This window comes from Pseudarthrobacter arbutini, from assembly GCF_054510915.1.
The window spans coordinates 1-56415 of sequence record NZ_JBTNDQ010000005.1 but is presented as its reverse complement, the minus strand read 5'-3'; the positions used below and the strand labels follow the sequence as shown (position 1 = coordinate 56415).

52 protein-coding genes, 1 tRNA gene and 1 rRNA gene are annotated in these 56415 nt (G+C 65.4%); 18 read left to right on the top strand and 36 right to left on the bottom strand.

Going from position 1 to position 56415, the window contains the following annotated elements:
- Positions 1 to 12: 12 nt before the first annotated feature.
- A complete protein-coding gene (locus ACX80V_RS07100) occupies positions 13 to 387 on the bottom strand; it encodes an SCO2097 family morphological protein (protein ID WP_056342262.1) in 375 nt (124 codons plus the stop codon).
- Between the two features lie 264 nt (positions 388 to 651).
- Positions 652 to 1809: a DNA polymerase IV gene (gene dinB / locus ACX80V_RS07095; protein WP_485842694.1), complete on the bottom strand. Its 1158-nt coding sequence runs from the start codon at positions 1807 to 1809 to the stop codon at positions 652 to 654.
- Between the two features lie 140 nt (positions 1810 to 1949).
- Here dinB and ACX80V_RS07090 point away from each other — a divergent pair, with 140 nt between their 5' ends.
- Together ACX80V_RS07090 and ACX80V_RS07085 are read left to right on the top strand one after the other, a co-directional pair.
- Positions 1950 to 2477 carry a hypothetical protein gene (locus ACX80V_RS07090; protein WP_485842545.1) on the top strand — a complete coding sequence of 176 codons (528 nt, stop codon included), beginning with the start codon at positions 1950 to 1952 and terminating at the stop codon, positions 2475 to 2477.
- The gene (locus ACX80V_RS07085) at positions 2474 to 3568 is read left to right on the top strand and encodes a polyprenyl synthetase family protein (protein WP_248761670.1); all 1095 of its coding nucleotides are present in this window, start codon (positions 2474 to 2476) and stop codon (positions 3566 to 3568) included. Before ACX80V_RS07090 ends, ACX80V_RS07085 begins: the two co-directional genes overlap by 4 nt.
- A gap of 60 nt (positions 3569 to 3628) precedes the next feature.
- Here ACX80V_RS07085 and ACX80V_RS07080 read toward each other — a convergent pair whose 3' ends face one another.
- Entirely contained in the window at positions 3629 to 3982 is a 354-nt protein-coding gene (locus ACX80V_RS07080; protein ID WP_058929391.1) for an Rv2175c family DNA-binding protein, read from the bottom strand.
- Positions 3983 to 4221: 239 nt separating this feature from the next.
- Here ACX80V_RS07080 and ACX80V_RS07075 point away from each other — a divergent pair, with 239 nt between their 5' ends.
- Both ACX80V_RS07075 and pknB read left to right on the top strand, forming a co-directional pair.
- The gene (locus ACX80V_RS07075) at positions 4222 to 5613 is read left to right on the top strand and encodes a lytic transglycosylase (RefSeq protein WP_485842544.1); all 1392 of its coding nucleotides are present in this window, start codon (positions 4222 to 4224) and stop codon (positions 5611 to 5613) included.
- Positions 5614 to 5731: 118 nt separating this feature from the next.
- Positions 5732 to 7804: a Stk1 family PASTA domain-containing Ser/Thr kinase gene (pknB, locus tag ACX80V_RS07070; RefSeq protein ID WP_485842543.1), complete on the top strand. Its 2073-nt coding sequence runs from the start codon at positions 5732 to 5734 to the stop codon at positions 7802 to 7804.
- Positions 7805 to 7856: 52 nt separating this feature from the next.
- On the opposite strand, the gene ACX80V_RS07065 is transcribed toward pknB, so the two are convergent.
- Together ACX80V_RS07065 and ACX80V_RS07060 are read right to left on the bottom strand one after the other, a co-directional pair.
- Entirely contained in the window at positions 7857 to 9248 is a 1392-nt protein-coding gene (locus tag ACX80V_RS07065) for a class II 3-deoxy-7-phosphoheptulonate synthase (protein ID WP_200950669.1), read from the bottom strand.
- 71 nt (positions 9249 to 9319) lie between these two features.
- Complete coding sequence (locus tag ACX80V_RS07060; RefSeq protein WP_485842542.1) at positions 9320 to 10099, bottom strand: lysophospholipid acyltransferase family protein; 780 nt, start codon at positions 10097 to 10099, stop codon at positions 9320 to 9322.
- Between the two features lie 111 nt (positions 10100 to 10210).
- On the opposite strand from ACX80V_RS07060, the gene ACX80V_RS07055 reads away from it, so the two are divergent.
- The 3 genes from ACX80V_RS07055 to ACX80V_RS07045 are packed head-to-tail and all read left to right on the top strand — an operon-like array spanning position 10211 to position 12463.
- Positions 10211 to 11032 carry an alpha/beta hydrolase gene (locus tag ACX80V_RS07055; protein WP_485842541.1) on the top strand — a complete coding sequence of 274 codons (822 nt, stop codon included), beginning with the start codon at positions 10211 to 10213 and terminating at the stop codon, positions 11030 to 11032.
- On the top strand, positions 11029 to 11823 hold the full coding sequence (locus tag ACX80V_RS07050; RefSeq protein WP_485842540.1) for an alpha/beta hydrolase: 795 nt from the start codon (positions 11029 to 11031) through the stop codon (positions 11821 to 11823). The genes ACX80V_RS07055 and ACX80V_RS07050 overlap by 4 nt, the downstream gene beginning before the upstream one ends.
- Positions 11816 to 12463 (top strand): hypothetical protein, encoded by a 648-nt coding sequence (locus tag ACX80V_RS07045; protein WP_485842539.1) that lies wholly within the window; start codon positions 11816 to 11818, stop codon positions 12461 to 12463. Before ACX80V_RS07050 ends, ACX80V_RS07045 begins: the two co-directional genes overlap by 8 nt.
- A 10-nt stretch (positions 12464 to 12473) precedes the next feature.
- On the opposite strand, the gene ACX80V_RS07040 is transcribed toward ACX80V_RS07045, so the two are convergent.
- Entirely contained in the window at positions 12474 to 13562 is a 1089-nt protein-coding gene (locus tag ACX80V_RS07040; RefSeq protein ID WP_485842538.1) for an ROK family glucokinase, read from the bottom strand.
- 178 nt (positions 13563 to 13740) lie between these two features.
- On the opposite strand from ACX80V_RS07040, the gene ACX80V_RS07035 reads away from it, so the two are divergent.
- A complete protein-coding gene (locus tag ACX80V_RS07035) occupies positions 13741 to 15549 on the top strand; it encodes an AMP-dependent synthetase/ligase (protein WP_485842537.1) in 1809 nt (602 codons plus the stop codon).
- A 97-nt stretch (positions 15550 to 15646) separates the two neighbouring features.
- Here ACX80V_RS07035 and ACX80V_RS07030 read toward each other — a convergent pair whose 3' ends face one another.
- A complete protein-coding gene (locus tag ACX80V_RS07030) occupies positions 15647 to 19042 on the bottom strand; it encodes a pyruvate carboxylase (protein WP_485842536.1) in 3396 nt (1131 codons plus the stop codon).
- A gap of 301 nt (positions 19043 to 19343) precedes the next feature.
- On the opposite strand from ACX80V_RS07030, the gene ACX80V_RS07025 reads away from it, so the two are divergent.
- Positions 19344 to 20165 (top strand): ParA family protein, encoded by an 822-nt coding sequence (locus tag ACX80V_RS07025; RefSeq protein ID WP_485842535.1) that lies wholly within the window; start codon positions 19344 to 19346, stop codon positions 20163 to 20165.
- A 92-nt stretch (positions 20166 to 20257) separates the two neighbouring features.
- On the opposite strand, the gene ACX80V_RS07020 is transcribed toward ACX80V_RS07025, so the two are convergent.
- From ACX80V_RS07020 to gcvH, 5 genes are all read right to left on the bottom strand, one after another.
- The gene (locus tag ACX80V_RS07020; RefSeq protein ID WP_058929403.1) at positions 20258 to 20854 is read right to left on the bottom strand and encodes a MerR family transcriptional regulator; all 597 of its coding nucleotides are present in this window, start codon (positions 20852 to 20854) and stop codon (positions 20258 to 20260) included.
- Between the two features lie 238 nt (positions 20855 to 21092).
- Positions 21093 to 21596, bottom strand: a complete 504-nt coding sequence (locus ACX80V_RS07015) for a bifunctional nuclease family protein (protein ID WP_056342311.1) — start codon at positions 21594 to 21596, stop codon at positions 21093 to 21095.
- Complete coding sequence (gene ftsR / locus ACX80V_RS07010; RefSeq protein WP_056342316.1) at positions 21596 to 22312, bottom strand: transcriptional regulator FtsR; 717 nt, start codon at positions 22310 to 22312, stop codon at positions 21596 to 21598. Before ftsR ends, ACX80V_RS07015 begins: the two co-directional genes overlap by 1 nt.
- 23 nt (positions 22313 to 22335) lie before the next feature.
- Complete coding sequence (locus ACX80V_RS07005; RefSeq protein ID WP_485842534.1) at positions 22336 to 22812, bottom strand: FHA domain-containing protein; 477 nt, start codon at positions 22810 to 22812, stop codon at positions 22336 to 22338.
- Between the two features lie 145 nt (positions 22813 to 22957).
- Positions 22958 to 23344 carry a glycine cleavage system protein GcvH gene (gene gcvH / locus ACX80V_RS07000; protein WP_058929405.1) on the bottom strand — a complete coding sequence of 129 codons (387 nt, stop codon included), beginning with the start codon at positions 23342 to 23344 and terminating at the stop codon, positions 22958 to 22960.
- Between the two features lie 118 nt (positions 23345 to 23462).
- On the opposite strand from gcvH, the gene ACX80V_RS06995 reads away from it, so the two are divergent.
- Together ACX80V_RS06995 and ACX80V_RS06990 are read left to right on the top strand one after the other, a co-directional pair.
- On the top strand, positions 23463 to 24080 hold the full coding sequence (locus tag ACX80V_RS06995) for a hypothetical protein (protein WP_485842533.1): 618 nt from the start codon (positions 23463 to 23465) through the stop codon (positions 24078 to 24080).
- A 3-nt stretch (positions 24081 to 24083) separates the two neighbouring features.
- Positions 24084 to 24953, top strand: a complete 870-nt coding sequence (locus ACX80V_RS06990; protein WP_485842532.1) for an Fpg/Nei family DNA glycosylase — start codon at positions 24084 to 24086, stop codon at positions 24951 to 24953.
- A 78-nt stretch (positions 24954 to 25031) separates the two neighbouring features.
- On the opposite strand, the gene ACX80V_RS06985 is transcribed toward ACX80V_RS06990, so the two are convergent.
- The 10 genes from ACX80V_RS06985 to ACX80V_RS06940 form a co-directional block, all read right to left on the bottom strand.
- Positions 25032 to 25108: transfer RNA gene (locus ACX80V_RS06985), tRNA-Pro, on the bottom strand.
- A gap of 147 nt (positions 25109 to 25255) precedes the next feature.
- Positions 25256 to 26806, bottom strand: a complete 1551-nt coding sequence (gene der / locus ACX80V_RS06980; RefSeq protein WP_058929407.1) for a ribosome biogenesis GTPase Der — start codon at positions 26804 to 26806, stop codon at positions 25256 to 25258.
- A gap of 10 nt (positions 26807 to 26816) precedes the next feature.
- Positions 26817 to 27497, bottom strand: coding sequence for a lysophospholipid acyltransferase family protein (locus ACX80V_RS06975; protein WP_485842693.1), 681 nt, complete (start codon positions 27495 to 27497; stop codon positions 26817 to 26819).
- 31 nt (positions 27498 to 27528) lie between these two features.
- Positions 27529 to 28242: a (d)CMP kinase gene (gene cmk, locus ACX80V_RS06970; protein WP_058929408.1), complete on the bottom strand. Its 714-nt coding sequence runs from the start codon at positions 28240 to 28242 to the stop codon at positions 27529 to 27531.
- Complete coding sequence (locus ACX80V_RS06965; protein WP_485842531.1) at positions 28242 to 29351, bottom strand: prephenate dehydrogenase; 1110 nt, start codon at positions 29349 to 29351, stop codon at positions 28242 to 28244. Before ACX80V_RS06965 ends, cmk begins: the two co-directional genes overlap by 1 nt.
- A gap of 3 nt (positions 29352 to 29354) precedes the next feature.
- Positions 29355 to 30599 (bottom strand): pseudouridine synthase, encoded by a 1245-nt coding sequence (locus ACX80V_RS06960; protein ID WP_485842530.1) that lies wholly within the window; start codon positions 30597 to 30599, stop codon positions 29355 to 29357.
- A gap of 110 nt (positions 30600 to 30709) precedes the next feature.
- Positions 30710 to 31333, bottom strand: coding sequence for an SMC-Scp complex subunit ScpB (scpB, locus tag ACX80V_RS06955; protein ID WP_058932704.1), 624 nt, complete (start codon positions 31331 to 31333; stop codon positions 30710 to 30712).
- A 35-nt stretch (positions 31334 to 31368) separates the two neighbouring features.
- Positions 31369 to 32181 carry a segregation and condensation protein A gene (locus ACX80V_RS06950; RefSeq protein ID WP_485842529.1) on the bottom strand — a complete coding sequence of 271 codons (813 nt, stop codon included), beginning with the start codon at positions 32179 to 32181 and terminating at the stop codon, positions 31369 to 31371.
- Positions 32182 to 32188: 7 nt separating this feature from the next.
- On the bottom strand, positions 32189 to 33088 hold the full coding sequence (locus ACX80V_RS06945) for a ParA family protein (RefSeq protein ID WP_485842528.1): 900 nt from the start codon (positions 33086 to 33088) through the stop codon (positions 32189 to 32191).
- A 235-nt stretch (positions 33089 to 33323) separates the two neighbouring features.
- Positions 33324 to 34670 (bottom strand): cation:dicarboxylate symporter family transporter, encoded by a 1347-nt coding sequence (locus ACX80V_RS06940; protein ID WP_485842527.1) that lies wholly within the window; start codon positions 34668 to 34670, stop codon positions 33324 to 33326.
- Positions 34671 to 34811: 141 nt separating this feature from the next.
- On the opposite strand from ACX80V_RS06940, the gene ACX80V_RS06935 reads away from it, so the two are divergent.
- Together ACX80V_RS06935 and ACX80V_RS06930 are read left to right on the top strand one after the other, a co-directional pair.
- The gene (locus tag ACX80V_RS06935) at positions 34812 to 36452 is read left to right on the top strand and encodes a sensor histidine kinase (protein WP_485842526.1); all 1641 of its coding nucleotides are present in this window, start codon (positions 34812 to 34814) and stop codon (positions 36450 to 36452) included.
- Positions 36449 to 37162 carry a response regulator gene (locus ACX80V_RS06930; RefSeq protein WP_485842525.1) on the top strand — a complete coding sequence of 238 codons (714 nt, stop codon included), beginning with the start codon at positions 36449 to 36451 and terminating at the stop codon, positions 37160 to 37162. The genes ACX80V_RS06935 and ACX80V_RS06930 overlap by 4 nt, the downstream gene beginning before the upstream one ends.
- A gap of 17 nt (positions 37163 to 37179) precedes the next feature.
- Here ACX80V_RS06930 and ACX80V_RS06925 read toward each other — a convergent pair whose 3' ends face one another.
- From ACX80V_RS06925 to ACX80V_RS06915, 3 genes are read right to left on the bottom strand one after another with little or no spacing between them, the layout of a single operon-like run.
- On the bottom strand, positions 37180 to 38277 hold the full coding sequence (locus ACX80V_RS06925) for a pyridoxal-phosphate-dependent aminotransferase family protein (RefSeq protein WP_485842524.1): 1098 nt from the start codon (positions 38275 to 38277) through the stop codon (positions 37180 to 37182).
- 41 nt (positions 38278 to 38318) lie between these two features.
- Entirely contained in the window at positions 38319 to 39902 is a 1584-nt protein-coding gene (locus ACX80V_RS06920) for an NCS1 family nucleobase:cation symporter-1 (protein ID WP_485842523.1), read from the bottom strand.
- 57 nt (positions 39903 to 39959) lie between these two features.
- Positions 39960 to 40526: a dihydrofolate reductase family protein gene (locus ACX80V_RS06915; protein WP_485842522.1), complete on the bottom strand. Its 567-nt coding sequence runs from the start codon at positions 40524 to 40526 to the stop codon at positions 39960 to 39962.
- A 190-nt stretch (positions 40527 to 40716) separates the two neighbouring features.
- Between ACX80V_RS06915 and ACX80V_RS06910 the strand changes: the two genes are divergently transcribed.
- The 4 genes from ACX80V_RS06910 (at position 40717) to ACX80V_RS06895 (ending at position 45039) form a co-directional block, all read left to right on the top strand.
- Positions 40717 to 41355 carry a GntR family transcriptional regulator gene (locus tag ACX80V_RS06910; RefSeq protein ID WP_485842521.1) on the top strand — a complete coding sequence of 213 codons (639 nt, stop codon included), beginning with the start codon at positions 40717 to 40719 and terminating at the stop codon, positions 41353 to 41355.
- Between the two features lie 11 nt (positions 41356 to 41366).
- Positions 41367 to 42887, top strand: a complete 1521-nt coding sequence (locus ACX80V_RS06905; RefSeq protein WP_485842520.1) for an MmgE/PrpD family protein — start codon at positions 41367 to 41369, stop codon at positions 42885 to 42887.
- Positions 42888 to 42919: 32 nt separating this feature from the next.
- A complete protein-coding gene (prpB, locus tag ACX80V_RS06900; RefSeq protein WP_485842519.1) occupies positions 42920 to 43825 on the top strand; it encodes a methylisocitrate lyase in 906 nt (301 codons plus the stop codon).
- Between the two features lie 74 nt (positions 43826 to 43899).
- A complete protein-coding gene (locus ACX80V_RS06895; RefSeq protein WP_485842518.1) occupies positions 43900 to 45039 on the top strand; it encodes a bifunctional 2-methylcitrate synthase/citrate synthase in 1140 nt (379 codons plus the stop codon).
- A 104-nt stretch (positions 45040 to 45143) separates the two neighbouring features.
- Here the strand turns inward: ACX80V_RS06895 and ACX80V_RS06890 are convergent, their stop codons facing one another.
- From ACX80V_RS06890 to ACX80V_RS06845, 10 genes are all read right to left on the bottom strand, one after another.
- Entirely contained in the window at positions 45144 to 45617 is a 474-nt protein-coding gene (locus ACX80V_RS06890) for an 8-oxo-dGTP diphosphatase (protein ID WP_058929421.1), read from the bottom strand.
- 30 nt (positions 45618 to 45647) lie between these two features.
- Positions 45648 to 46631 (bottom strand): site-specific tyrosine recombinase XerD, encoded by a 984-nt coding sequence (gene xerD, locus ACX80V_RS06885; RefSeq protein WP_485842517.1) that lies wholly within the window; start codon positions 46629 to 46631, stop codon positions 45648 to 45650.
- Complete coding sequence (locus ACX80V_RS06880; protein WP_056342385.1) at positions 46631 to 47293, bottom strand: NUDIX domain-containing protein; 663 nt, start codon at positions 47291 to 47293, stop codon at positions 46631 to 46633. The genes xerD and ACX80V_RS06880 overlap by 1 nt, the downstream gene beginning before the upstream one ends.
- Positions 47294 to 47318: 25 nt before the next feature.
- Positions 47319 to 49064 carry a CTP synthase gene (gene pyrG, locus ACX80V_RS06875; RefSeq protein ID WP_485842516.1) on the bottom strand — a complete coding sequence of 582 codons (1746 nt, stop codon included), beginning with the start codon at positions 49062 to 49064 and terminating at the stop codon, positions 47319 to 47321.
- An 88-nt stretch (positions 49065 to 49152) separates the two neighbouring features.
- Positions 49153 to 50892 carry a DNA repair protein RecN gene (gene recN, locus ACX80V_RS06870; RefSeq protein ID WP_485842515.1) on the bottom strand — a complete coding sequence of 580 codons (1740 nt, stop codon included), beginning with the start codon at positions 50890 to 50892 and terminating at the stop codon, positions 49153 to 49155.
- Between the two features lie 3 nt (positions 50893 to 50895).
- The gene (locus tag ACX80V_RS06865; protein ID WP_058929426.1) at positions 50896 to 51921 is read right to left on the bottom strand and encodes an NAD kinase; all 1026 of its coding nucleotides are present in this window, start codon (positions 51919 to 51921) and stop codon (positions 50896 to 50898) included.
- 13 nt (positions 51922 to 51934) lie between these two features.
- On the bottom strand, positions 51935 to 52747 hold the full coding sequence (locus ACX80V_RS06860; RefSeq protein ID WP_485842514.1) for a TlyA family RNA methyltransferase: 813 nt from the start codon (positions 52745 to 52747) through the stop codon (positions 51935 to 51937).
- Positions 52748 to 52749: 2 nt separating this feature from the next.
- The gene (locus tag ACX80V_RS06855) at positions 52750 to 52980 is read right to left on the bottom strand and encodes a hypothetical protein (RefSeq protein ID WP_485842513.1); all 231 of its coding nucleotides are present in this window, start codon (positions 52978 to 52980) and stop codon (positions 52750 to 52752) included.
- Between the two features lie 9 nt (positions 52981 to 52989).
- Positions 52990 to 53979, bottom strand: a complete 990-nt coding sequence (locus ACX80V_RS06850) for an HAD-IIA family hydrolase (protein ID WP_485842512.1) — start codon at positions 53977 to 53979, stop codon at positions 52990 to 52992.
- A gap of 6 nt (positions 53980 to 53985) precedes the next feature.
- Complete coding sequence (locus ACX80V_RS06845; protein WP_485842511.1) at positions 53986 to 54879, bottom strand: hypothetical protein; 894 nt, start codon at positions 54877 to 54879, stop codon at positions 53986 to 53988.
- On the opposite strand from ACX80V_RS06845, the gene ACX80V_RS06840 reads away from it, so the two are divergent.
- Complete coding sequence (locus ACX80V_RS06840; protein WP_485842510.1) at positions 54832 to 56103, top strand: hypothetical protein; 1272 nt, start codon at positions 54832 to 54834, stop codon at positions 56101 to 56103. The genes ACX80V_RS06845 and ACX80V_RS06840 overlap by 48 nt on opposite strands.
- Positions 56104 to 56331: 228 nt before the next feature.
- Here ACX80V_RS06840 and rrf read toward each other — a convergent pair.
- Positions 56332 to 56415: ribosomal RNA gene (gene rrf, locus ACX80V_RS06835) — 5S ribosomal RNA — on the bottom strand; the annotation flags it as partial.

Sequence of the window (56415 nt, the reverse complement as noted above, 5' to 3'; positions counted from 1 at the left end):
GCAGGCGCTTCCTTAGGATTCGTCGCGGCGACGCTCGTCCCAGCGTTCTTCCAGGCTGGACATAAAGGAACTCCGGGGCTTCCCGGACTTACCAGTGCCAGGTGCGGAGCGCTGCTTGCCGCCGGACGCGTTACGCATTGTGGCGAAGTACACACCCGCGCCCATAACCACGAAGCCCAGGACACCCACGAAGATGTTCTGGACTGTAACGCCGACCAGGAGCAGGGCGATCCCCGCGAGGGCGCAGAGCACCCCAATCACGATGTGACGGGTGGACCACGTTCGCCCAGGGTCCGAACCCATGGAATTCGCGAACTTCGGATCGTCCTCGTGCAGCTGCTTCTCCAGCTGCTCCAGCAGCTTCTGTTCGTGCTCCGAGAGCGGCATCACGACCTCCTTAAGTAGGCCAACGTCCGGGCTGGTCCCATCCCGTACTACTGCTCCGATAACGACCGACATGCCCGGGAGGTTCCCGCCCCGCCGACGATGGCGGAAGGCGAACACCGGCATGCGGGCCATTGGAACTGCAGCATGTCCAAGAAGTCCGGCAATAACTGAAAACTATGTACATATAAGGATAGTTTGTCGGGGGCCGTTCTGAAAGACGGCCATCACCTCCCTGAAACTCGCAGGCAAGGTGCCGGCGCCCTGCTAAGACCCGTTTCCGGAATCCAGCAGACTGGCGGGGAGGACGGATTTGCTTCCGAATTTCCGGCTTACCTCGTCCAGGGCCTGTTCTGCTGCCCGCCAGTTGTCATCCCGGCGGTCAAGGCTCAGCTGAAGGGACGTGTGGGCGGTGTCTTCGAGCTGCTCGGCCCGGATGCCAACAAGCCGCACGGTCATGGGACGGCTCCCCAATGATTCCAGGAGCTGGATGGCCACGGCATAAATCAGCTGGGCGCTGTCAACGGGTGTGTGCACAGTGCGGCTCCTGGTGATGGTGGAAAAGTCGGCGTAGCGGAGTTTCAACGCCACCGTCCGTGCCACCATCCCCGAACTCCGCAGCCGTCCTGCCGTCCGGTGCGAAAGCCGCAGCAATTCCCGGGCGATCAGCGCGTCATCGCCCGTGTCCACGGCGAACGTCTCCTCAGCTCCGATGCTCTTCTCGAGCCTCACGGGCGTCACGGGCCGCGGATCGATCCCCCACGACAACCGGTACACGTGCTCACCGGTGGCACCCAGCATTTTCTTAAGGGAGGACACCGGCGTGGCCGCCACGTCCGCCACCGTCCGGATGCCCATCCGGGCAAGGACGTCCGTAGTCTTCGCGCCGATTCCCCACAAGGCCCCGACGGGCAGGCTGTGGAGGTAGGGCACTGTCTCGTCGGGTCCAATCAGCAACAGCCCGTCCGGCTTGCAACGCGTGGAAGCAATCTTGGCCACGAACTTACTGGCTGCAATGCCCACGGAGGCCGTAATGCCCAGTTCGGCAGCCACCCGGCGCCGGATCAATTCGCCGATGACGCGCGGGGGTCCCAACCGGCGGATGGCGCCGCCGACGTCCAGGAAGGCTTCGTCCACACTCAGTGGTTCCACGAGATCGGTGATGGACTCGAAGATTTCCATCAGCTGGGCGGAAACCTCGTAGTACAGCTTGTGGCGCGGTTCAATGATGACCGCTTTGGGGCACATCCTGGCCGCGACCACCATGGGCATGGCGGACTTCACCCCGAACGCGCGTGCTTCATACGACGCCGAGAGGACCACTGAGCGGTCGGCGGGAAATCCAACGATCACCGGTTTGCCGCGGAGTTCCGGCCGCGTGCGAAGCTCCACGGAGACGAAGTAGGCGTCCATGTCCACGTGCATGATGCAGTTACGCCGGAGCTCACGAAGACCCGCTTCGGTGTACTGGTTGTTCCGCTCAGGCCCCACACCGGCAATTGTATCGGTTGGTACTGACTAAACTGGAGGCTGAATCCGGCATCAACACCAGGAGGACAGTCCCTGTGACCGTCATGAGAAGTCTTAAGCCAACAGGATTAGCGGCACTGGCCGCGGGCGCTCTGCTGGCCCTCGCCGCCTGCAGCCCCGCGGAGCCCGGAGTGACATCATCCTCCCCAGTTACCTCCTCACCAGCGTCGGGCGGCGCCAGCACCACCGCGTCCGCCAGTCCGACGGCGTCGCCGGGAACGTCCGCCACTGTTGGGACAATCGTCGCGGGGTTCCCGGAAACGCTGCTTCCCCTGATGCCCGGCGCCACGGTGATTTCGAGCAGCTTTGACAAGACCTCAACGCCCGCCACCGCGGCACTCGTGGCAAGCATCAATGCCCCGACTGCCGCCGTCATGGATTTCTACACAAAGCACCTGGAGGCGCAGGGATTCAAAGCCGTCCCCGGCGACGCAGTGGGCGCCGTTGCTTCCAAGGACTTCGTCCGGAACGACTCCGAGACGGTCAACATCGCCGCCGTCGAAGCGGCCGGTGTCTCCACGTTCACCGTCGGCGCCAACGTGGCTGCTGAGTCAGCCAAGTGAGCGTTTCGGAGCAGCTAAGGATTGAGCAGACTGCATTCGTCGCCGCCGTTGCCGGTGAGCTGACAGACTTCCTCACCACGCGGCAATCCCTAATGGCCGCCATTTCACCCGATATCGATCCCATTATGGGTTCCATTTCCAACCTGGTGACCGGGGGCAAAAGGCTCCGTGCGCTGATGTGTTACTGGGGATGGCGCGGCGCGGGCGGCGAGCCGGCGGCCCAGGAAATCGTGACGGCGGGATCGGCCCTGGAGCTTTTCCAGGCAGCTGCCCTGATCCATGACGACATCATTGACCGCTCCGACACGCGGCGGGGCGGCCCCAGCGTGCACCGCCGCTTCAGCCAGCTGCACCACGCACAGGGCTGGGCTCTGGACAGCGAGCGGTTTGGGCATGCAGCCGCGATCCTCACCGGGGATCTTTGCCTCTCGTTCAGCGAGGAGGCCTTCACGGACATCGGCGCACAGGCAGCTGCAGGCAGCAGGGCACGGCTGATCTTCAACCTCATGCGTGCCGAGGTGATGGCGGGGCAGTATCTTGACATCCTCGAGGAAGTGGCCGGTCCTGTCCGGGACCGGGCCGGAGCAGTGACACGGGCACAGTCCATCATCAGGTTCAAGTCCGCCAAATATTCCACTGAGCACCCGCTGGCGCTTGGCGGCGCCTTGGCGGACGCTCCGGACGAGTTGCTCCGGGGCTACTCGGCCTTCGCGTTGCCGCTGGGCGAGGCGTTCCAACTGCGCGACGACGTCCTGGGCGTCTTTGGGGACCCTGTCACCACGGGCAAGCCTGCAGGTGACGATCTCCGCGAAGGCAAGCGGACCGTACTCATTGCCCTCGCGCTGGGCCAGGCATCAACCGCCGAATCGGCGTTTATCGATGCGAAGCTGGGCAGCCCTGACCTGGGCGACGCCGATGTGGCCGAGATCCGCCGGATCATCGAAGAGTCGGGGGCGCTTCAGGCCACTGAAGTGCTGATCAACGAATTTGGCGCCGCGGCGTATGACGCACTGGAACAGCTGCCGCTGGAAGAACTGCCCAAGACTGCCCTGCGGAAGCTGGCGGAAGCGACGGTCAGCCGCGCATCCTGACGTTGGCGCCCGTCTTGGCCACGTCCGCGGGCCCGGCGTTGTCCGGGCCCTTTGTGCTGCTTACCAGGCCAGGGTCTGGGCCCGGCGCCTGATTTCCGTCTTGCGGCCTTCCCGCAATGCATCAATCGGCCGGCCGCGGAGCGACTCGTCGGGGGTAAACAGCCAGACGATGAGATCCTCGTCGGAATAGCCGGCGTCCGCCAGGACCACAATGGTCCCTTTGAGGCTGTCGACAACCTGGCCGTCCAGGATAAACGCGGCCGGAACTGAACGTATCCGGCGCTCCCCGACCCGCAGGGCCGCCAAAGCGCGTTCATCAATAAGGCCATGGACTCTCGTAATCGAAACGTCCAACAACTGCGCGACATCCGGCAGGGGCAGCCACTCGCCCACAAGGCTTTCTACGTTACTCACGGATCAAGGTTGCCACGGCCGGAGCCCTGCCGCCTAGTCGGGATTGGCCGCCACTGCCGCGAATCACGCGACACTCCATAAAACTCTTTATTCTGCGTGGGGCGGAATTCTTGTGCTATGCGAATTTTCGTGAGAGATTCACATAGATCACATTTGAAACATCAATAACTTAAGTAACACTAGTATCAATAGTCACATCGCATCTCCCGCCCCGGCAGTTGAAGAAGAGGATTCTTTCCATGACGACGTCCCGCTCGCCAAAGCAGCCCTCCAGGCAGAGCCTGCCTATGATTGCTGTCACCACAGCAGCGCTTCCTGCGGTTGTCCTGTCGTCGTTGGCCCTCGCCCAGCCTGCTGCCGCAGAGGCCCCTGCCCGCGCTATCCCGGCAACCCTTGCCGCCGCGATGAAGGCCCAGGCAGCCGAACCTAAGGCTGCCCTGATCCCGGCGGCCTCGGTTTCCACTACCATTCCGGCTGCCTTCCAGCCCATGCAGCCGGTGGCTCCCGCGGAATACACTATTGCCCGGGGAGACACCATCAGCGGAATCGCCGGCAAATTCGGGCTGGACACATACGAGGTCCTTAAGCTCAACAACCTCCAGCCGAACACCATCATCTACCCCGGCCAGAAGATCAAGCTGTCGGGCACGGGTTCCGCCCCCGCCCCGGCTCCTGCGGCCCCTGCCGCGGCCGCTCCGGCCAACGCCGGAGGCAGCTACACCGTAAAGTCCGGCGATACGCTCGGCGCCATCGCGGCCCGGCACAACGCCAGCCTGTCGGACATTTTCGGCTGGAACGGCCTGAACATGCGCTCCATCATCTACCCCGGCCAGAAGATCAAAGTCGGCGCAGGTGCTCCCGCAGCCCCGGCTGCACCGGCTTCGGCCGTGCAGCCTTCTTCCGCTCCCGCAGCGCCGGCTCCCGCGCCTGCTGCACCTGCTCCCGGCGGTTCATACACGATCAAGGCCGGCGACACCCTGTCCGCGATCGCCTCCCGGCACGGCGTCAAGCTCTCGGACATTCTGGCGGCCAACCAGCTGAGCATGACTACTGTCATCTACCCCGGCAACAAGCTGGTGATTCCCGGCGCCTCCATTCAGCCCGCTTCGTCCGCCCCGGCCGCCCCGGCGGCCCCCGCCGCCCCGCTGGTGCCGAGCTCCTTCCTGGGTTTCACCTACCCCGCTGCCGTTGTGAGCTCTGCCAACGAGAACAAGGCCTTGCTGAACGCCTCTCCCGTACCGTCCCGGGCCGAGATGCGCGCAATTGTGGCTGACACGGCACGCCAGATGGGAGTGGACCCCACCCTGGCCCTGGCCTTCGCGCACCAGGAGTCCGGCTTTAACCAGCGTGCGGTTTCACCTGCCAACGCGATCGGCACGATGCAGGTCATCCCGTCCTCCGGGCAGTGGGCCTCAGACCTCGTAGGGCGGAAGCTGAATCTGCTGGACCCCTACGACAACGCGACGGCCGGCGTGGCGATCATCAAACGGCTTATCGCCACCAGCAAGGACCTCGACACAGCAATTGCGGGGTACTACCAGGGCCAGTACTCTGTCAGCAAGTACGGCATGTACGACGACACCAAGGTTTACGTAGCTGCCATCAAGGCGCACCAGAAGAACTTCGGCTAAAGAGCCACCGCGCCACTGTCCCCCATGCCTGCTGACGCCGGCCCGGGGGGGGGTAACGATAAGGGTCCGGACCGCACGTCGGTTCGGACCCTTTTCCATGCGGGATTAGTATCGTAGGGTGCAGGAACAAGTGTCAGACCGTCTCGTTGGAACGCTGGTGGACAACCGCTACGCCGTCCGCTCCAAACTCGCGCGCGGCGGCATGTCCACCGTATATCTGGCAACGGACCTTCGGCTGGAACGCGATGTTGCCCTGAAGGTCCTTCATCCCCACCTCGCCACCGACGAGACGTTCCTGGACCGGCTGGGCCGCGAGGCGAAAGCCGCCGCGAAGCTGTCCCACGCCCATGTGGTGGGAGTCCTGGACCAGGGTAACGACGGCCAGACGGCCTATCTGGTCATGGAACACATCAAGGGTCACACCCTCCGGGACGTCATCAGATCCAAAGGTGCGCTGCCTCCCCGCCTGGCCCTTGCCCTGATTGATCCGGTAGTGCAGGGCCTCGGCGCGGCCCATGCAGCGGGGCTTATCCACCGGGATGTGAAACCGGAGAACGTCCTGATTGCCGACGACGGCCGGATCAAGATCGGCGACTTTGGACTGGCCCGGGCGGTAACGACGTCAACGAGCACCGGGACGCTGATCGGTACGGTCGGTTACCTTTCCCCCGAGCTTGTGCTGGGAAAGCAGGCTGACACCCGGAGTGATATCTATTCGGTGGGCATCATGCTCTATGAGATGCTGACCGGCCAGCAGCCGTACGACGGCGAGGTCCCCATCCAGGTTGCGTACAAGCACGTGAATGAAACGGTCGGTCCGCCGTCGGCCTTGGTGCCTGGCCTCGCCGCCGAGGTGGATGAACTCGTCCAGTGGTGCACCGCAAACGATCCCGAGAACCGCCCGGTGGACGGCAACGCCCTGTTGCAGGAACTCCGCCACATCCGGACCAACCTCACGGATGCCGAACTGGACCTCAGGCCGCCTGCCGCGACCCCGGAAGGCCAGCAGAACCAGACCGAGATCATCGCCCGCACCAACAACCCCACCGCCGTGATGTCGTCCTTCTCCCGGCCGCAGCCACAGCACCCACCGCACGCTCCGCATGCCCTGTATCCGCCCGACGCCGACTACCGGCCAGGCCAACAGTTCCGGCCGGAAGCGCACTACAGGCCAGATGCTCAAGACGCCGTCCCGGCAGCGACCCCCCTCAGCAAACGCGCCCGCCGCAAGCTCGACAGGGAGGACGAGAAGACAAGGTCCCGGGCTGCGGCGACCCCGGTCCGGAGTCTGCGGGAGGGGAACCCGCGGCGCCGCGGCGCCCTCTGGGTGGTGGTCCTGGTCATCATCGCGTTGCTTGCCACAGGAGCCGGCTGGTTCTTCGGCATGGGCCCCGGGTCGCCGGGCACCATTCCGGCGGTCGCCAACAAGTCAGTGGCCCAGGCCCAGCAACTGCTGAGCGAGGCGGGGTTCCAGTCGCGTACCAACGATGTCTTTGACGACGACGTTCCGTCCGGCCTCGTTGTGGGCTCCGACCCGACTGCCGGCACAGAGACCAGGAAGTTCCAGCTCGTGTCCCTGTTTGTTTCCAAGGGACCGCAACTGTTCGAACTCCCGAAACTGACCGGCGGAACGCTCGACGACGCTAAAGATGCACTGAACCAGGCCGAAATGGCGCTAGGTACCGTCACTGAACAATTTGATGACGCCGTTGCCGCCGGCGTTGTGTTGGCCCAGGATCCCGCCGCAGGAACCCCGGCGCGCCATGGCACTCCGGTAGCCCTGTCCGTCTCCAAGGGCCCGCAGCCGATCCCCGTTCCGTCAGTCGTCGGGCTGGAGGAGGACGCCGCCGTCGACGCCATTAAGGCGGCCGGGCTCAAGGCCGATGTCGCGAAGGACAAAGTCAACGATCCCAAGGTGCCCAAGGGGTCGGTTGCCGCGCAGTCGCCTGCGACCGGCGCCCTGACCAAGGGTGGCCTGGTGACGCTGACCATTTCAGACGGACCGAGGCTCGTCGAAGTCCCCAGCTTCATCGGGAAACAAGCCAAGGAAGCCGAAGAAGCGCTGCGTGCGCTGGGCTTCGAGGTACGGGTGAACAATATCCTCGGCGGCTTCTTCGGCACGGTACGGGATCAGGACCCGGTGAAGAAGAAGGTGCCTGAAGGCTCCGTCGTCACCCTGACAGTGGTGTAGCCGGCGGTCTGCCGGCCACACCACCGGGGACGTCCGACTCCGCGTAGAGCGCTCAGTGCTTGGCCAGTGCTCCGGCCACCAGGAACGCCATTTCCAGGGACTGCATGTGGTTCAGGCGCGGATCGCAGACCGACTCGTACTTGTCGAGGAACGCTTCCTGGTCCACCGGATCGGCACCGCCCAGGCATTCGGCGACGTCGTCACCGGTCATCTCCACGTGGAGGCCACCGGGAACCGTGCCCAAAGCATGGTGGACTTCGAAGAACCCGCGTACTTCGTCAATGACGTCGTCGAAGTTCCGGGTCTTGTAGCCGTTGGGCGAGGTGACGGTGTTGCCGTGCATCGGATCGGTGACCCAGAGAACCTTGGCGCCGGAGGCGGTCACCTTCTCCACAATGGCGGGAAGCTTCCCGCGGATATTGCCCGCGCCCATACGCGTGATGAACGTCAGCCTGCCCGGCTCCCGCTCGGGATCCAGCTTGTCGATGAGGCGGAGGGCGTCGTCGCCGGTTGTCGACGGGCCCAGCTTCACGCCAATGGGGTTCCGGACGCGTGAGAGGAAGTCAACGTGCGCGTGGTCAAGCTCGCGCGTACGCTCCCCGATCCAGAGGAAATGCGCCGAGGTGTCATACGGGAAACCCGTCCGCGAATCGATGCGGGTCAGTGCGCGCTCGTAGTCCAGCAGCAGGGCCTCGTGGCTGGCGAAGAATTCCACTCGCTTGAGTGCTTCGAAATCAGCCCCGCAGGACGCCATGAACTTGATGGCGCGGTCGATGTCACGGGCCAGGGATTCGTAACGGGCGTGCGCCGGGTTTTCGGTGAAGCCCTTGTTCCACTGGTGCACGGAGCGGAGGTCCGCGAAGCCGCCCTGTGTGAAGGCCCTGATGAGGTTCAGGGTGGAGGCGGACGTGTGGTAGGCCTTGAGCATCCGGGCGGCGTCATGGCCACGGGACTCGGGAGTGAACTCGTAGCCGTTGACGATGTCGCCGCGGTACGCCGGGAGGGTCACGCCGTCGCGGGTCTCGTCGTTGGAAGAGCGGGGCTTGGCGAACTGGCCGGCCATTCGGCCCATCTTGATGACTGGCATCGCTGCGCCGTAGGTGAGCACCACTGCCATCTGGAGGATGGTCTTGACCCGGGCGCTGATCTTATCCGCTGTTGCCGCTTCAAAGGTCTCAGCACAGTCGCCACCTTGCAGCAGGAAGGCTTTGCCCTCCGCTGCAGCCGCCAGCCGTTCCCGGAGAACGTCCACTTCGCCGGCGAAAACCAGCGGCGGGAGCACGGAAAGCTCCCCGACAGACGCGTCGAAAACGTCCTTGTCCTGCCAGCTGGGCTGCTGGGAAACGGGAAGGTCACGCCAATCATCGAGGCCAGGATAATTGGCTGCTCCGCTCTGGGCGGTGCTGGACAGCGAAAAGGCAGGTTTTGCAGATAGCTCAGTCACTATCTAAGACTAATGTGCGCGGCTGGCTTCAGGACACCTGACCGTCACGCGTACCGAGAGCGGCGTCACAGTCAGCCCGCTGCCGGGTCCTTACCCTCGGCATCAGTGCCCTCAGCACCGCCGTCAGGATCGGCGCGTTTCGCGGTGGCGCCCCCAGCCTCGGTGGCTGCTGCGCCCGTAAGGCGGAGCTTCACCACGGCGGCGTACTCGTCCACGTACTCCTGGCCGGATAGCCGCATCAGCTCGAACATGATTTCGTCGGTGACCTTGCGCTGGACCAGCCGGTCCTCCGCCTGGTCTGCGTACTGGCTGAAATCCAAGGGCGCACCGAAAATCATGCCGATGCGCCGGATGTTCGGCATCCGCTTGCCGATGGGCTGAACCTTGTCCGTGCCGATCATGGCCACGGGAATCACGGGCACACCAGCCTGCAGGGCCAGCTTGGCGACGCCCACTTTGCCCCGGTAGAGGCGAGCGTCGGGGCTGCGGGTCCCTTCAGGGTAGATGCCCAGCAGTCCCCCGCTTATCAGGACATCCATGCCGGCGTTGAGCGAAACAGCCGATGCCGCGCCCCCGGACCTGTCCATGGGCAGCTGGTTGGTGAGCCTGAAGAACATGGCCGTCAGCCTGCCTTTGATGCCTGAGCCGGTGAAGTACTCGGACTTGGCCAGGAAAACAACCGGCCTGCGGACCATCAGCGGCATAAAGATGGAGTCGGAGAAAGACAGGTGGTTTGAGGCGATAATTGCCGCGCCCTGCGCTGGAACATTGTCCAGACCCTTGACCCAGGGGCGGAAAAGGAGCCGCAGCACCGGCCCCAGGAAGATCCTCTTCATGACCCAATAGAACACGTGACGAACCTCTCCGGAAGCCGGCCGGCCGGCCCTTCGTCGGGCCGGGCGGGCACTCCCGTGCAACCCTACTCTAGTGAGATTTGTCGAGAACAATGACACGATGGTGTTATGACAGAAAGCAGCATCGCGCCCCGGCCTGCCGCTTTCAGCTACCCCGGCCACGGACCCAATGCCACTACCGGGATTGCAATCTGCCATGGCTTTACCGGCAGCCCGCTCAGCGTCCTGCCCTGGGCAGAGGACCTCGCCGCCCAAGGATTCGCCGTGTCGGTGCCGCTCCTGCCCGGCCACGGTACGGATTGGCGGCAGCTCGCCCGCTCGAACTGGCGTGACTGGTACGGGACTTTCGAATCGGCGTACCTGCAGCTGAGCGCCCGGACAGAGCAGTGTTTTGTGGCCGGCCTCTCGATGGGCGGCGCCATTGCGCTGCTGACTGCCGCCAGGCATCCCGTGGCTGGCGTCTCTTTGGTGAATCCCGGACTCAGCTTCTACGACCGCCGCGTGCGGGTCATCGGAGTTCTCAAGTACTTCCAGCGCACCACGCTGCCCATTCAGGAGGAACAGCCGACGGCGGACGTCACCAATGACGGCGACTACTCACGGACTCCGTTGGCAGCCGTGCACGAGCTCAAGAAGCTTTTCGGCACAGCCACCCGCGGGCTACACCAGGTCACCGCCCCGGTGCAGGTATTCAAGTCCCAGTCGGACGTCGTGGTGCCGGCCACCTCACTCCTGATGTTGCGGCAGCGTTTGGGCCCCCGGCTGGTGGAGGTAGTGGACCTGCACAACAGCGGTCACGTGGCCACCCTGGATGTTGATGCGCCCGAGATTTTTGCCCGTTCCAGCGCCTTCTTCCTTGCCAATACACCCAGCACTGCACCGTCAGCCCGAACCGCGGCCACACCTCACACCACCTCGGAGACTTCATGACCGGCGTACCGGACCACAGCCCTTTCAGCAGCACCGTCAACGGCGATGGAGCCCGGATCGGGGTGGTCCTCTCACACGGATTCACGGGCAGTCCGCACGGGCTGCGCGCGTGGGCCCAGTCGCTTGCCGACGCCGGCTTCGCCGTACGCATGCCGCTACTGCCCGGGCACGGCACCAGTTGGCAGGACCTTGCGCGCACGCGCTGGCCGCAGTGGCACGGCGCCCTGGACGACGCCTACCTGGAGTTGGACGCCCACTGCGACCACGTCTTCGTCGCCGGGCTGAGCATGGGCGGTGCCCTGGCCCTGAGAATTGCCGCCACCCGGCCCGTGGCCGGAGTGATCGTGGTGAACCCCGGACTGGTGATTGATGATCCCCGCGCTCCACTGGCCGGCATCCTGAAGCTGGTCCTGAAGAGCACCCCGGCCATTGCCAACGACATCCTCAAGCCCGGGATGGACGAGGGCGCCTACCCGCGAACGCCCGTAGCCGCGGCCCATGAGCTGAACAAGATGTTCAAGGACACCATCCGGCTGCTCCCCCGCATCACCGCGCCTGTCCGGGTCTTCCGGTCCACTGTGGACCACGTGGTTTCAGACACGAGTGTGGCAGCGCTGCGCCGCGGCCTGACCAACGCTCCGCTCACACTGACCACCCTGGAGAACAGCTACCACGTGGCAACACTGGATAACGACGCCGAGGAGATCTTCCAGGGGTCCGCCGACTTCATCCGGGCGGTGGTTGCCGGCACGGCAGCAGCCCAGGTCCAGGAGGGCACCGCCCATGAATAGGCCCGACTCCGGCTCGCCGGACCAGAGCGCAAACCAGGACGATGCTGTGTGGCTGGACCTCGTGGCCCGGCTCGAAGAGAAACCTGCCACCCCTACCGGCACAGCGGACCCGGGCATCGCCGCCTCCCCGGGCCCTGACGCCACGGGCACTGACCCTGAAACTCCTGGTCCGGCCGGCCCGGAGGCCGTGGCCGGGTCCGGCAGGTCCGCGACGTTCCGCGACTTTGATCCGCTGGGTCTGGCGGGAACAGCCCCCACCGAACTGTCCGCAGCCGAACGGCAGGCGGCGACGCCGGGCGCTGGTGACGGCGGGCAGGTCGACGCCGGCGAGGGGACCGGCGGTTACGGCCAGGGCGGCACCGCCGCCTTCGGCCCGCGTGACTATGCCGCGGAGGACGACGCCGGGGACTTCGTTCCGGAGGAACCGCCAAGCCTTGCCGGGACGGATCCCCTGACCATGCTTGCCTGGCTTGGCGCAATTGGTGCGCCCCTTGCCTTGCTGCTGGCCGTCATGTTCTGGCGGTCCGCGCCGCTGCTGGCGATTGTGGGCATAGTGGCGGTGTTCATCCTTGCCGTGGTTTACCTCATCATGAAGCTGCCCCAGGAAAAAGACGAGAACGACGACGGCGCCCGCGTCTGAAGTGCGTCCGTCACCGCATGCGGCTGCTGACGCGGGACAGGTCGGCTGCGCCGATAAGACCCGCGTTGGGTCCGAGCGCTGCCAGCTCGATGCCGGCCGCCGGACGGAACCCGCGGCCGGTAAGGTTCCGCGCGAATGCTTTACGGGCAGGCTCCACCAGCAGGTCCCCTGCCGAGCAAAGTCCCCCGCCGATCACAAACAGCCCCGGATCCAATGAGGCCGCGAGGTTCGCCAATCCCAGGCCCAGCCATTCGCCCACTTCATCCAGGAGTTCGCGGCAGGCCGCATCGCCGGCGAGTGCCAGCTCGGTAACAATCGCCCCGGTGATCTGCTCCGCGTCACCGCCGACAGTGGCCAGCAGTTCCTGCGCTACCGGCGAATTGGCACGCGCCAGAATCCTCGCTTCCCGGCCCAGGGCGTTGCCCGACGCGTACTGCTCCCAGCAGCCCCGGTTGCCGCACTCGCAACGCTGCCCTCCGGGCATGATGATCTGGTGGCCGAATTCGCCGGCGACACCAAACCGGCCGCGCTCCACCCGCCCGTCCATCACCATGGCGCCGCCGATGCCGGTCCCGAGGGTGATGCACACCAGCCTGTCCTCGCCCTGGCCCGCACCAAAGCGCCATTCCGCCCAGGCCGCGGCGTCGGCGTCGTTCGTCAGCAGCACAGGCCGGCGCAGCAGCCGCTGCAGGTTTGCGCGCAACGGCTCGTTGCGCCAGGCGAGGTGCGGACTGAAAAGCACGGTTCCGCCGTCCAGATCCATCCAACCGGCCGCACCGATGCCTACTGACCAGACCCTGTGACCGGCTCCGAGTTCGTCCACGAGCTCTACGATGACCTGCTCTACTGCACGCGGGTCGCTGCCGGGGGTGGACCGCCGGGCCTCGCTCAGGATCCTTCCGTCGGCGTCCACCACGCCGGCGGCGACCTTGGTGCCGCCGATGTCGATGCCGATTGCCAGCCCCTTGCGCCCGAGCCGCAGGTGCTCGCGGAACGTTTCCACCTGCCGGGGCCGGGCCCTCAAGGCCAGCGGCCGCCGCCGCCAGGGAGCCGGGCGTCGGGGCGGAGCGGCTGGCTCGCGGGGGGGCGTTTCGTACATAGTGCTTCATTCTAGGGCGCACCGGGCGGGCAGCGCCGGAGGCCGGGCCCATGGCTTCCCCCCTCCTCTTTGACTCATATGTTACTGGCCAGTAGGTTTGTTTCTGCACGGCCACGTCCCAGGCGTATTAGTCTTTAGGCATACCCTGTGCGGGTCTATGGATATCAAAGGAGCTATAGTGCGCGAATTCAGTGTTCCGCCCCTGGTTGTTGTCCCACCGGAAACCAACATCACCGATCTCTTGCTTCGGCAGGCAGCCAAGCCCAGCAACCCTGCGCTCTTCTCGCGGCTGGACTCCGCAGGCGCCTGGCGGGACGTCACCGCCACAGACTTCCTGGCGGACGTCTCAGCCCTTGCGAAGGGCCTGATGGCCAGCGGCGTGGGAGCCGGAGACCGGGTGGGGATCATGTCCCGCACGCGCTACGAGTGGGCCCTCATCGACTTCGCCATCTGGTTCGCCGGTGCCGTCTCAGTGCCCATCTACGAGACCTCATCGCCGTCGCAGGTTGCCTGGAACCTCGGTGACTCCGGTGCAGTGGCCGCCTTCGGCGAGGCTGCCCACCACGAGGACATCATCCGGCAGGCGGCCACCTCGGAAGGCCTCACCGCCCTCCAGCACGTCTGGCAGCTCGAAGGTGGCGGACTGGACGCCGTCCGTGAGGCCGGCCGGGACGTCAGCGACGCCGACCTTGAGGCCCGCCGCTCATCGGCGCGGCTCAGTGACATTGCCACGCTGATCTACACCTCCGGCACCACCGGCCGGCCCAAGGGCTGCGAGCTGACCCACGGCAACTTCGTTGAGCTGTCCGACAACGCCCTCGCACTGCTTGGCGACGTGGTCAACGAGCAGGCAAAAACCATCATGTTCCTGCCTTTGGCGCACGTCTTTGCCCGGTTCATTTCGGTGCTGGCCGTGGCCGCCGGGGCCACCGTGGCGCACACCCCCGACATCAAGAACCTGCTGGCTGACCTGCAGAGCTATCAGCCCACGTTCATCCTGGCCGTGCCGCGCGTCTTCGAAAAGGTGTACAACTCGGCCCTGACAAAGGCAGAGGACGGCGGCAAGGGTGCCATCTTCCACAAGGCCACGGAGACCGCCATCGCGTTCTCCAAAGCCCGCCAGGCCGGGCACGTTGGCCTGGGGCTGAAACTCAAGCACACAGTGTTCGACAAACTCGTTTACGGCAAGCTGCGCGCTGCGATGGGCGGGAACGTGGCCCATGCTGTGTCCGGCGGCGGTCCGCTCGGCGAACGGCTGGGCCACTTCTTCCAGGGCATCGGCCTGCAGATCCTTGAAGGGTATGGCCTGACCGAGACCACCGCCCCGATTTCGGTCAACACGCCGGCCTTGATCAAGATCGGTTCCGTGGGGAAGCCCCTGCCGGGCAACTCCGTCAGGATCGCCGAAGACGGCGAGATCCTGGCCAAGGGCGTCTGTGTGATGCGCGGCTACTACAAGCGCGATGACCTGATGGCGGATACGTTTGCCGATGACTGGTTCCGCACCGGCGACATCGGACGGCTCGACGAGAGCGGCTTCCTGTGGATCACCGGCCGCAAGAAGGAAATCATTGTCACGGCCGGCGGTAAGAACGTGGTTCCGGCCCTGCTGGAGGACCAGATCCGGGCGGATGCGCTGGTCTCCCAGGTCCTGGTGGTGGGTGACAACCGGCCGTTCATCGGCGCCCTGGTGACCCTGGACCAGGAGGCCCTGCCGGGCTGGCTCCAGCGGCACGGACTGCCGGCCACCACCACGCTCGACGAAGCCGTCGAGAACCCGGTGGTCAAGGCCGCCGTGCAGGACCTGATCACGCATGCCAACGCCTCGGTGTCGCAGGCGGAAGCCATCAAGTCATTCCGGATCGTCGCTTCGGACTTCACGGAAGCTTCCGGCCACCTGACGCCGTCCATGAAGGTGAAGCGGGCCCAGGTGATGAAGGACTTCGAGACAGTCATCGAGGAAATGTACGGCGCGCCGCGCGGCTAGCGGATATCCGTCCCAAGCAAACAACAACGCGGGGTCACTTCCCGCCCCTCCGATGCACTCGGATGGGCGGGAAGTGACCCCGCGTTGTTTGTAGGGTCTACTCGACGACCAGGAGGAGGTCCCCGCCCTGCACCTGCTCCACCGCTGAAATGGCGAGCCGCGAGACTTTGCCTGCCACCGGCGTCGTGATGGAAGCTTCCATCTTCATCGCTTCGATGGTGGCCACAGTGTCACCGGCGTTGACCGTGTCGCCGGCCTTGACGGTCACGGTGACGGCGCCGGCGAACGGTGCGGCGACGTGGCCGGGCTGGGCCGGGTCTGCCTTCTCGGCGGCCTTGACGTTGCTCACCACGGAGCGGTCACGGACCACAACGGGGCGGGACTGGCCGTTCAAGGTGCACATGACCGTGCGCATGCCTTTTTCATCGGGCTCGGAAACGGCTTCCAGCGAGGCGATCAGCCGGACACCCTTCTCCAGCTGGATCTCGTGCTCGGCGCCGCGCTGAAGGCCATAAAGGTAGTCGCGGGTGTCGAGGACGGAAATGTTGCCGTACGTCTCCACACTCTTGAGGTAATCCTTGGTGGGGCCCTCGAAGAGCAGGCGGTTCAGCGTGCTCTGGCGGGTCTTGGAATCACCCTGGAGCGCGGCGCTGTCCTCGGGGCTGAGGTCAACGTCGCGGACCTTGATGCTGCGGCCCTGGAGCGCCTTGGTGCGGAAAGGTTCCGGCCATCCTCCGGGCGGGTCGCCAAGTTCGCCGGACAGGAAGCCGATGACGGAGTCCGGGATGTCGTAGTTCTGCGGGTTTTCGTTGAAGTCCGCCGGATCTGCGTTGAGGCCCACGAGGTGCAGGGCGAGGTCGCCCACCACCTTGGACGACGGCGTGACCTTCACCAGGCGGCCCAGGATCCGGTCCGCCGCGGTGTACATGTCCTCGATCGCCTCGAAGCGCTCCCCCAGACCCAGCGCCATGGCCTGCTGGCGCAGGTTTGACAGCTGGCCGCCCGGGATTTCGTGCTGGTAGACGCGGCCGGTGGGGCCTGGCAGGCCTGACTCGAACGGCGCGTAGACGCGGCGCACGGCTTCCCAGTACGGCTCAAGGGAGCTGACTGCGTCAAGGCTCAAGCCGGTGTCACGCGGGGTGTGCGCCAGCGCCGCCACCAGGGCGGAGGCGGACGGCTGGCTGGTTGTCCCGGCCAGCGAAGCGGCGGCAACGTCAACAGCGTCCACGCCGGCGTCAACTGCCGCCAGCAGGGTGGCCAGCTGGCCGCCTGCCGTGTCATGCGTGTGGAGGTGGACCGGGAGGTCGAAGCGTTCGCGCAGTGCGGCAACGAGCTTGGCGGCCGCTGCCGGGCGGAGCAGCCCGGCCATGTCCTTGATGGCCAGGATGTGCGCGCCGGCATCCACAATCCGCTGGGCCAGTTCCAGGTAGTAGTCCAGCGTGTACAGCTTCTCGTCCGGGTTCAGCATGTCGCCGGTGTAACACAGTGCTACCTCGGCTACCGCAGTGCCGGTGGCCCGGACGGCGCGGATGGCCGGGGCCATCTGGTTCACGTCGTTCAGGGCATCGAAGATGCGGAAAATATCGATACCGGTGGCAGCGGCCTCGTTGACGAAAGCCACCGTCACCTCTTCCGGGTACGGCGTGTAGCCCACCGTGTTCCGGCCACGCAGCAGCATCTGCAGGCAGACGTTGGGCAGCGCCTTCCGCAGGGCGGCCAGGCGGTCCCAGGGGTCCTCGCCGAGGAAGCGCAGGGCCACATCGTAGGTGGCGCCGCCCCAGGCCTCAACGGACAGGAGTTCCGGCAGGAGGGCTGTGACCGCGGGGCCGGCGGCCACGAGGTCGCGGGTACGCACGCGGGTGGCCAGCAGGGACTGGTGGGCATCGCGGAAGGTGGTGTCGGTGACGGCCACGGCGGTCTGCTCACGCAGGGCCTTGGCGAAGCCTTCGGGGCCAAGCTCCAGGAGGCGCTGGCGCGATCCCGGCGCTGCCTGCTGGTCCCCAACGGCCGGGAGTTTGGCGGCCGGATCCGAGTGCACGGTCAGCTCGCCGTTGGGCTTGTTGACCGTGACTTCGGCCAGCCAGGTCAGGAGCTTGGTGCCGCGGTCGGCGGAGACCCGGGCCTTCAGCAGCTGCGGACGCTCGTCGATGAAGTTCGTGGCCACGTTGCCGGCAACGAAGTCGGCGTCGTCGAGCACGGCCTGGAGGAAGGAAATGTTGGTGGACACACCACGGATGCGGAACTCCGCGAGGGCCCTGCGGGCGCGGGCCACGGCGGCCGGGTAGTCGCGGCCGCGGCAGCTCAGCTTCACGAGCATGGAATCGAAGTGCGGGCTGATTTCGGCACCCGAGTACACAGTGCCGCCGTCGAGCCTTACACCGGCGCCGCCGGCGGAGCGGTAGCCAGTGATCTTCCCGACGTCGGGCCGGAACCCGTTGGCCGGGTCCTCGGTGGTGATGCGGCACTGCAGCGCTGCGCCCTTAAGCTGAACCGTCTCCTGGGAGAGGCCGAGGTCCGCGAGGGTCTCGCCGGAAGCGATCCGAAGCTGTGCCTGCACCAGGTCAACGTCCGTCACTTCCTCAGTGACGGTGTGTTCGACCTGGATGCGGGGGTTCATTTCGATGAAGACGTGCTGGCCGGCGCGTTCGCCGACGGTGTCCACCAGGAACTCCACGGTTCCGGCGTTGACGTAGTTCAGGGCCTTGGCGAACTTCACCGCGTCACGGTATAGGGCCTGGCGGATGCCTTCGTCCAGGTTGGGCGCTGGGGCGATCTCAATGACTTTCTGGTGACGGCGCTGGATGGAGCAGTCACGTTCGAAGAGGTGGATGACGTTACCCTCGGCGTCGGCCAGGATCTGCACCTCGATGTGGCGCGGGCGGAGCACCGCCTGCTCCAGGAACATGGTGGGGTCACCGAATGCCGCATCGGCTTCGCGCATGGCGGCCTGCAGGGCCTCGGGAAGGGCTTCCCTCGTGTCGACGCGGCGCATGCCACGTCCGCCGCCGCCGGCGACGGCCTTGGCGAAGATGGGGAAACCGATCTCGTCGGCTGCCGCGATCAGCTCATCCATGTCCTTCGAGGGTTCACTCGATTTCAAGACCGGAACACCGGCCTCACGGGCAGCCTTCAGTGCTGCCACCTTGTTGCCGGCCAGCTCAAGCACCTCAGCCGGCGGGCCAACGAAGGTGATGCCCGCTTCCTGGGCGGCGCGGGCCAGATCGGGGTTTTCCGAAAGAAAGCCGTAGCCGGGGTAGATGGCGTCGGCGCCGGACTCCTTGGCGACACGGACTACCTCGGCAACATCCAGGTAGGCCCGGACGGGATGCCCCACTTCGCCGATCAGATATGCCTCATCGGCCTTCTGGCGGTGGATCGAGTTTCGGTCCTCATTGGGGAAGACAGCAACGGTCTTAGCGCCCAGCTCGTAGCTGGCACGGAAGGCCCTGATCGCGATTTCGCCGCGGTTGGCCACCAGAATCTTGGAAAACATAATTCTCCTGCATCATTGCGGGTGTATCGGTAAGTGGTCACAGTGTCTAAGACCCGCGCTTAGAAATACAAATCATTGTGGCCACAGTCACAGAAGCTTCCGTCATGTCCCGCGTGCATCGACAGAGGCTGGCAGAACCGGCCACCCATACCATCGCCGTGCCATGCCGCGTCCCCATAAGACGGGATTCACCGGCGCAGCCACATATGATGAGTAAGGCGGCTCGAGCCGCCGGCTTCGGCAGTGCCGGAGCAAACATTACCCCCAACACGGCAGCCGGCGTTAGGTTTTGGTCTCACAAGTGCAAGTAGTCAGCATCAGCAGCCTCAAGGGCGGAGTCGGCAAGACGTCCGTCACCACAGGATTGGCGTCTGCGGCGCTTGCCGCGGGCATCCCCACACTGGTGGTGGACCTCGATCCCCATGCGGACGCGACCACTGCTCTGGGGGTCCAGGCCGGCGACCAGCTGGACATCGGCAGGATGCTCAAGAGCCCCCGCCGGGCCAAACTGGCAGACAATGTCGCGGGCAGCTCCTGGACGGCACGGGCGCATGCCAACGGATCCGGACCGGCCGTGCTGGACGTCGCCGTGGGTTCGGCGTACACCGGCATCTACGACCGCCCGGACCTTGGCCGTCGGGACCTCCGCAGGCTTTCCGCGGTCCTGGCTGGCGCCGACCGCTACGAGCTGGTCCTCATTGACTGCCCGCCGTCGCTGAACGGGCTGACCCGGATGGCCTGGTCCGCGAGTGACAAGGTGGCGCTCGTGGCCGAGCCGGGACTGTTCTCGGTGGCGGGAACGGAACGGACCATGCGCGCCATCCAGCTGTTCAAGCAGGAATTCGCGCCGAACCTGTCCCCCGCAGGCATTGTGGCCAACCGCGTGCGCACGGGTTCCTCCGAACACACTTATCGGCTCGCGGAAATGGAAGCGATGTTCGGTGACCTCCTATTGAGCCCGCGCATCCCCGAACAGGCCAACTGGCAGCAGATCCAGGGTGCGGCCCACCCCGTACACCACTGGCCCGGCGAATCCGCGAAGACATCCGCTGCGTTGTTCGACGCCCTCCTGGTCAACCTCCTGGCGACCGGAAACGGCCTGCGAAACCGCACGCAGCGGTAGTCCGCGGGCTGCAGCCAAAGGCTCCGCGGACAACAAGAAGAGGCCACCCCCGCCGGGGGTGGCCTCTTCTGTTGTGTTGCGTCAGCCTGTTGTCAGCCGATCTTGCGCGCAGCGCGCCGCTTGCTCAGCTCGTCGTCGGGAAAGGACTGTTCGACGGCGTGTTCGCTCGGCAGGGAAGCCAGACTGCCCTCGACTTCGCGCCAAACCCGGCCCACGGCGATGCCGAAAACGCCTTGGCCACCCTGGACAAGATCGATGACCTCGTCAGCGGACGTGCATTCGTAGACACTCGCGCCGTCGCTCATGAGCGTGATCTGTGCCAGATCCTCCACGCCGCGTTCGCGCAGGTGTTCCACCGCCGTGCGGATCTGCTGAAGGGAAACGCCGGTATCCAGCAGCCGCTTGACTACCTTGAGGACCAGAATGTCCCGGAAGCCGTAGAGTCGCTGCGAGCCGGAGCCTGCGGCTCCGCGGACTGCGGGTTCAACAAGCCCGGTGCGTGCCCAGTAGTCCAGTTGGCGGTACGTGATGCCGGCAGCCTTGCAGGCCGTGGGGCCGCGGTAGCCGGCGTCCTCGTCCAGGACGGGAAGGTCTTCGGTAAACAGGAGGCCCTGGGCACCGCTCGCGGGCACAGCCACACCAGCCGTTGTGGGCTGTTTCAGCCCGCCTGCTTCGCCTTTGGGACTCACCTGGATCCTCCTTGTCATAAGCTCCCGGGGACCACTGCATCAGCCTGTGCACGCATGAAGTCCATGCATGTAATTTCGCGGGGGTCGTACTTTTACAGTGTGACTTGCGCGGCTGCTGTAAGCAATGGGAGCTTGATACCTTCGACGTTAGGCCCGCTGCGCCCCAAGGTCAAAGATCTAGGCCGCTTGGCGCAGGCGTGTCGGAACTTTCAGGCTCAACTTTAACCTTAACGTGACCTCAGCCGTCGAAGTCTTCGGGCTCCACGTCGTCCAGGAACTCACGGAAGCGCCGCAGTTCGCGCTCCTCGTCCACGGTGGGGCCCGGGTCAGTGTCCTCGCCCTCGTCATGCTCGGTGATACGGACTCCGGCTTCATCCATTACGGAGTCGGCACACCAGATGCGGCATTTGGCCCGCAACGCGATCGCGAGGGCGTCCGATGCCCGTGAGCTGACGGTAGTGCCGTTCTCGAACTGGAGCTGGCCATAAAAGATGTTGTCCTCAACGGCCACAATGTTGACGCTGACAACCGAATGGCCCAGGGACTCCACCACGTCCACCAGGAGGTCGTGGGTCATCGGGCGCGGAGGCACTACCCCTTGCTGGGCCAGGGCGATGGCACTTGCCTCTGGAGTCCCGATCCAGATGGGCACGTGCCGTTCGCCGTGGATCTCGCGCAGCAGGACGAGCGGCTGGTTGGACGGCAGTTCGATACGAACGCCTACGATCTCCACTTCGATCATCAGATGTCCATACGTGAGATACGGTCCTGGACCAGGGCCCGGTGCAGGACCAGGCAGAGGTCGCTGATTTCGCGGGCCGCTTCAGCAGCCCGCGCCTGTGACGCAGAATCGCGCCGGGACGCGAGCGGCGCAACAGCGCGCTCCACGAGTCCGAATTCACGTTCCGCGGCGGCCTGGAACGGCCGCAGGTGGCGCGGCTCAAGGCCGTGGCTCTCCAGTTGCACGCAGGCACGGGCCACTTGGAGGGCGTGCTCGTCGAACTTGCCGTTGCTGTGGCTGATCAGCCCGAAGCTCAGCAGCGATTGGAGTAACGGAATGCTGGCGCCGGACTCGGTCCGCAGCTGTTCCTCGCTGAATTTCCGGCCGCGGTTCTGAAGCTCCACGGCCAATTCATCCGAAACGATCCGCGGCGAAACCACGACGCCGGGCGGCAGGTTCTCGGGCCGCTCTCCCCTGTCGATCGCATCAAGGTAGTCCTTGATGACTTTCAGTGGAAGGTACTGGTCCCGCTGCAGTGCCAGCACAAAACGGAGACGTTCGACGTCACTGTCCGAGTACTGCCGGTATCCGGCCGGAGTACGGCGCGGATTAATCAGTCCCTTTTCCTCGAGGAACCTGATTTTCGACGCGGTCATACCCGGAAAGTCGCCGCTGAGTTGCGCGAGGACTTCCCCGATGTTCAAAACTTGGGGCCCCCGGCGTTCCGGTTGTGCCATTGCCACAGGCAAGTGTCCCGGGATCAGGCGCGGCCTGCTGCGCGGGCAGGGCTCAGGTAGAAGGTGAGTCGGAACTTGCCGATCTGGACTTCGTTCCCGGACTTTAGCTCAACACTGTCCACGCGGTCGTGGTTGACGTAAGTGCCGTTGAGGCTGCCGGTATCCACCACTTCAAAGCTCCGCGCAGTGCGGCGGAACTCGACGTGGCGCCGCGAGACGGTGACGTCATCAAGGAAGATGTCGGCGTCAGGATGACGGCCGGCCGTAGTGGTATCCGTGTCAAGCAGGAAGCGGGCACCCGCGTTCGGACCGCTGTGGGCCACCAGGAGCGCGGAACCGGCCGGCAGCGCCTCCACGGATGAACGCTCGTCCGTAGACAGCTTGGGGGCGATGGTGGGTTCGTCGGAGACGGGGGTGAGATGGATCGAGGTGGTCTCCGAAGCCCTGGCCGCACCTGTGCCGTACTCGCCTTCGGCAGGGTCCTGTTCGTGGCCAACCATGGATTCCTCCTCTTTCGCTGCAGCTCTCACGCCTGCAATCAACTTTTGCCCTGACGGATCCGCCTCGCGGATCCGATGCCGGGCCCCGATCCGGCCACTGACGTGCGAAGACGCCCGTTGGCCGGCCCGGATGAACCCGTTAGCTTCAGCCTACCTGCTGTTCGTACTCGGATGCACTGAGCAAGGATTCCACAGCGTCCGCTTCTGCCAGCCGGATCTCGATCAGCCAGCCGTCGCCGTACGGATCGGAGTTGATCAAGGCCGAATCGGTATCGAGGGATTCGTTGCGTGCCACGACTTCGCCGCTGACCGGAGCATAGATGTCGCTGACGCTCTTGGTGGATTCGACTTCGCCCACGACTTCGTTTGCGGTGACTTTGGTGCCGGCTTCCGGCATCTGGGCATAGACAACATCTCCGAGTGCGTCCTGCGCGAAGTCGGTGATGCCCACCCGGACCACGCCGTCGGCGCCCGGTGCGGATACCCACTCGTGCTCGGCGGTGTAGGACAGGTCTTCGGGAATGTTGCTCATCAGGGGCCTTTCATCGGGTCAATCACCAATGTCAACGGGGCCTGGAAAACAAGCCGCCGCTGAAAGTATAGGCACAACTCCACGGGCGTTCGAGGAAGATTCTGACATGATGAGACGCATGAGATCACATGCACAGGAATCGCCCGCGAAAAAGGCGAACTGGGCTGCGCGGATCATCCTCGTTGCGGTGGTGCTGGTGGTCCTCGCTATCGCTTACTTTGCCTTTGCGGCCATCCTCCCGGTCTGGTGGGCGAAAGTTATCCGCAACCAGGTCCAGGGCAATCTTGGGGCGGGCATCCTGGTGGGGATGTTTTACGGGTTCGTTTTTACGTTCGTCCCCCTCTTGGTGGCCTGGCAGGCCACACGCAAATCCATGAGCTGGCCCTGGAAGCTGACCATCCTCGTTGCCGCTGTGGCTCTCGCGTCCCCGAATCTGCTGACCGCCGGGATCATGTTCGGCAGCTCGCAGGCCGCCCATAACGGACAGCGGATCCTTGGCACAGAGGCAACCTGGTTCCCGCTGTGGACACAGATCTCAGCCATCGCAGCCGCCGTCATTTTTGTGGTTGGCCTGATCCTGTGGAGGGTCTGGCGGCAGCGCGGCAAAAAGATGAAGGTGCTCAAGAAGGCAGGTGCCGAGCGTTCCTTGGCTGCGAAGGCAGCCACGGACTCCGCCGCCAGCTCACCTGTTCCTGAGGCGCCGGCCGCACCTGACAGCCAGGCTGACCGCAGGTAAACCATGCCGGAACTTCCCGAGGTTGCAGGCCTGGCCGGTTTCCTGGATGAGCACCTTCGCGGAGCGGTGGTGCGGAAGGTCCAGATCGTTTCGTTCGCCGTCCTGAAGACAGCGGATCCGCCGTTCACAGCGCTGGAGGGCTGCACCGTCGCCGGCGTGCGGCGGTTCGGAAAATTTGTCTGCATCGATACCGACGGGCCGTCGTTTGTCTTCCACCTCGCCCGGGCGGGGTGGGTCCGTTTCACGGACTCCCCCACGGATACCCAGCTCCGGATGGGGAAGGGCCACATCGCCATGCGCCTGGCATTCACCGGGCCGGACGGTGCCCATGGCATGGATCTCACGGAGGCGGGGACCAAAAAGAGCCTTGCCGTGTACGTGGTGCGAGACCCCCAGGATGTGCCGAGCGTCGCGGCACTCGGGCCGGACCCGTTCAGCGCAGCGTTCGACGCCGACATGCTGGCGGAGATTCTCGGCTCCACCTCCCAGCAGATCAAAGGCGTCCTGCGGAGCCAGAGCGTGATCGCGGGGATCGGGAACGCCTACAGCGACGAGATCCTGCATGCTGCGAGGATCTCCCCCTTTGCCACCGCCAAGTCCTTGGACCGTGGCACGGTGCAGGTGCTTTATGACGCCATCCAGAGCGTGCTCGGAACAGCCCTGGCCGAAGCCGAGGGCAAGCCGCCCAGCGAGCTCAAGGACGTCAAACGCAGCCACATGCGGGTCCATGCCCGCACCGGCGAGGCTTGCCCCGTGTGTGGTGACACGGTCCGGGAGGTGTCTTTCGCGGATACTTCCCTGCAGTACTGCCCCACCTGCCAGACCAAGGGAAAGATCCTGGCGGACCGTCGGACATCGAAGTTCCTGAAATAGGCCAGGCCGCGAAACATCCGAAAAGGACGGCACAAAACAGAAGCGTCCCGGAGAAAATTCTCCGGGACGCTTCTGTTTTGGTCGGGCTGACAGGATTTGAACCTGCGACCCCTTGACCCCCAGTCAAGTGCGCTACCAAGCTGCGCTACAGCCCGTTAGTTCCGCCGTTCTCCGCTGCGTTTACTCCTGATGTTAGCCAGGATTTCAACTCAGCAGTCCGGCCGAACCACCTTGAAAAGCTTACACGATTCCGGAGGGTGCAAGTGACACTTTGCCGCCTGCACGCCCCCGGTGTGGCCTAATTAACGCTTCTTGCCGCGCTTTTCGCGGACGCGCATGTTGACCTCGATGGGCGTGCCCTCGAAACCGAACGTTTCGCGGAGCCTGCGGGTGATGAAACGGCGGTAGCCCGGGTCCAGGAACCCGGTGGTGAACAGCACAAACTTCGGCGGCCGGCTGGACGCCTGTGTGCCGTACAGGATGCGCGGCTGCTTGCCGCCGCGGACCGGGTGCGGGTGCGCCGCCACAAGCTCGCCGAGGAAGGCATTGAGCTTGCCGGTGGGGATGCGCCGGTCCCAGTTCTCCAGGGCCAGGTCCAGGGCGGGGACCAGGCGGTCCTTGTGCCAGCCGGTCAGCGCGGAAATGTTGACCCGGGGCGCCCAGGCCACGTGGGCCAGGTCCTGTTCGATTTCGCGCTCCAGGTAGGTGCGGCGTTCGTCGTCGAGCAGGTCCCATTTGTTGAAGGCCAGCACCAGGGCGCGGCCCGACTCGATGGCCAGCTGCAGGATGCGGACGTCCTGCTCGCTGAGGACTTCATCAACGGCGAGAAGAACGACGGCGACCTCCGCCTTTTCGAGCGCGGCCTGCGTCCGGAGGGAGGCGTAGTAGTCGGCGCCCTGCGCCATGTGCTGGCGGCGGCGGATGCCTGCCGTGTCCACAAAGCGCCAGGTGCGGTCGCCGAGTTCAATGAACTCATCCACCGGATCACGCGTCGTGCCGGCGGTGTTGTCCACTACTACACGCTCGGAGCCTGCCAGCTTGTTCAGCAGTGATGACTTGCCCACATTCGGGCGGCCGATCAGTGCGATGCGGCGGGGTCCGCCCGAGCGTTCCAGGCCCTCAATCGTGGAGAACTCCGGCAGGGTGTCCATCACGTGGTCCAGGAGGTCGGCAACGCCGCGTCCGTGCAGGGCGGAAACGGGGTAAGGCTCGCCGAAGCCGAGGCCCCACAGGGTGGCGGAGTCCGCTTCCTGGGCGAAGTCGTCCACCTTGTTGGCCACCATGATGACCGGCTTCTTGCTGCGGCGGAGCATCTTCATAACGCCCTCGTCCGTCGCGGTGGCGCCCACCGCGGAGTCGACGACGAAGAGCACGGCGTCGGCCATTTCCACGGCCATTTCGGCCTGTTCGGCCACCCGGGCGTGGATGCCGCGGGCATCGTGCTCCCAGCCGCCGGTGTCCACCACGGTGAAGTTGCGCCCGTTCCAGTGTGCCGAGTACATCACCCGGTCCCGCGTTACGCCGGGAGTGTCCTCGACCACGGCTTCGCGGCGGCCCAGGATACGGTTCACAAGGGTGGATTTGCCCACGTTGGGACGGCCGATGATGGCAAGCACGGGATCGAGCTTGACCGGTCCGTCAAAGTCCTCGTCGTCGTAGTTCCCGCTCAGCAGGGCGGCGTCTTCCTCGTCGAGCTCGTAGTCGTCCAAGCCGGCGCGGAGCGACGCGGCACGCATCTCCGCTTCGTCGTCGTCGATGGCGGCCAGCCGCTCGGCCACCTGGTCCGTGCCGGTGGGCGTGTATTCATCTTCGCCGGCGCCGGAGTGGCTGGAGGTTTGAGTCGTATCGCTCATTGCACTTTCCTTAGTGGTCATCTGCCGGCGTCCCGGCTACTGCTGTGAAGTTCGTGCGGAAATCCGCGTGGGGCAAAGGCTGCCCACTGTGTTGGATGGTCTCCTGGACGTGCCCCGCAAGCGCAGCGCGGATTTCCATTCCCGCCCTGTCCATTGAAGCACGGCCCGTTTCGCCGGGGTTGCGGCTGAGGGTCAGTGCGTTGCCGAAGCTGACGTGGAACCGCCGCCCCGGCCTGGGTACCGTGTCGAGGTGTTCGTTGCCCGTCCGGGTGCCGAGGATGGCCACGGGAACCACGGCGGCGCCCGAGTTCAGCGCCAGCCAGGCCACCCCGTTGTTGATGTCTGTTGCCTGGCCGCTCCCCCGAGTTCCTTCCGGAAGAATCCCGATGCACCGGCCGGCGTCGAGCATGTTCTTGCCCAGCAGCAGCGCAGCCCGGTCCCCGGAGCGGTCAACCGGCAGCTGGCCGGAGGCCCGAAGGACCCGACCCAGCAAGCCCTTGAACATCTCCTTCTTGACCAGGATGTGCATGGGACGCGGCGACGCGCCGAACATCACCGGCCCGTCCAGGAAACTGATGTGGTTGCCGGCAAAAATCACCGGCCCGCCTGTAGGCACGTTGTCCCGGCCAGTGACGGACGTCCGGTACACCACGTGGTCCAGGAGCCAGCCGACGGGCCGGCTCCAGGTCATGGTCAGGCCGGAGGGAAGCCGCACGCCGAGGTCAGTCACGGTTAAGCACCTTCGTAACGATCACGAGCGCCGCGTCTACGGTCTCGGCGAAGTCCAGATCGGAAGAATCCAGGGTGACAACACCGTCGGCAGCCTGGGTGAAGTTCACCACCGTGGAATCCTTGGCGTCACGGTGGGTGACCTGGGCGGCGAGCTGCTCCGCATCCTGCGTGCCGCCCAACTGGATGCCGCGGCGGCGAAGCCGGGCCTCCTCACTGGCAGTCAGCAACATGCGGACTTCCGCACCCGGGGCCACGACGGTAGTGATGTCCCGGCCCTCCACCACGATGCGGCGGTGGTGCTTTTCAATAAGCTCACGCTGCCGGCGGATCAGTTCGGTCCGGGCACCCAGGGTGGTGGCCACCGCACTGACCGCCGAGGAAATTGCCGGTTCACGGATGGCGTCCGTGACGTCGGCGCCGTTCACGCGGACGTATTCCTCCCGCGGCGTGGTGCTCAGTTCCAGAATCAGGTCCCGGGAAGCCTGCTCCACGGCGGCGGCGTCACTGAGATCAATTCCGCTGGTGACGCAGAACCAGGTGAGGGCCCGGTACATGGCGCCGGTGTCCAGGTAGGCAAGGTGCAGCCGGCGGGCCACTTCCTTGCTCACGCTGGACTTGCCGGAGCCTGACGGCCCGTCGATGGCAACCACCAAAGGCCTGCCGACGCGCAAGGCCGGAAGGGTGTCAAGAAGTTCTTGTGTCATTACTGCAATACCCGCCATCCGCGGTCGTTGAGTGCTTCGATCAGATGGTCATGCTTGTTCGGCAGCACGGACAGTTCCACCATGCCCACGTTCTGGCCCGAGGAATGGTCCAGCCGAAGGTCCTCCACGTTCACGCCGATCTCACCGATTTCGGTGAGGAGCTGCGCGATCTGTCCCGGCCGGTCATCCACGAGGACCGTCAGCCAGGAGTAGGCCTGCGGCGGGCCACCGTGCTTGCCCGGAATACGGGCCTGCCCGGCATTGCCTTCGCTGATCAGCTGGGCCAGGTCAAGCCTGGCGCCCGGCGCCAACGGTTCCTCGAGCGTGCCGATGAGCCGGTTCAGGTCCTCGCGGACTCCGTAAAGGATCTCCACGACCTTCCCTGCGTTGCCGCCCAGGATCTGGACCCACAGCGTGGGATCGCTGGCGGCGATCCGCGTGACGTCCCGCAGGCCGTTGCCGGCGAGGGACAGCGCGTGAAGCGGCGTCCCCTGCAGCCGGCTGGCCAGCAGCGAGGACATGATCTGGGGCAGGTGCGACACCAAGGCCACAGCTTCGTCGTGTTCGTCGGCAGTGAACTGGGAAACCACAGCTCCCAGGTCCGTGGCCAGGGAACGCGCAGTCTGCACGGCAGCCGCGGATGACTCCGGGCCCGGACAAACCACCCACGGCATGGACGTGAAGAGCTCGCCGCGGGCCGCAACCGGCCCGGACTTTTCGCGCCCTGCCATCGGATGCGTGCCCACATAGCGGGCGAGGTCCGCGCCGCGGCCGCCCAACTCCGCCAGGATGGCGGCCTTGACGCTGGCGATGTCAACCACCACGGAATCCGGGTAGTCGGCAAGGGCACGGGCCACGACGTCGGCGGTCACGTCCGGCGGTGCTGCCACCACCACAAGCTCCGGCGCCCCGTCCCCGAGCTGGCCCAGGGGCTGGCCGGCACCGATGTCGACGGCCACCGCCTGGTTGGTCGGCGACGGGTCAGACAGGAACACGGGCACGCCGCGCCCACGCAGGCCCAGCCCGATGCTGGCACCGAGCAGGCCGGTGCCAATCACCACGACCGGCCCATTGAGGTGCCCCCGCCCGTGGGAGCGAAATGCGGACATGCCTCAGAGTCCTACGGATGCCAGCAGGTGGCCGACTTCCTGCTTGCCAAGGTTGCGGATGCTGCCCTGGCGCTGGTCGCCCAGGCCAATGGGACCCACCTTGACGCGCACCAGCCGCAGAACCGGGAACCCGACGGCGTCGAACAGGCGACGGACAATCCGGTTCTTGCCCGAGTGCAGGATCACTTCGATCAGCACGTGGCCCGGAGTGGAGTCCACCAGCTTGAAGGAGTCAACCGAGGCAAAACCATCCTCGAGTTCCACACCTTCCCGGAGCTGGGCGCCAACTCCCTGCGGGAACGGGCCGCGGACCTGGACCAGGTAGGTCTTGGGGACCTCATAGGACGGGTGGGTCAGCCGGTTGGCCAGTTCGCCGTCGTTCGTCAGCAGCAGCAGACCTTCGGTGGCGACGTCCAGCCGGCCCACGTGGAACAGGCGTTCGCCCTGGTGGGTCTTCCGCACAAAATCACTGATGCAGGGACGGCCATCGGGGTCTTCCATGGTGGACACCACGCCCTTGGGCTTGTTGAAGACCATGTACACGAGGTTTTCATCCAGCTGTATGCGCAGGCCATCAACGTGGATGACTGCTGTCTTGGGGTCCACGCGGACACCAAGCTCAGTGACAACCTGGCCGTCGACCTCTACTCGGCCTTCGGCGATCATCTCTTCGCAGACGCGACGCGAAGCCACGCCGGCCTGGGCCATAACCTTCTGCAGGCGCGTGCCATCGGCGTCGTGCATTTCCGACTGCTGAACGTCACCGCGGGGTCCACGCTTGCGGGCAGGCTTCCGCACGGGGCCAAGGTTCTGGCCAAACCGTTCGCTGCCGAAGGCGCGTGACGCGGCCGCCCCGGGCCTGCCGGTGCGCGGCTTGGGCTTGAGTGCGCCCGGGGTGCCGGGAGCCTTGTTGGCGCCCGGTTTGCGGGCAGCAGGCTTGCGCGCCGCTGTGCTGCCGGCCGGCTTCCAGTCGGAGGCACCGCGGCCGGCCGGTGACGATGCCGGGGCGTCGCCGGGATCCACAAATGGCTCCTCGCGAGGCCTCGGGGCCTTGTACGGCCGGTCGCCGCCGCCGAATCCGGCGTTACGCTTGCCTGCGCCGGCGCGGAATCCGCCGCCCGCCGCGCTGGGGCGGCCGCTGCCGCCCTGTGCAGGGTTACGGCTTGCGCCGCCCTGTCCGGCATTGCGTTCTGAACTGTTGCGTCCCGAACTGTTACGTGGTGAACCCTGGCGTCCCGCCTGTGTCATGACCCGTCCTTCGTTATTTGGCCCGCTGGTTGTCCAAGAACAACCCTAGCCAGCCATGCAGAAATTATCTGCCCTTATGAATATTCGTATGTGCATGCGGGATTTCCCGCCTACATTCTGTCGGCGTCGTAGAACTCCGCGATGCCCTCGAGCCCCGGAAGATGGGGTGAGAGCTGGGGCAGTTCCGCTGCGGAGCCGATTCCCATCCGTTCAAGGAAATACGACGTGGTCCGGTAGAGGATGGCTCCCGACTCAGGATCGTGTCCCGAATCTTCGATCAGCCCGCGCTGGGTCAATGTCCGTACGACAGAATCGACATTGACTCCTCGAATTGCAGACACCCGGGCCCTGGAGACAGGCTGGCGGTACGCGATGACAGCCAGTGTTTCCAAGGCCGCCTGCGTGAGCCTGGCCGTCTGACCCTCAAGCACAAACCGTCCGACGATCTCGGCAAAGTCTGCGCGGGAGTAGATCCGCCAGCCACCGGCGATGTTCCGCAATTCAAAACCCCGGGGGCTGGCGCTGAAACCAGCATCGCTGGCACGGTCCATGTCCGGGGCTTTAACAGTATAGCCGCTATACTCCCGCTGCAGTTCCGCCAGTAACTGCTCGACGACGGCGACGGTCAGGTTAAGCCCGGCCGCCAGCTCAGTAGCGCTGGCAGGTTGGTCCAGGACCATCAGGACCGCCTCGAGTGCAGCCTTGGCACCGCCGGGAAGATCCCGGACGTCCATTCCCGGCTCCGCCCCAGGCTCCGGAAGTTCTTGGCTCACGACATTTCCTCGTATTCTTCGCTTAGGTTTTCTGTTGTCCAGTCTCGGCCGTCTACGGTCCAGTGGACAGTGAGATCGCCTAGGGGCGACACCTGGTCGAAGGAGACTGCCCTGTCCCGGAACATCTCCAGCAACGCCAGGAACCTGGCCACCACTACGAGGGTGGAATCGGCGTCGGCGATCAACGCGCGGAAAGACAGGGGCTTCCCCAACTGGAGCCGGAGCCCCAGGATCTCGGCCTGTTCCTTCACGCTGACGGCACTGCCATGCAGGTGGGCAAGGCCCACCTCGGTGGGCCGCGGCGTCTTGTGCTTCAGGGCGGACTCGGCCAGGCGGGCGAACTGGTCCGGCGTGTGCTTCCACACCAGTTCCGGGAGCATGGCGGCAAAGTGCTCCTCCAAGGCAACCTGACGCGGAAACCGGCTGGCTTCCTGTTCCAGGGTTCCAGCCATCAGGGCTGCCACCTGTTTGAACGCCTTGTATTGAAGGAGCCTCGCAAAGAGGAGGTCCCGCGCTTCCAGCAGGGCGATATCCTCATCGTCCTCGACTTCGCCTGCGGGCAGGAGCCTCGCCGCCTTGAGGTCCAGGAGGGTGGCGGCGATGACCAGGAATTCACTGGCTTCATCCAGTGCCCATTCCTCGCCGAGCTTCTGGAGCTTCCTGATGTACTTGATGAACTCATCAGTGACGGTGGCAATGGCCACCTCGGTAATATCCAGCTGGTGCTTGGCGATCAGGCCCAGCAAAAGGTCGAACGGGCCGGTGAAGTTGGCCAGCCGCACCTCAAAGCCGGGTTTGGACTCGGCCACGGCGTGGTTAGGGTGCGCCGCCGCGCGAAATCAGCTCTTTGGCCAGGCGGCGGTAGGCATCGGCGCCGATGTGGCTGCCTGCGTAGCTGGTGATCGGCTCGGCCGCGACGGTGGCGTCCGCGAACTTGATGGAGCGCTTAATGACGGTCTCGAAGACTTTGTCGCCGAAGGCTTCCACCAGGCGGGTGATGACTTCGCGGCTGTGGAGCGTACGGGCGTCGTACATGGTAGCCAGGACACCGTCAACCTGCAGGCCGGGGTTCAGCCGGTCCTGGACCTTGTCGATGGTTTCCACCAGCAGGGCTACCGCACGGAGTGCGAAAAACTCGCAGATCAGCGGGATGATCACGCCGTGGGCGGCGGTCAGGGCGTTGACGGTCAGCAGACCCAGGGAGGGCTGGCAGTCAATCAGGACGACGTCGTAATCGTCTTCGACTTTTTTCAGCGCCCTGTCCAGGACCTGCTCACGGGCTACTTCGTTGACCAGTTGCACTTCGGCGGCGGAGAGGTCAATATTGGCCGGCAAGAGGTCCACGTTCTCGACGCCGGTCTGGTGGATGGCATCACGGATGTCCACCTTGCGGTCCATGAGGACGTTGTACACCGTCAGGTCCAGTTCGTGCGGGTTGATGCCCAGACCCGCAGACAGCGCACCCTGGGGATCGAAGTCAACCAGCAGCACCTTGCGGCCGTATTCAGCAAGGGCCGCTGCCAGGTTGATGGTGGATGTGGTTTTACCGACGCCGCCCTTTTGGTTGACCATGGCGATCACGCGCGCGGGACCGTGGGACAACAGCGGGGCGGGTTCCGGAAATTCGCGGTGGGGGCGCCCGGTGGGACCCATCACGGCGTCTTCCAGATCGAGTTCCGTGCCTTCCAGAGTTGCCGAACCCTGTTCGCTGCTCACGTATCTATCCACACTTTCGATGACGGTGATTTTCCTGCCGCTGGAACTCCAGCGCCGATCCTGCTTTCCACCTAGGCTACAGGCCCCGACACGGTATTCGAGGGAACTTGACATTGCATGGATTCTGAGCCTTGACCTTCTGGTAGAGGTCGAAGGTTAGGCTGCCGCACGCAGGAACCGCCCGCACAGCCGGGGCTGTGCGGGCGGTCCGCGCTTGGTCAGATTCAGTGCCGAGTTAGGCGTTGACCAGCACGGGCTCGGCCTTGGGGTCCTTGGCTTCCGGCTCGCCGTGTCCGGCGATCATGGTCTGCTCATCGAAGGGAGCCTGGCCCGAGAGAACTTCGCCGACCTGCTTGTTGTCGATTTCCTTGACCCAGGTCCCAATCAGCACGGTGGCAACCGCGTTGCCGGTGAAGTTGGTCAGTGCGCGGGCCTCAGACATGAAGCGGTCGATGCCAACGATCATGCCCACGCCCCCCAGCAGCTGGGGCGCGTGCGCCTGGAGACCAGCAGCCAGAGTGGCCAGGCCGGCACCGGTGACGCCGGCGGCACCCTTGGAGGCAATGATCATGAAGATCAGCAGGGAAATCTGCGCTCCGAGATCCAGCGGCGTGCCCATGGCGTTGGCCACGAACAGGGACGCCATGGTCAGGTAGATGGCCGTGCCGTCCAGGTTGAAGGAGTAGCCGGTGGGGACGGTGACGCCGACGACGGGCTTGGAGATCCCCAGGTGTTCCAGCTTGGCGATGAGGCGGGGAAGGGCTGCCTCGGAGGAGGAGGTGGAGAAGATCAGGAGGTACTCGCGGCCCAAGTACTTCATGAGCTGGAAGATGTTGACGCCGGTAACCACCTTGAGCAGGCCACCCAGGATGATGACGATGAACAGTGCGCAGGTGATGTAGAAAGCGGCCATCAGGGTGAACATGCTGACGATCGCCTGGAAGCCGGTGGCTCCGACGACGGCGGCGATGGCGCCGAAGGCGCCCACCGGGGCAAGCCACATGATCATGATGAGGATGCGGAATACCAGCACTTGGCCGTGGCCGATGGCCTTGAGGACAGGAGCGCCCTGTGGGCCCATCTTTTGGAGGGCGAAGCCTACGAGGATGGCGGCGAAGAGCGTGGGCAGAACCGGAATGTCGCCCGGAATGATGCCCAGGAGGAAGGCAACGGTGCTGTCTACTTCCGCCTTCTTGTTGGGGTCGTACGCCGCCAGCTTCAAACCCTCACCCGGGTGGATGAGGTTGCCGACGACAAGGCCGATACCCAAGGCAAAGGTGGACATGGCGACGAAGTAGCCCAGGGCCAGGCCGCCGACCTTGCCGACCGTTGCGGCTTTGGCGATGGAGCCGATGCCCAGGACGATGGTGCAGAAGATGATCGGTGCAATCATCATTTTGATGAGCTTGATAAAGCCGTCGCCGAGGGGCTTCAGTGATTTGCCGACCTCGGGGAACAGCAGGCCGACGACGGCGCCCAAGATGACGGCGGCAATAACGGCAATGTAAAGGTAGTGCGATTTGTCCAGGCCCTTGCGCCGCGTCTCCACGGTGCCGAGCGACTCTCCTCGTTGAGAAGCCATGATGTGTCTCCTTATGGATAATCTGGTAGACGCTGCGGCGCATTCTCTGGGCTCATCGCGTCGGTCCGGTGTGATATCCATCATTGGCCACACCGTGACTTAGCTCACGGTTGCGTTCATATTGGTCATGGGAGGTGCTTGATGATTCACCGCTGGAGTATCGCCCGCAGGCTGTTCGTGGCGAATCTGCTGATTGTGCTGGCCTTCATTGCGGTGGCCGGCACCGCCACCTTCGTCGATGCCAGGGACCGGAGCTATGAGGAAGCCGGCCGGCGGATGACGGGTGTTGCTGCCGCCGTCGCCGCCAATCCCCTGGTCCTCCAGGCCGCGGACCATACGGATCCGTCGGCGTTGCTCCAGCCCTACGCCCTGGACGTCATGGCCGGATCCGGAGCGGACTTCCTCACCATCATGGCGCCGGACAGAACGCGGTGGACGCACCCCCGGGACGAGGAGCTGGGCAGGCCGTACATCGGCTCCATCGAGGCGTCGCTGCGTGGCGAAGTCTTCACCGAGGTCACAGCAGGAACGCTGGGGCCGTCGGTTCGGACTGTTGTTCCGGTCAAGGATGCCGCCGGGAACGTCAAGGCGCTGGTTGCCGCCGGCGTCACGGTCCGGACAGTTGACGTGGCACTTTCCGGCCGGCTGCCCGCGTTGCTGGCCATTGGCCTCACCTTGCTCGTTGGCGGGTCCTTGGCTTCCTGGCTGTTGGGCCGCTACCTGCGCCGCGTGACCAGGGGGTGGGGGCCGGAGCAGCTGGCGCAGCTGTTCGCCTACTACGAATCGGTCCTGCATTCCGTGCGTGAGGGGCTGATCCTGATCGACACCAAGGGCCGGGTGGTGATGTACAACGACCAGGCCGCTGAGCTGCTGGGACTGGAGCCGCGCGATTCGGAAGACGATCCGTCCCGGCCGCCCTCCCTGACGGACCTCCCGCTGGCCCCCAGCCTGAAGGAACTCTTTGAATCCGGCCGCACAGCCCACGATGAAATCCACCTGACGGGCCCGCGGATCGTGGTGGTGAACCAGGGCCCGGCCGTCGGGCCCGACTCCCCGGGCCTCCGCCGCCCCGCGGTGTTCGGCACCGTGGCCACCATCCGCGACCGGACGGAGATCGAATCGCTGGGCAGTGAACTCGAAACGATGCGGACGCTGTCCGACGCCCTCCGCGCCCAGACCCACGAGCACGCCAACCGGCTGCACACCATGGTTTCCCTGCTGGAGCTGGGCCGAACCCGGGAGGCCTTGGAATTCGCCACCAAGGATCTCGAACTGAGCCAGCAGCTGACCGACGAGATGGTGAGTTCCGTGGACGAGCCGGTCCTCAGCGCCCTGATCATGGGGAAGGCCGCCGAAGCGAATGAGCGCGGAGTGAAGCTGACGCTCTCCACCGAGGGGTCCGCGTCCGTTGCCGGCCTGGCTGTCCAGGACCTTGTCACCATCCTGGGAAACCTCCTGGACAACGCGATCGACGCCGCCGCGGATGGCGCGGCTCCCAGAACTGTGGAGCTGACCGTGGAGTCCGACGCCGAGGGCCTGGACATCACGGTGAAGGATTCCGGCTCCGGCGTGGACCCCGCCGCCGTGGAGGATATTTTCCGGCATGGCTTCAGCACCAAGGCGTCCGGTCCCTTCGGACGCGGCATTGGCCTGGCCCTCGTCCGCCAGGCTGTGCAGCGCCTGGGCGGTACCATGACCATCACAGGCAAGGACGGCGCACGCTTCCAGGTCTTCCTGCCGGCCATGGCCGCCGGAACCGACAAAGAGGAGCAGTTCCAGTGAGCGATATCCGCGTCCTCGTTGTGGAAGACGAGCCGGTGGCGTCGGCCGCGCACGCAGCCTATGTAGGCAGGATGGCAGGATTTATGCTGGCCGGGACGGCCCCTGACGGCCAGTCCGCGCTTAGGCTGCTGGGAGAGCTCGCGGCTGCCGGCGAGCCGGTGGAACTGGTCCTCCTCGACATGAACCTTCCGGACCTGCATGGCCTGGACATCGCCCGCCGGATGCGTGCGGCAGGAATCCTGGCGGACATTATTGCCATCACCGCGGTCCGGGAAGTGGCGATTGTCCGGAGTGCCGTGGCCATCGGCGTGGTGCAGTACCTGATCAAGCCGTTCACCTTTGCCACGTTTGAGGACAAGCTGTCCAGTTACCGGCTATTCCGGCAGCAGCTGGCCTCCCCGGCGTCCGGTGCCGGCAGGACCGGCGCCTCCCAGAGCGAGGTTGACCAGGCCTTCGCAAGCCTCCGTGCTCCGTCGGAAATGCCCCTGCCCAAGGGCCTCTCGGTCTCCACTCTCGACTCGGTCCAGGCGTACCTGAAACAGCATTCGGAATCTGTTTCAGCTACGGAAGTCATGGCCGCCCTGGGCATGTCCCGCGTGACCGCCAGGCGCTACCTCGAATACCTCGCCGACGCCGGCCGCGTTTCCCGGGCGCCCCGCTACGGAACGCCCGGCCGGCCGGAGAACGAATACGGCTGGAAGCGGCCCTGATACTACAGAGTCTGTGGCTAGGCAGCGGAGATGGCTTCCTTGAGAGCCCCCAGCGCCAGTGTCACTGATGCGGCGTTTGCGTTCGGGCCCATCATTCCGATCCGCCAGATGCTGGAAGTGTACTTGCCCGCCCCTGAGCCAATCTCGATGCTGAAGTGCTCAAGCAGATGGCGGCGTACGGCCGCGGAGTCGACACCGTCCGGGACCTTGACAGTGGTAAGGCTGGGCAACCGGTGGCCCTCGGCCGCGAACAGCCCAAGTCCCATCTCCTGGAGCCCCGCCTGCAACGCGGCCCCTGCCGCGCGGTGGCGCGCCTGGACCGCGTCCAGTCCCTCGGCCAGGATTCTTTGCAGGCCCGCCTCGAGACCGGCGATCATGGTGACCGGCGGCGTGTGGTGGTAGGTTCTGCCGCTGCCGCTGGCGGCCCCGACGTAACCGCCGAGCAGACCGACGTCCAGGTACCAGGAGCGGGGATTCTTGATCCTTCGCTCGAAGGCCCTACCCGACATGGTGAAGGGCGACAGCCCTGGCGGCACGCCGAGGCATTTCTGGGTGCCGGCATAGCCGACGTCGATTCCCCAGTCGTCCGCAAGGAGTTCCAGCCCGCCGATGGATGTCACGGCGTCGACAATGAGCAGCGCATCGCCCTTGTTCTGCCCGAGCGATGCGACGTCGGACAGCACGCCAGTTGACGTTTCGGCGTGGACGGCCGCAATCACCTTCGGTCGCGGGTGGGCCGCCAAGACGCGTTCGACGTCGATGGGCGTGCCCCATTCGTGGTCTACACGAACCACGGTGGCGCCGCAGCGGCGGGCCACCTCACACATGCGCTCACCGAAGAGGCCGTTGACGGCGATCACTGCCACATCGCCGTCGTCCACGGTGTTCACAAAAGCCGCTTCCATGCCGCCGGAACCGGTGACGCTCAAGGGCAGCGTGCGGGCATTCTGTGTCCCCCAGACCGTGCGGAGGCCTTCGCAGGTGTTGTCGAGCCGTTCAATGAAGACCGGATCCAGGTGCCCAATCACCGGATGCGCCAACGCGGCGGTCACTTCCGGGTAGCAGTTGCTCGGTCCCGGACCGAACAGGAACCGCGAGGTCAAAGCCTGTGGCATTGGAACTCCTTCGTTTGGGGCTCTTGCCCTTGTGGGGCCGGTCAGTGCTTCGGTGCGACGGCGATGTCCTCGCCGTCGACGGCCTCGAACGGCGTGTGGCGGTCCATGATCAGCAGGTAGGTGACGGCGGCCAGGATCGCGCCGACGAACCAGGAGAAGCCGGAGATATAGGTGAACGCAGGGACGAGGGCCAGCACCAGCGCGACGATCGCAGCCGGTGTGCCCGCGATGACGGCCTTCCGGTTGACGCCACGGGTGTAGGCATACTCCCCGTCGGGGGAATCCGAGTACAAATCCGGAATGTTGACCCTGCCCTTACGGACCAGCCAGTAGTCGGCCATGATGACGCCGAACAGTGGTCCCAGGAGGGCGCCCAGCCCGCCGAGGAAGTAGACGATGACCACGGGCGAGTTGTACAGGTTCCACGGCAGGATCACCAGGCCGATCACCGCGGAGATAATGGCTGCGCGGCGGAAGTTCAGCGTCCGCGGGAAAAGGTGGGCCAGCGTGTATATGGGTGCCACGAAGTTGGCCATGAGGTTCACGGCCACCGTCAGGATGATCAGTGCCAGGCAGGCCAGCACCAGCAGGAGCGTGTTCGGGATGGCGTTGACGACGTCGGTGGGTGACTCGATAACCGTTCCGTCGATCTGGTACTGGGCGCCGGCGAGGACAACGACGATGGCGGCGAAGAAGAGCATGTTGATGGGGATGCCGAAGAAGTTGCCCCGCACCACCGACCGCCTGGACGGTGCGCCCCGCGTGAAGTCGCAGAAGTTCAGCACGAACGTCCCGTAAACGACCACCCACAGCGCGGCCGACTGGAAAATCCGCACCCACATTACCGGGCCTGTCAACGAGTCGGCGGTGGACCAGGCGATGGTCCCGCCGGCTTCCACCAACATCCAGACGGCCAGCGCGAGCATGGTGACCAGGATGATGGGGCCAGCGAACGCCTCGTACTTGCGGATCATCTCCATGCCGAAGCTCACGATCCCCGTCTGCACCGCCCACAGCGAAACGAACGAGATCCAGCCCAGGGTCGAGAGCCCGAGGAACGAGTCCGTATCGAGCGGTGCCAGCGACGGCGCGAGGGCTAGGATCAGCACACGAAGCACCACCGAGGCCAGATAAGTTTGGATGCCGAACCAGGCGACGGCCACGGCGCCGCGGATGATGGCGGGGATATTGGAGCCCCGGATGCCGAACGCGATCCTGCTCATGACCGGGAACGGCACGCCGGTCCGCTCGCCCATGAACCCCGAAAGGTTCAGGAGAAGGAACAGCAGGACGGCGCCAAGCAGGAAGGCGAGCATGATCTGCCAGGCGCCCAATCCCAGGGCGAACAATCCGATGGCAAACACGTAATTGCCCAGCGAGTGCACGTCGTTCGCCCAGAGCGTGAAGATGCTGTAGGCGTGCCAGGTGCGCCCCTTCCGCGTGGTGGGCGCCAGGTCCTCGTTGTAGAGCCGGGGGCTCACGCCCGCGGGCACCCGGACCCGAGTGGATGGCTCCCCCCTCACGATTTCCTCGACCGCGGGGTCGCCGGTGCCCCACGGCTCAGGGTCAATCAGATGCGGATGCCCGTGCTCGTCATGCGCGCCGGGATCGATTTGGTGGGACATAATGCAGACCTCCGTAGGACGGAAACGGCATTGCCGGCAAAAAATCGGACTTTCCGCTTATTTCTTGATCTCGTAGCGCAGAAGTACGACACCGTTTTCGAACCCGGTGGCCTCGACCAGCAGCAGGTCCTGCCGATCCTCGAAGATGCGCGTTCCCTTGCCGCGTGACGCCGGGCAGACCAGCATCCGGACTTCGTCGACGATGCCGGCGTCCAGCAGGGAGTGCATGAGCGTCAAGCTCCCCCACAGCCAGATGTCCTTGCCGCCCTGCTCCTTGAGCTCCCGGATGGTGGCGGCCGGGTCGTGCGTCACGGTCGCGGCGGGAAAGTCGCCCCAGGGGGCGTCATCCAGCGTCGACGAGGCAACGAACTTGGTGAGGTTGTTGAGCTTCTCGCCGTACTCGCCCTGCTCGTCGGCGTACGGCCAGTAGTCCTTGGACTGGGCGTAGGTATTCGCGCCGAGAATCATCGTGTCGACCGTGTCGATGAACCCCATCACGCTTGCCCTGAACGCCTCGTTGGTAGTCTCGGAAAAAGGTTCCCCGGACACGAAGCTGAGCCCGCCGTCCTCTTCCGCGGCGATGTTGTCGACGGTAACCCACTGCTGGACGATGAGTTTTCGCATGGCGCCAACTGTAGTCCGCTGGCGCGCGGTCAACGAGCCCCATCTTGTAGCGCTGGCCCGGGCTGGACGAAGGCGCCGAATGCATTTGTATACACAGATGACGTGTTAGTGTCGGTTTTCGCCAATTTGCTGGGCTCAATGGCAATTCGTGTATACACTGATCCTAAGCAGCGGATTGAAGGGAGGGACCATGCGGGCCAGCGACAAAGCCTACGCAACGCTTCGCGAAGACATTATCGAATGGCGCCTGGCACCCGGAACGGTCCTTGCCGAGGTGGAGCAGTCGGAACGCCTGGGCGTCTCACGCACTCCCGTCCGGGAGGCGCTGAGCCGGCTCAGCGCGGAAGGACTGACGGCGGCGGGCGGCCGCGGCGTCGTCGTCACCGACATCTCACTGGAGGACATCGACGAGATGTTCGAGCTCCGCGAAACCCTGGAGGGCAAGGCAGCCGCCCTCGCTGCCGAACGCGGCGAGCGCGCGGTCTTTGAGAAACTCCACGCAGATCTCCTGCGGGCGCAGGAGTTGATCAGCGACGCCGATCCCGCCCGGCATGAGTACTACGCCCTGGTGGGCCGGTTGGATGAGGCGATCGACGCCGCCATCTCCAACTCCTACCTCGCCCAGGCGATGCGCAGCCTGCGTGTCCATCTGGTCCGGGTCCGCCGCCTCGCCGCCGATGACGCCCCGCGTCTGAACGCGGCCGCCGTCGAACACGCGGCCATCGCGGAGGCCATCGCCGCAGGTAACGCCAGGCTCGCCGAGGCAGCCACCACCCTGCACCTGCACCGCAGCCTTTCCCACGTCAAAGCTACCCACCCACAGCACTAAGAAGGAGCACCATGGTTAAGCTCAACCACGTCCGCGTCTACAAGAGCGAAGAGAACCTCCCCCGCGAAGACCAGCTGGCGCACAAGATCGCCGTCGTCGCCGCCGACGCCGTCGAGGTCACTCCCGAGGTCACCGAGATGGTCATCAACCGTGTCATCGACAACGCCTCCGTGGCCATCGCCTCCCTGAACCGCGGCCCGATCGTGGCTGCCCGCGCCCAGGCGCTGACCCACGCACCGACCACCAACGGCAAGGGAGCCGGCGTCTTCGGCATCACGGACCGCGTCTCCCCCGAGTGGGCAGCCTGGGCCAACGGCGTGGCCGTCCGCGAGCTTGATTACCACGACACGTTCCTGGCGGCTGACTACTCGCACCCGGGCGACAACATCCCGCCGATTCTCGCCGTGGGCCAGCATGTCGGCGCGAGCGGCAAGGACCTGATCCGCGGCATTGCCACCGGCTACGAGATCCAGGTCAACCTGGTCAAGGCCATCTGCCTGCACAAGCACAAGATCGACCACGTGGCGCACCTCGGCCCGTCCGCCGCCGCCGGTATCGGCACGCTCCTGGGCCTGGACGTCGAGACGATCTTCCAGTCCGTCGGCCAGGCGCTGCACACCACCACCGCCACCCGGCAGTCCCGCAAGGGTGAGATCTCCACCTGGAAGGCCCACGCACCGGCGTTCGCGGGCAAGATGGCGGTGGAGGCCGTGGACCGCTCCATGCGCGGCCAGACCTCCCCCGTGCCGATCTACGAAGGCGAAGACGGCGTGATCGCCTGGATGCTGGACGGCCCGGACGCCTCCTACGAGGTCCCCCTCCCCGAGGCCGGCGAAGCCAAGCGGGCCATCATGGACACGTACACCAAGGAACACTCCGCCGAATACCAGGCCCAGGCCTGGATCGACCTTGCCCGCAAGCTCCACGCCGAGCACCCCGAGGCAACGGACCCGGCCAATGTGGCGTCGGTCCTGATCAAGACCAGCCACCACACGCACTACGTGATCGGTTCCGGCGCCAACGACCCGCAGAAATACAGCCCGACGGCCAGCCGGGAAACCCTGGACCACTCCATCCCGTACATCTTCACCGTGGCACTCCAGGACGGCTCCTGGCACCACGTTGACTCCTACAGTCCTGAGCGTGCCGGCCGCGCCGACACCGTGGAGCTGTGGAACAAGGTCAGCACCGTCGAAGACCCCGAATGGACCCGCCGCTACCACTCGCTGGACATCGCCGAGAAGGCCTTCGGCGGTTCCGTGGAGATCACCCTCACCGACGGCACGGTCATCACCGACCAGATCGCTGTAGCCGACGCCCACCCGCTCGGCGCCCGGCCGTTCGCCCGCCAGCAGTACATCAACAAGTTCCGCAGCCTGGCAGCCGGCCTGGTCGCCGAGGCGGAAATCGAGCGTTTCCTCGCGGCCGCCGAAAGCCTTCCGGACCTGGGCCCGGGCGAACTGGACCAGCTGAACATCACCGCCGCTCCGGGTGTCATCGACCTCAGCAACGCACCCGCCGGCCTCTTCTAAGCTCTGCTTACCCACCCGCACAGGAGAACCAGATGCTGTATTCCAAGACAACCCCGGAACAGAAGCGGATCGCGCTGCGCGACATGCTCGCGTCCGGCACCATCCAACAGTTCCCGGGCGCCTTTAACCCGCTCTCGGCGCGGCTGATCGAGGAAAAGGGCTTCGCCGGTGTTTACGTCTCCGGAGCGGTGCTGGCCAATGACCTTGGCCTGCCGGACATCGGGCTGACCACCCTCACCGAGGTGGCCACGCGTGCCGGGCAGATCGCCCGCATGACCGACCTGCCCACGCTGGTGGACGCGGACACCGGCTTCGGCGAGCCCATGAACGTGGCCCGCAGCATCCAGGAACTGGAGAACGCCGGACTGGCCGGCTGCCACATCGAAGACCAGTTCAACCCCAAGCGCTGCGGGCACCTGGACGGCAAGAACGTGGTGGACCTGGACACAGCCACAAAGCGCATCCGCGCCGCGGCTGATGCCCGCCGCGATCCGAACTTCCTCATCATGGCCCGGACCGATATCCGCGCAGTGGAGGGAATCGAAGCCGCCAAGGACCGGGCACGGGCCCTCGTGGAAGCCGGTGCGGACGCCATCTTCCCGGAAGCGATGAAGGACCTGTCCGAGTTCCAGGCCATCCGCGACGCCGTGGACGTGCCGATCCTTGCCAACATGACCGAGTTCGGCAAGAGCGATCTGTTCACCGTGGACCAGTTGCAGGGTGTGGGCGTCAACATGGTCATTTACCCGGTCACGCTGCTGCGCATTGCCATGGGCGCAGCAGAGCGTACTCTGGAATCGATCAAGGCAACAGGGTCGCAGGAAGCACAGGTGGAGAACATGCTCACCCGTGCGCGGCTTTATGACCTTGTGGACTATGAGGCCTACAACCACTTCGATACCGGCGTTTTCAACTTCCAAATTCCCGGCGTCCGCTAGGACCCGAGAGCCACCAAGGAGACTGCAAGCATTCCGGCACATCCGGGCTTGCCCAATGAACGAAGGAGGACAGCATGGAAGCTGTTGATATCAAGAAGGGCCTGGCCGGCGTCGTGGTGGACTACACCGCGGTTTCGAAGGTCAACCCGGACACCAATTCGCTGCTGTACCGCGGCTATCCCGTCCAGGAGCTCGCCGCCAAATGCAGCTTCGAGGAAGTGGCCTTCCTCTTGTGGAACGGCGAATTGCCCACCCCTGAAGAACTGTCCGCGTTCTCTGCCCGAGAGCGCGCCGGCCGCGCCCTTGATCCTGTGGTGAAGAAGATCGTCGACACAATTCCCACTACCGCCCACCCGATGGATGTCTGCCGGACCGCGGCATCCGTCATGGGCGCCCGCCACCCTCTGGCCGAGGACTCCTCGCCCGAGGCCAACATGGCCAAGGCCGTGGACCTCTTCGCCGCCATGCCCGCGGTGGTCGCCTACGACCAGCGACGCCGGCGCGGCCAGGAAGTCGTGGAGCCCCGGGATGACCTGGGCTACTCGGAAAACTTCCTGTGGATGGCGTTCGGTGAAGACCAGGTCCCGGAGGTCGTGGAGGCCTTCAACGTCTCGATGATCCTGTACGCCGAGCACTCCTTCAACGCCTCCACTTTCACCGCCCGGGTCATCACATCCAGCCTGTCCGACCTGCACTCGGCAGTGACAGGTGCGATCGGCGCACTCAAGGGCCCGCTGCATGGCGGCGCCAACGAGGCCGTGATGCACACCTTCGACGAGATCGGCATCCGGCCCGAGGAATCCCTGGACGAAGCGGCCGCCCGCGCCAGGGCATGGATGGAGGATGCACTGGCCCAGAAGAAAAAGGTCATGGGCTTCGGCCACCGCGTCTACAAGCACGGTGACTCCCGCGTCCCCACCATGAAGGCCGCGCTGGACAAGATGATCGCCCACTACGGCCGCCCTGAACTGCTGGGGCTGTACAACGGTCTCGAGCAGGCCATGGACGAGGCCAAGGCCATCAAACCGAACCTCGACTACCCGGCCGGCCCCACCTACCACCTGATGGGCTTCGACACTGCCACCTTCACCCCCCTGTTTGTGGCCAGCCGCATCACCGGGTGGACCGCCCACATCATGGAACAGGCAGCCAGCAACTCCCTGATCCGTCCGCTGAGCGAATACAACGGACCGGACGAACGGCACGTTCCGTAATCCTCCCGGCTCCCAAACCTCTGAACGCACGACGGCGGGCCGGTCACCTTTGAAGGTGGCCGGCCCGCCGTCGGCCGTTACGCCAACGCAGAGGTGGGGCGTGATCAGTCCAGCACTTCGCGGACGGTCTCGTTGTCATCGTTCAGGACCACTGTCAGGCGCAGGAAAGATCCGGCAAGCGCGAGTGGCAGCCAGTGCGCTGCGTCCTGCCACATCCGGTCCACCGGCAAGGCGCCGACGTCGAACCATTCCGGCCGGATCTCGGCACTTTCGGCCGGCTGCCCGGTCCAATTGGCTGCGACAAAGAGCCGCGAACTCATGTTCCACTCCGGGCGGGCAGGAAAATCGAAGGTCACGACGCCGGCGTCGCGCAGATCCTCCTGCCGGACCACAATCCCGGCTTCCTCGTGGACTTCACGGCAGGCAGCCTCTGCGTCCGTCTCCCCCGGCTCAACATGGCCGCCGAGGCCCACCACCTTGCCGCGGCCGAAGCCGGTCTTCTTCAGGCCCAGCAGGACCTGCGGCACACCGGCGGACTCACGGGTGAGAAAGCACAGGGTGACAGGGGTAAACGTCATACCCCCAACCCTATAGCGTGGCCGCCGGCGTCAGCCCAGCGCCCGGGGGTGGGCTGCTGCGTAAATTTCCCTCAGTGTGTCAGCCGTAACCAGGGTGTAGACCTGCGTTGTGGTAACCGAGGCGTGCCCCAGGAGTTCCTGCACCACGCGGACATCGGCGCCGCCTTCGAGCAGATGCGTCGCGAAGGAGTGCCGCAGTGTGTGCGGGGAAACATCCTTGGTGACGTTGGCTTTGTCCGCGGCCGCCTTCAGGATGGTCCAGGCGCTTTGCCGGCTGATCCTGCCGCCGCGGGCGTTCAGGAACAGGGCGGGCGTTCCCTTGCCCTTCGCCGCCAGCAGTGGACGGCCGCGCACCAGGTACGCGTCCACAGCCCGCGCCCCGTAGGATCCCAGCGGCACCAGCCGTTCCTTGGATCCCTTGCCGAACAGACGGACCACGGCGGGCCCGGCTTCGGCCTCGTGCAGGGCGATGTCGTCAACGTCCAGGCCCACGGCCTCGCTGATCCTCGCCCCGGTGGAATAGAGAAATTCGAGCAGGGCGCGGTCCCTGAGCCCTGTGGCGGTGTCCGTGCCCGCGGCTTCAAGGATCCGGGTGACTTCGTCCACGCTGATGGCCTTGGGCAGCCGTTTGCCCGGCATGGGCGGGTGGACGTCGCTGGCGGGATCCGTCGTTGTGATCCCCTCCAGAGCCCAGAACTTGTGCAGTCCGCGGACGGCCACCACAGTCCTGGCAGCAGACCGGACGCCCAGGGCCGTGCCGCCGTCGGATCCGTCGTTGAGGGCCATCAGGAACCCCGTCACGTGGTGGCGGGTGATCTGGCCCGGGCCCTGGCACCCCTCCGCCGCCACGTAACGGGAGTACCGCGCCAGATCACGGCGGTAGGCGGAGAGTGTGTTGGCTGCCAGGCCGCGTTCCACGCCCATATGTTGCAGATACTCGGTGATGGCACGGTCGATGGCCGTCTGTGGCCGGACGGGCGGCGTCGGGGCTTCCGCCTCAGTGCTCGCCGTCATCAACGCTGGCTGGGGTGCGCAGGCCAGGGTGCATCCGCGGGGCGCAGTCCCGCAAAGCCGTCAGCTTTCGCCGCGGCGGCGGCCAGGATGCCGACGACGGCGGACGGGTTGTGCAGCCTGCCTTCCAGGACCGCGGCCACGGCGTCGTCCAAAGCGATCCAGTGGAACTCAATCTCGGCCTCCTCATCGGTCCGCTCATGGCGTTCGTGGTGAGGCACGTCGGTGAGGTCCCGGGCGAGGTAGATGCGGATGGCCTCGCTGGAGGAGCCCGGCGAGTTGAAGAAGTCCACCAGGACGTTCCATTCGCCGGCCGCAAGGTCCGCCTCCTCGGCGAGCTCGCGGGCAGCACCCGCCACAAAATCCTCGCCTTCCACATCCAGCAGGCCGGCAGGGATTTCCCAAAGGTCCATGCCCACGGGGTGCCGGTACTGCCTGATCAGCAGAACCTCGCCGGCGTCGTTCATCGGCAGGACGGCCACGGCGCCAGGATGGTCGATGTAGTCCCGGGTCAGGGACTCCCCCGTTTCACTCAGCTGGAAGCTGTCGCTGACTACATCCCAGATCCGGCCTTCATAGACCTTCTCCGTAGACAGAAGACGGCGCGGGCTCGGTGCATCCGAAACCTGCCGTGCAGCTTGGGGGGTTTCAGGTGTGCCGGGCATCGCGCCGTCCTCTACTTATTCGGTTCTATTTTGCGGCAACCGTACGCAACGGCTTGGCTGCCGGCGCGTCCTGTGCTTTCTGGTGGTCCAGGGCGGCCTTGACGAGCCCGGCGAAGAGCGGGTGCGGCCGCGTGGGCCGTGAGCTCAGTTCAGGGTGCGCCTGGGTTGCCACGTAGAACGGGTGGACCTCGCGGGGCAGCTCTACGAATTCCACAAGCTTGCCGTCCGGCGACGTTCCGGAGAACACGAGGCCCTCGGCGGCGATCTGGTCGCGGTACTTGTTGTTGACCTCGTAGCGGTGCCGGTGGCGTTCGCTGACAGTGGTCTTGCCGTAGGTCTCTGCAATGACCGAGCCGTCGTCGAGCTTTGCCTCGTACAGGCCCAGGCGCATGGTGCCGCCAAGATCACCCTTGCCGTCCACGATGTCCAGCTGCTCTTCCATGGTGGCAATCACCGGGTATTTGGAATCCGGTTCGAACTCGGACGAGGAAGCTCCTTCGAGACCCACCACGTTGCGCGCATATTCGATCACCATGCACTGCAGGCCCAGGCACAGGCCCAGGACCGGCAGCTTGGTTTCGCGGGCGTACTTCAGGGCGCCCAGCTTGCCTTCGAGGCCGCGGATGCCGAAGCCGCCGGGAACGCAGATGGCGTCCACGCCGTCCAGGGACGCCACGGCGCCTTCATGGGTTTCGCACTCATCCGACGGTACCCAGCGGATCTTGACCTTGGTGTCGTTGGCGAAGCCGCCGGCACGCAGGGCCTCGGTCACGGACAGGTAGGCGTCAGGCAGGTCGATGTACTTGCCCACCAGTGCGATTTCCACGTGGTGCTTGGGGTTGTGGACTGCTTCGAGCAGCTTGTCCCAGCTGGTCCAGTCAACGTCCTTGAACGGCAGGTCCAGGGCACGGACGATGTAGGAATCCAGTCCCTGCGTGTGCAGGGTCTTGGGGATGTCGTAGATGCTGGGGGCATCCGGGCATCCGATGACGGCTTCGATATCGACGTCGCACATGCGGCCGATCTTGGCGCGCATGGGCTCGGGGACTTCGCGGTCCGAGCGGACCACGATGGCCTCGGGCTGGATGCCGATGGAGCGCAGGGCCGCCACGGAGTGCTGGGTCGGTTTGGTCTTCAGTTCCTGCGAGGGTCCGATGTAGGGCACCAGGGAGACATGGACGAAGAAGACGTTGCCGCGGCCGATGTCCTGGCGGACCTGGCGGGCCGACTCGAGGAAGGGCTGCGACTCGATGTCGCCCACGGTGCCGCCGATTTCGGTGATGATGACGTCCGGCGCGTTTTTGCCTTCGGAGGGAAGCCGCATGCGCCGCTTGATCTCATCGGTGATGTGCGGGATGACCTGGACAGTGTCACCGAGGTATTCGCCGCGGCGTTCCTTGGCGATCACGGTGGAGTAGACCTGGCCGGTGGTCACGTTGGCTGAGCCCTCGAGGTTTTCGTCGAGGAACCGCTCGTAGTGTCCGATGTCCAGGTCCGTCTCGGCGCCGTCGTCGGTGACGAAGACCTCGCCGTGCTGGAAGGGGTTCATCGTGCCCGGATCCACGTTCAGATAGGGATCGAGCTTCTGCATAGTTACAGACAGGCCGCGTGCCCGCAGGAGGTGACCGAGGCTCGAAGCCGTCAGCCCCTTACCGAGCGAGGACGCCACACCACCGGTTACGAAGATGTGTTTGGTCGTCTTGGACGAGCCCGGGAACCGGGAATTTACACGGGAATTTGATCGCTGCACCACGGAATTCGAGCCTATCATCAATTGAGCCTTTCCCCGATCAGGAACTGTCTCCCCAAATGATCCAGTGTGCATGGCAAGGCGCCCTGCGATCAAGGGGTGTTCGCCCTCAGGCCCGCTGCGGCAGCAGTTTTGCGTCGTCCAGCAGCTCCTGGGCGTGTGCCTGGGCCGATTCCGAGTCCTCCTGGCCCGCCAGCATCCGGGCGAGTTCCCGCACACGCCCCGGGCCGTCGAGGAGGCGAACATCACTGGACGTGAACCCGGTGGCGGTGCCGCCGTCGGTCCCCCTGACGGATGTCTTGGTGACGGTGATGTGCTGGTCCGCGAAGGCTGCCACCTGCGGCAGGTGCGTGACCACCAGGACCTGCACATGTTGTGCCAGCATGGCCAGCCGGCGGCCAATTTCGACGGCGGCCCGCCCGCCGACCCCGGCGTCCACCTCATCGAACACAAACGTGGGCACCGGATCCACCGCCGCCAGCACCACCTCGATGGCCAGCATCACGCGGGAGAGTTCGCCGCCGGAGGCGCCCTTGCCCAGCGGACGGGCCGGGGCTCCGGAGTGCGGCTGGAGCAGGAACGTGATCTCGTCCGCTCCATGCGGAGTCAGCTGGGCGGCCGCCTCACGGGTGATCACCAGGGTGGCGTCCGCCATGGCGAGTGCCTTCAGCTCCGCGCTCACCCGGCCGGACAGGTCCTTGGCAGCCTTGGCGCGGATTTTGCTGACGGCGGCTGCCTGCGTCTGCAGTTCCGCTTCGGTCCGGACGACGTCCGCGTCCAGGGCCTCGATCCGGGTGGAGTCGTCCTGCAGCTCGTCGAAGCGGACCCGGGCGTTTTCCGCCCACACCAGGACTTCGTCAATGCTGGGGGCGTACTTGCGGACCAAGGTGGCCAGGGCGGCCCGCCGGTCCTCGATCTCGGCGAGCCGTTCCGGGCCCTCCGAGTCCAGGCCGGCCTGGTAGCTGGCCAGCTCCGTGGCGATGTCGTTAAGCAGGAAGCCCACTTCGGCCAGGCGTGCTGCGGCGGACCCGAGCTCGGCGTCATGCTCGGCCACGTGCTCCAAAGTTCTTTTCGCAACGTCCACGAGGGTGGTGGCGTCGCCCGCGTCACCGTAGTCCTCCGCGATGAGCGCCTGGTGCGCCGTGTTGGCTGCAATCCTGAGCTCTTCGACGTTGGCCAGTTTCACAGCCTCGGCCTTGAGGGACTCGTCCTCCCCCGGCTGCGGATCCACGGTGCTGATTTCGGCCAGGGCGACTTCCAGCGACTCGGCCTCGCGGAGCCTGTCCCGGGCGGCGCTGCGAAGGGTTTCCAGCTCCGCCTGGCTGGCCTTCCAATGGCTGTACAGCGCCTGGTAGGAGGCCATCGGGCCCGCCAGCGCATCGCCGGCAAATTTGTCGAGGGCGCCGCGCTGGGCGGACGCCCCCTTCAGCCTGATCTGGTCCGACTGCCCGTGGACCACCACGAGGGTTTCACCGATCTCCGCGAGTACGCCCACCGGGGCGGCCCGCCCGCCCAGGAAGGCCCGGCTGCGCCCGTCCGCACCGAGGCGACGCGCAAGAATAAGCTCAGCGCCGCCGTCGAACTCCTCCACGTCGGCACCCGCTTCAACTGCCCGGGCAATCGCCGGATGACCGGCGTCGAGCTTGAGGACGGCCTCCGCCGTGGCGCTCTTCGCGCCGCTTCGGACCGCGCCGGCGTCGGACCTCGCCCCCAGCAGGAGGCCGACGGCGGTGACCACCATCGTTTTGCCGGCTCCGGTTTCGCCTGTAACGACGCTCAGCCCGGGGCCCAGCGGCAGCGTGGCGTCGGTGATGACGCCCAGATCGCGGATTCTCAGTTCTTCAAGCATGCTTCACTTTGCGGTCGCGGGATCGGTATCGTCCTCCGGCTGGTCGCCGGAGGCAAGCTGGAGCGGCGGCCTGGGCCGCGGCGTCCGGACGATCGGGATGGGTCCGGTGTGGATGGTCTCCGACTGCGGCACGGGTCCGCGCCAGCCGTGGATGGGGAGTTCAAATTTGCGGACCAAACGCGCTGAAAAGGGCGTCTGGTGCGTCCTGGCCAGCCGGACCGGGGTGGCGGACTTGGTCACTTCAACCCGGGCGCCGGGCGGCAGGTCCACGGAGCGCCGGCCATCGCACCAGAGCACACCCTGGGCACCGGTGCGGGTGAGGACTTCCACGGCCAGCCGGGACCGGGGCGATACCACCAGCGGTTTGGCAAAGAGCGCGTGGGCGCTGATGGGAACTATCACCAGGGCCTCGACCTCGGGCCAGACCACGGGTCCGCCGGCGGAGAACGCGTACGCGGTGGAGCCTGTGGGGGTGGCCACCACCACACCGTCGCAGCCGAAGGACGTCAGCGGGCGCTCGTCCACTTCGGTCACCACCTCGATCATGCGTTCACGGTTGCCTTTTTCGATTGCGGCCTCATTCAGGGCCCAGGTGTGCCAGATCTTCTGGCCGCGGACCCAGACCTGGACGTCGATGGTCATCCGCTCTTCAACCGTGTAGTCGCGGCGGGCAATCCATTCCACCGTCTGGGCCAGGTCCGCCCGCTCGCTCTCGGCCAGGAAGCCGACGTGGCCAAGGTTGACGCCCAGCAGGGGTACGTCCACCTCGCGCACCAGCTCCGCGGCGCGCAGGATGGTGCCGTCACCGCCCAGGACCATCACCAGCTCGACGTCCGGCAGCTGTACGTGGTCGTGCAGGATCTCCACCGGTTGGCTGAGCTGCCCGAAGAATCGTTCCATGTCGCGCAGCTCAGACTCCTGCATGACGGGAACAATGCCGGAGTCATGCAGTTGGGCGCAGGCTTCCCAGGCGGCCTTCAGTGACTCCTCGCGGCCAGTGTGGGCAAGGACAAGTACTCGCCTGCTCATCGGGTTCCGCTTTCTAGTGGTTCGGCCAGATTCGGCCAAGCAATCCGTCAATGGCTGCGAGGCGCTCTTCGATCTTAGGCAGGTCTTGGGTCATCCTGCGCTTTATCCACAGGAAGTATTCGACGTTTCCGTCCTGGCCCGGCAGCGGGCTGGCCGCCAAGCCGCATAAGTCCAGTCCGGCGTCGAGCGCTGCATTGGCAACTTTTTCCACTGCCATCCGGCGTTCGCGCTCGGAGGTGACCACGCCGGTGCGGCCCAGCCGGTCCTTGCCGATCTCGAACTGGGGCTTCACCATCAGCACCAGGTCGCCGCCCGGCTGCGTGCACAGCGCCAGGGGCAGGACCACCAGGGTCAGCGAGATGAAGGAGAGGTCGGCCACCGTGAGTTCGGCCTGGCCGCCGATGTCCTCCGGCGCCATGTACCGCACGTTCATGCCTTCATGCACGGCTACGCGGTCATCGGCGCGGAGCTGAGGGACCAGCTGGTCATGGCCGACGTCGACCGCCACCACGTGTGCCGCACCGCGCCGCAGGAGCACCTCGGTGAAGCCGCCGGTGGAGGCGCCGGCGTCCAGGCACCTCTTGCCGGCAACAGTGACCTCCGGGAATACGTCCAAAGCCCCAGCGAGCTTGTGCCCGGCCCGGCTGACGTAGCTGTCCTCTTCCGTGTGCTCGACCGACAGGTCCTTGCCGTCGTCGACCTGGAGGGACGCCTTGGACAGGACCTGCCCGGCCGAGCTCACCTTGCCCTCGGCAATCAACGAAGCAGCGTGGGTCCGGGACCTGGCCAGGCCGCGGGCGACGAGCGCCTGGTCAAGTCGTGCCATGCTCAAACTTCTCCTTCGCCGTTTGGGGCCTCTTCGTTCAACGAGTGCAGCAGGGCATCGTGGAGGTCGCTGTAAACAGCCTCATGCTCAGACACGGGCAACCGTTCGACGCCGTCCAGCGCGGCCGTTATCGCCGCAATGGACGGATCGGTGGTTGCCGGCGCCGCTGTGTCCGGCCATTCCGGCGTTGGCTGGGCTGCTTCCGGATGGTGCGGTTCGTTCAGCTCAGTCATTGGACCAGTCTAATGATTGCGCCACTCGAGTTTGGGTTCGGTGGGAAGGGCGGCGTCGGGGACCGCAGTCCACCAGGCGGCGCAGGCGGCCCGCCACGAATCCAGGTCACCTTCGCTGCCGCTGACGTGGATGGTGTCACCGCTGACCCGCGCAGTGGAGGCCCCGCAGCGGTGCGTTCCGTCAGTGTGGTCCAGCGCCGGGTAGGGGCGGTGGAGGTCGCTGAGGGAATTGATGATGTAGTCCGGGCGTTCCGCAGTGCGTGCGGCCAGGATGGTAGCTGTGGTGTCGACACCGGTCAGCACTGCCACCGTGGCAAACCCGGCGTTGTTGCCGCCGAGGATGTCGGTGTCCAGACGGTCGCCCACCACCAGCGGGCGGTCAGCCGCGAGCCGTTTGGCGGCGGCGTGGAAGAGCGGGGCCTCCGGCTTGCCGGCAACCCGCGGCGTCTGTCCGGTGGCGGCGGCTACAGCAGCCACGAGGGTGCCGTTGCCCGGAGCTATGCCGCGTGCCTGCGGAATGGACATATCGGTGTTGGTTGCGATCCACAGTGCTCCGGCCGACACGACGTACGACGCCTCGGCAAGATCCTTCCAGCCGATCCCGGGATTGAATCCCTGGACCACGGCTACCGGATCCTCGTCCTGGCTGTGGACAGGCGTCAGTCCCACCAGTTCGATTTCCTGCGCCAGTGCGGGGCTGCCGGTGATCAGCACCCGCGCTCCGGGGGCGACGAGTGACGCCAGGAGTTCGGCCGCGGCCTGCGAGGAACTGACCACCTGCTCGTCGTCTGCCGGTGCACCCAGTTCACGGAGATGCGCCGCTACCTGCGCCGGGGTGCGGGAGGCATTGTTGGTGACATACCCCAGGCCAATGCCCAAACCCTCCAGTTGCTGCAGTGAGTCCACGGCGCCTGGGATGGCGTGCTGCCCGGCGTAGACCACGCCGTCCAGGTCCGCCAACAGGGCGTCGAACAGGGAAATCAGTGGAACTTCAGTCATAGCGGGCTAGCTGTCCCGTCCTTCAGAGTGGCCATCAGTGGCGTTGTTGCTGTCGTCTGCTTCGCTGTGCTCTTCTTCATCACGCTCGGCCTCATCGCGCTCGGCGTCGCCGGCTTCCAGCTCATCTGCTTCGAGGGAATCCTCGTCAGACTCGGCGTCATCGGACTCGAAGAAATCCGATTCCACGTCGTCGATGTCTGCATCCACGGCGGCGGCCTCAACGGCAGTATTGTCCGCGGCTGCTTCGGTCCGGGCAGCAGGCGTGGATGCAGCGGCTTCGGGGCCTGCGGCAGCGCGCTCCAGCAGACGCCGGCGCTGAGCTTCCTCGCGGGCTTCCTCTTCCTCGTCCCAGCCGAGGTCCACGATGTCGGGTTCCTCATCGACGCCGAGGCCCAGGGCATTTTCAGCCACAACTGCCTGCTTCTGCCATTTTGCCGCCTCATCTTCGCGGCCAACGGCCGACAGGGCGTTTGCGTACGCCCGGAACAGCCGCGGGCTGTAGGAGAACGCCCGGTTCATGTCCAGCTGCGGAATTTCCAGTTCAGCCACGGCGGCGTCCAGCTGCCCGAGGTCGGACCGTGCCCCGGCCGCCACGATGGCCAACTCAACTTTGCCGGGGGCGTCCAGGTCTTTGGCTTCCTCGGACCGCACCACGTCAAGGGCACGGTCGGGCCGGCCCAGTCCGCGTTCACAGTCTGCCATCACGGGAAGGTGGACGTTTGAACCGCTGATGCGGCGGTAGGTCCGGAATTCTCGCAGCGCTTCGCCGTAGTGTCCTGCCGCGTAAGCGGTGAGGCCGACGGCTTCACGAACGGCAGCCAGCCGGCCACCACGCCGGCTCGCGGCGAGGGCATGCTGGAAAGCCAGCTCGGGCTCTTCGTCGATCAGGCGTCCGGCCATTACCAGGTGGCGGGCAACCCACTCGGCGCTCTTGTCTTCCAGGGTCTTGATCTGGTGCTGCGTAGCGCGGTCAAGCTCCTTGCCCGTGACATCCTCATCGATTTCCGGGGAACGTTCGCGGTCTGGGCGGTTGGCGCTGCGAAGATCACGCGCGTTGGGTACACGGACCGGGCGGTCTTCCGCACGGTCCCTGCCGAACTGGCGGGGGCCGGAATCACCACGGTCGAAGCTGCGGGGGGCACGGTCCTGGCGGTCACCGAAAGGCTTGCGGTTGTCGCCGCCGGAGAACCCACGACGCTCACCGTCACCTTCGCGGCGCGGACGGTCACCATAAGGCTTGTTGTCACGGTCACCGTAAGGCTTCCGGTCTCCACCGCCGCTGAAGGGCTTGCGCTCTCCGCCGCCGAAGCTGCGACGCTCGCCGTCGCCTTCGCGACGAGGACGGTCACCATAAGGCTTGTTGTCACGGTCACCGTAAGGCTTCCGCTCACTACCGCCGCCGCCTGTGAACGGTTTCCGGTCCCCGCCGCCGAAGCTGCGACGCTCGCCGTCACCTTCGCGACGAGGACGATCACCGTAAGGCTTGTTGTCACGGTCACCATAAGGCTTCCGTTCGCCACCGCCACTGAACGGCTTCCGTTCTCCGCCGCCGCTAAAGGGCTTTCGCTCTCCACCACCGTAGGTACGACGCTCGCCGTCACCTTCGCGGCGCGGACGGTCACCGTAAGGCTTGTTGTCGCGGTCACCATAGGGTTTGCGTTCGCCGCCGCTTGTGAACGGTTTCCGGTCTCCGCCGCCGCTGAAAGGCTTGCGCTCTCCACCGCCACCGAAGGTCCGACGCTCGCCGTCACCTTCGCGGCGCGGACGATCACCAAAAGGCTTACGTTCGCCGGAACCTGGAGCGCGCTTCGGAGCTTCTGGGTTACGGTCTTCGCGGGAACGGAATCCCCGTGGGTCGCCGCCAGAATTGTTGTTGCCGCGGAAAGGACCGCGGTCGTTGCCGCCGCGGTTGCCGCCGTTGTGCTCAGCCATGGGGATTCCTCCTGTTATGAGCCGACCACTGGCGCAATCGCAGCCGCTCGTTCCGTGTTTCGTTATCCTACGCAACCCGAAATCAAGCGCTTCGAAGTCCGTACATCTCAGTCAATTCTAGGCGAGACCCCACCAACAGATGACATGGATCCGTCTCCAGACCGCCGTCGTGGGAATGTTCACACTCCCTAGGTGACGCTCTCGCAGTTTCTGCGGGTTTCTGGCGGACGCTCTCGCACTTCCTGCACGTTTCGGGGTGATGCTCCCGCCGTGGCCTGTGTCCGGGGTGCGGTTTCCGACGGCGGCGGTTTCGGTGGGGTGCCGGGCTGGTTGTGCGTTTGGGGGGTGTTTGTGGTGTGGTGGTTAACGTGGGAGAGCCCCCCAACCTGGTGGTTGGGGGGCTCTCGACCTGTAATGATGTTCCGGCGGTGACCTACTCTCCCACACCCTCCCGGGTGCAGTACCATCGGCGCTGTGGGTCTTAGCTTCCGGGTTCGGAATGGG

What these genes read in the sequence shown, in the direction of transcription:
- ACX80V_RS07100 (WP_056342262.1), bottom strand. Translation starts at nt 387, where the DNA reads ATGCCGCTCTCGGAGCACGAACAGAAGCTGCTGGAGCAGCTGGAGAAG.
- dinB (WP_485842694.1), bottom strand. Translation starts at nt 1,809, where the DNA reads ATGCACGTGGACATGGACGCCTACTTCGTCTCCGTGGAGCTTCGCACG.
- ACX80V_RS07075 (WP_485842544.1), top strand. Translation starts at nt 4,222, where the DNA reads ATGACGACGTCCCGCTCGCCAAAGCAGCCCTCCAGGCAGAGCCTGCCT.
- ACX80V_RS07055 (WP_485842541.1), top strand. Translation starts at nt 10,211, where the DNA reads ATGACAGAAAGCAGCATCGCGCCCCGGCCTGCCGCTTTCAGCTACCCC.
- ACX80V_RS07050 (WP_485842540.1), top strand. Translation starts at nt 11,029, where the DNA reads ATGACCGGCGTACCGGACCACAGCCCTTTCAGCAGCACCGTCAACGGC.
- ACX80V_RS07045 (WP_485842539.1), top strand. Translation starts at nt 11,816, where the DNA reads ATGAATAGGCCCGACTCCGGCTCGCCGGACCAGAGCGCAAACCAGGAC.
- ACX80V_RS07040 (WP_485842538.1), bottom strand. Translation starts at nt 13,562, where the DNA reads ATGTACGAAACGCCCCCCCGCGAGCCAGCCGCTCCGCCCCGACGCCCG.
- ACX80V_RS07030 (WP_485842536.1), bottom strand. Translation starts at nt 19,042, where the DNA reads ATGTTTTCCAAGATTCTGGTGGCCAACCGCGGCGAAATCGCGATCAGG.
- ACX80V_RS07015 (WP_056342311.1), bottom strand. Translation starts at nt 21,596, where the DNA reads ATGATCGAAGTGGAGATCGTAGGCGTTCGTATCGAACTGCCGTCCAAC.
- ftsR (WP_056342316.1), bottom strand. Translation starts at nt 22,312, where the DNA reads ATGGCACAACCGGAACGCCGGGGGCCCCAAGTTTTGAACATCGGGGAA.
- ACX80V_RS07005 (WP_485842534.1), bottom strand. Translation starts at nt 22,812, where the DNA reads ATGGTTGGCCACGAACAGGACCCTGCCGAAGGCGAGTACGGCACAGGT.
- gcvH (WP_058929405.1), bottom strand. Translation starts at nt 23,344, where the DNA reads ATGAGCAACATTCCCGAAGACCTGTCCTACACCGCCGAGCACGAGTGG.
- ACX80V_RS06995 (WP_485842533.1), top strand. Translation starts at nt 23,463, where the DNA reads ATGAGATCACATGCACAGGAATCGCCCGCGAAAAAGGCGAACTGGGCT.
- ACX80V_RS06990 (WP_485842532.1), top strand. Translation starts at nt 24,084, where the DNA reads ATGCCGGAACTTCCCGAGGTTGCAGGCCTGGCCGGTTTCCTGGATGAG.
- der (WP_058929407.1), bottom strand. Translation starts at nt 26,806, where the DNA reads ATGAGCGATACGACTCAAACCTCCAGCCACTCCGGCGCCGGCGAAGAT.
- ACX80V_RS06975 (WP_485842693.1), bottom strand. Translation starts at nt 27,497, where the DNA reads ATGACCTGGAGCCGGCCCGTCGGCTGGCTCCTGGACCACGTGGTGTAC.
- cmk (WP_058929408.1), bottom strand. Translation starts at nt 28,242, where the DNA reads ATGACACAAGAACTTCTTGACACCCTTCCGGCCTTGCGCGTCGGCAGG.
- ACX80V_RS06965 (WP_485842531.1), bottom strand. Translation starts at nt 29,351, where the DNA reads ATGTCCGCATTTCGCTCCCACGGGCGGGGGCACCTCAATGGGCCGGTC.
- ACX80V_RS06960 (WP_485842530.1), bottom strand. Translation starts at nt 30,599, where the DNA reads ATGACACAGGCGGGACGCCAGGGTTCACCACGTAACAGTTCGGGACGC.
- scpB (WP_058932704.1), bottom strand. Translation starts at nt 31,333, where the DNA reads ATGGACGTCCGGGATCTTCCCGGCGGTGCCAAGGCTGCACTCGAGGCG.
- ACX80V_RS06940 (WP_485842527.1), bottom strand. Translation starts at nt 34,670, where the DNA reads ATGGCTTCTCAACGAGGAGAGTCGCTCGGCACCGTGGAGACGCGGCGC.
- ACX80V_RS06935 (WP_485842526.1), top strand. Translation starts at nt 34,812, where the DNA reads ATGATTCACCGCTGGAGTATCGCCCGCAGGCTGTTCGTGGCGAATCTG.
- ACX80V_RS06925 (WP_485842524.1), bottom strand. Translation starts at nt 38,277, where the DNA reads ATGCCACAGGCTTTGACCTCGCGGTTCCTGTTCGGTCCGGGACCGAGC.
- ACX80V_RS06920 (WP_485842523.1), bottom strand. Translation starts at nt 39,902, where the DNA reads ATGTCCCACCAAATCGATCCCGGCGCGCATGACGAGCACGGGCATCCG.
- ACX80V_RS06915 (WP_485842522.1), bottom strand. Translation starts at nt 40,526, where the DNA reads ATGCGAAAACTCATCGTCCAGCAGTGGGTTACCGTCGACAACATCGCC.
- ACX80V_RS06910 (WP_485842521.1), top strand. Translation starts at nt 40,717, where the DNA reads ATGCGGGCCAGCGACAAAGCCTACGCAACGCTTCGCGAAGACATTATC.
- ACX80V_RS06905 (WP_485842520.1), top strand. Translation starts at nt 41,367, where the DNA reads ATGGTTAAGCTCAACCACGTCCGCGTCTACAAGAGCGAAGAGAACCTC.
- prpB (WP_485842519.1), top strand. Translation starts at nt 42,920, where the DNA reads ATGCTGTATTCCAAGACAACCCCGGAACAGAAGCGGATCGCGCTGCGC.
- ACX80V_RS06895 (WP_485842518.1), top strand. Translation starts at nt 43,900, where the DNA reads ATGGAAGCTGTTGATATCAAGAAGGGCCTGGCCGGCGTCGTGGTGGAC.
- ACX80V_RS06890 (WP_058929421.1), bottom strand. Translation starts at nt 45,617, where the DNA reads ATGACGTTTACCCCTGTCACCCTGTGCTTTCTCACCCGTGAGTCCGCC.
- xerD (WP_485842517.1), bottom strand. Translation starts at nt 46,631, where the DNA reads ATGACGGCGAGCACTGAGGCGGAAGCCCCGACGCCGCCCGTCCGGCCA.
- ACX80V_RS06880 (WP_056342385.1), bottom strand. Translation starts at nt 47,293, where the DNA reads ATGCCCGGCACACCTGAAACCCCCCAAGCTGCACGGCAGGTTTCGGAT.
- pyrG (WP_485842516.1), bottom strand. Translation starts at nt 49,064, where the DNA reads ATGATAGGCTCGAATTCCGTGGTGCAGCGATCAAATTCCCGTGTAAAT.
- recN (WP_485842515.1), bottom strand. Translation starts at nt 50,892, where the DNA reads ATGCTTGAAGAACTGAGAATCCGCGATCTGGGCGTCATCACCGACGCC.
- ACX80V_RS06865 (WP_058929426.1), bottom strand. Translation starts at nt 51,921, where the DNA reads ATGAGCAGGCGAGTACTTGTCCTTGCCCACACTGGCCGCGAGGAGTCA.
- ACX80V_RS06860 (WP_485842514.1), bottom strand. Translation starts at nt 52,747, where the DNA reads ATGGCACGACTTGACCAGGCGCTCGTCGCCCGCGGCCTGGCCAGGTCC.
- ACX80V_RS06855 (WP_485842513.1), bottom strand. Translation starts at nt 52,980, where the DNA reads ATGACTGAGCTGAACGAACCGCACCATCCGGAAGCAGCCCAGCCAACG.
- ACX80V_RS06850 (WP_485842512.1), bottom strand. Translation starts at nt 53,979, where the DNA reads ATGACTGAAGTTCCACTGATTTCCCTGTTCGACGCCCTGTTGGCGGAC.
- ACX80V_RS06840 (WP_485842510.1), top strand. Translation starts at nt 54,832, where the DNA reads ATGCTGGAAAGCCAGCTCGGGCTCTTCGTCGATCAGGCGTCCGGCCAT.
- ACX80V_RS06845 (WP_485842511.1), bottom strand. Translation starts at nt 54,879, where the DNA reads ATGGCCGGACGCCTGATCGACGAAGAGCCCGAGCTGGCTTTCCAGCAT.